The following is a 56,560-nucleotide window of genomic DNA, read 5'->3' on the forward strand; positions in this document are numbered from 1 at the left end:
TCAGCCATGCTCGACGCGCCTGCAGGCTACGTACATTCCCGAGCACATGACATTCGCGTTCTGGGGTGACACAGATCCGGCAGCGCGTCTGTCGGCGCTGGGGATGCCGACGGGATCGCCGGGCATCTGCCGGCTGGCGATCCCGGTCGACGAGTCGATCACAGCGACCGACGTCGAAGCGCAACTGCTCGACCTCGCCACCGCGATCGACGCCTTGCACACCCTCGATGCACGTCGCGACGACCTCGGACCGTCGTTGCTCGCATGGAAGCGCGTCATCGACACCGGCGCACATGACATTCCGACTGCAGCGCATGCCGCGATCGAGCGCGACGACACGAGAATCAGAAGCGCCCGGTCCACGGTGCGGTTGTTCACGGATGCGCGCGCAGCCGTGGAGAGTCTTCGCCGAGCAAAGATTCAGGCGACATTGCGCCCGTATCAAGTGCACGGAGTTGCCTGGCTGACTGCACTGTCGGGTTCGGGCGGTGGAATCCTCGCCGACGAGATGGGTTTGGGCAAGACACTGCAAGCGATTTCGATGATCGCGATCCGCGCCGACGACGGTCCACACCTGGTTGTGTGTCCCACTTCGGTCATCGGAAACTGGCGCCGCGAGATCGAGCGATTCGCTCCGCATCTAACACTGCACGTTCATCACGGGACCGCTCGCGCACTTCCCACTCGTGTTCCTGCCGGCGCCACGGTGCTGACCAGCTACAGCGTCTTGCGTTCCGACGCAGCACAATTGGCCCCGATCCATTGGAGTTCAGTGGTCTTCGACGAGGCACAGCAGATCAAGAACCCCTCTTCGCTGGCAGCGAAGGCCGCAATGCAGTTGTCGGCCGACGTCAAGGTAGCGATGACCGGCACGCCGGTGGAGAACCGTCTCGAAGAATTGTGGTCGCTCTTTCGCGTCGCCAATCCCGAAGTCCTCGGAACTCGCGCACGGTTTCGTCAACGCTTTGCCGTACCGATCGAATCCGGTCGATCGGCCACCGCGGCGACCAGGCTTGCCGCGGTCATCGATCCGTTCATTCTGCGCAGAACCAAAGACACAGTGGCCAAGGATCTTCCGCCCAAGCAATTTTCCACCGTCTCGTGCACTCTGACGTCGGAACAGGCGCGCATCTATCGGTCTGCAGTTGCAGATGCTTTCGACACCGGTTTGGGTACGGGAATTGCCCGGCGCGGCAACATCCTTGCGCTGCTGACCACCCTCAAGCAGGTATGCAACCATCCGGCGCAGGTCACCGGCGATACAGACGACCTCTACGGAAGATCCGGAAAGCTCGACCGCGCAACGGAAATGATTGCCGAGATCGTCGACGACGGCGATCGCGCGCTGATATTCACGCAATACCGGACGATGGGCGAGATGCTCTCACGGCACCTGGGCTCCGAGTTGGGAATCGGCGCAATCCCCTTCCTTCACGGCGGCCTGAACACCGACAAGCGCGACGCGATGGTCGACGCATTCCAGAACGACACGGATTCACCACCGGTTCTGATTCTGAGCTTGCGCGCCGCCGGCTTCGGCCTCAACCTCACGCGAGCAAGTCACGTCGTGCACTACGACCGGTGGTGGAACCCAGCCGTCGAGGACCAAGCAACCGACCGGGCACACCGCATCGGCCAGAAGCGCACCGTCAACGTCCACACCTTGGTGACGGGCGGTACCGTCGAGGATCACATCGCAGCGATGCACGAGTCCAAACGAGCTGTGGCCGATGCTGTTTCCGGGAACGTCGAGGCCGCCCTGGCCGATCTACCTGACACCGAACTGCGTGAACTCCTCGAACTCGACGGCGCGGTGATCATCTGATGGCCAACGAATTCGGTGTCACCGCTTGGGGTCGAGCATGGCTGCGCACGGTGGAGCGGACTGCGGCATCCGGTCCGAACCCGTCCCTGCCGACGGCACGTACCCTCGCACGCAACGGTTCCGTGGAGTTCACCGTGGTCTCATCGGGGACCGTCGTCGCGGAGGTGAGCACCAAAGCAAAAACTTCGTCGGTGACAATTTCTGTCCCGCTCTGGACCAAATCCGAAATCGCCGCAGTGAAGAGCCTTCTCCGTTCGGCGGGAAAGGCCAACAGATCCGTCTCCACCGGCGAACTGCCGGACAGCATCGTCACCGAACTGCAGGCTCGAAATATCGCAGTAGCCGTTGATCTTTCGGAGTGCACTGCCAGCTGCGACTGCTCAGGTCGACGCTCGCCGTGCGTTCACCATCTCGCCGCGATCTACGCCCTGGCCGGGCGAATCGACGAGGAACCTGCACTTGCGGTGACGCTGCGAAGTGCACCGGTCAAGGCTGGAAAGAAGTCGACATCCACAGATTCACCGGAGTGGATCCCCTTGAGTGATATCGACATTCGCTCGTTCTACGGGGACTGATCTTCTCAGTCGGTGCCGAGCGGATCGATGGTCAGGGCGAGCGTCGCGATCAACACACCCATCACACCCATCGCCGCAGTGTCGAAGACCCTTCCGCGCACCGCGAGCAACCCCACACGATTCTCGGGAACGAACCACCGAGCGGCAGCTCCGATGATGACGGCAACACCGAAGACGAGGGCGCCGCGACGCCACCGGTCGGCCAGCACGAGAACCACGGCCGCCGCGATCACGGCGAGGACCGCGAGCATGGGCAGATTCTTCTTCGCGAGGCCGACCAGTGAGGACATCGGACTCAGACTCCGGCCAGAACCCGCTCGGCGCGCTCGACCACGTTGGTGATCAGGAACGCGCGGGTCAGCGGTCCGACACCACCGGGATTGGGTGAGACGAAGCCGGCGACCTCGTTCACGTCGGCTGCCACGTCGCCGCGCAGGCCGTCGTCGGTGCGACTGACGCCGACGTCGAGGACCGCTGCTCCGGGCTTGACCATGTCTGCGGTGATGAGGCCGGGAACGCCGGCGGCAGCGACGATGATGTCGGCGCGGCGAACCTCGGCCGCGAGATCGCGGGTACCGGTGTGGCAGAGCGTGACCGTCGCGTTCTCGCTACGACGCGTCAGCAGCAATCCGATCGGACGACCGACCGTGACGCCGCGTCCGACAACCACCACGTGTGCACCGGCAATCGGGACCTCGTAGCGACGCAGAAGGTGGAGGATTCCACGTGGGGTGCACGGCAGCGGGGCTTCCTTGCCCAACACCAGTCGACCGAGGTTGACCGGATGCAAGCCGTCGGCATCCTTGTCGGGGTCGATACGCTCGAGGGCCGCGTTCTCGTCGAGGTGCTTGGGGAGCGGCAACTGCACGATGTAGCCCGTGCACTCGGGATTGGCATTGAGTTCGTCGATCGTCGCGTTGAGCTGTTCCTGCGTGATGTCGGCAGGCAGGTCGCGTCGCAAAGAATTGATACCGACCTTGGCGCAGTCGTTGTGCTTGCCGCGCACGTAAGCCGCGGATCCCGGGTCGTCGCCCACCAGGATGGTGCCCAAGCCGGGTGTGATGCCCTCTGCCTTCAGAGCGCTCACCCGCACCTTCAGGTCTTCGAAGATTTCGTCGCGGGTAGCTTTGCCGTCGAGGATCGTTGCAGTCACGGCGACCATTGTTCCAGGTTAGGGTCGATGAGTGACAACGGCTCCGGAACTACGCGGCCCGAGGGTGCTCCTCTCCCCCGTCGCGCCCGATCATCACGCCCGTCTGCGGGCAATTCACCTGCACCCGGACGTCGTGCAGTGGTGGCAAAATCCCGACGACGACTGGCCTGCAGCGCCGGAGGCCGGCACCACGCGCTACAGCATCTTCTACGGCGACCACCTGATCGGCTTCATCCAGTGGTATGAGGCGGAGGACAACCCCGACTTCCGCCACGCCGGGCTCGACTTGTTCCTCGATCCCGACTTTCACAGCCAAGGGTTCGGTCGCGAATCGATTCGCGTGCTGTGTGCCCACCTGATCGACGACCTCGCATTCCACCGTCTGGTCATCGACCCGGAAGTCGACAACTCCGTCGCCATCGCTTGCTACCGATCGGTGGGGTTCAAAGACGTCGGGGTGATGCGCGAGTACTCGCGAGATCGGCATGGTGTGTGGAAGGACGGACTGCTGATGGATCTGCTCGCACGGGAATTCATCCGCTGATCACAAGGTACGACCCGAAGGGACAGTCATCATGTTGCTGGACAAGGAATTCACGGCCACCTTGCAGAAGAGTGACGCCAAGGGTGGGTGGACCTACGTGATCTGGCCGGAGTCCGCCGAGTTCTTCGGCACCCGCGGCCTGGTCAAGGTACGCGGGACGATCGACGGACATCCGTTCCAGAGTTCGTTCATGGCGATGGGAGACGGCAACCACAAGCTGCCGGTCAAAGCCGATCTTCGCAAAGCGATCGGCAAGGCGACCGGCGAGATAGTGACAGTGCGCCTCGAGGAGCGCGTGGAGAGCTAGGCGCCTCTACTTCATGTCTACGACAAGACCGTGCGCCGACGCATAAGCCACCGCCTGCATCAACTCGATCTGGGCGTTTCCGACGGATGCGGACGTCCACAGGCTCGGATCGATCCGCGCACCGCGCAGATCTGCACCTTCGAGTTTGAGTCCACCCGTACGAGCACCGGACAGATCCGCCGACGCCAGCACCGCGCCCCGCATGTCGGCCCGAACCAGGTTCGCTTCACGGAATCGGCATGAGGTGAAGTCGATCTTCCTCAGGTCCGCCCCACCGAGTGAGGTCAACGAGAAGTCGACTTCGTCGAGCGTCAACGGCCGGATACGGCAACCGTCGAACGTCGACCCGAGCAGACTGCAGTTTCGGAACGTGCTGTGCCACAGGCTCGTCCGAGCAAAATTGCAGGAGCGAAACGCCGTTCCCGTGTGCACGGACTCCCCCAGATCGGTGCCGGTGAAGTCACAATCCGTGAACACCACCGACTCCGTCGTGAGTCCGGTGAGGTCGGCGTCTCGAAAATTGCAATTGGTGAAAGTGCGCTGACGCCACTTCTGCCCGGCCAGCCGCGCGTCTGAATAGTCTTCGCCGACGACGTCGTCGGATTCTTCGGGGAGCATGCCGTCCATACTGCCCCGTCGCACCGACACCGCTTCGATCGCCTAGGTCTCGCAGGCCACGCCGTCACCGTCACGATCAAGCTTGGACGAATAGCCGGGATCGCCGCGGTAGATCGGGGCAGCACCAGCCGCTCGCACCGCTGAGCAGTTGGCGTAATACACCCCTGCATCAGGCACCTTTGCCGGCGGCGGAACGTACGCGGGTTCCGTTGTCTTCGGCGGGGTGTACGCCGGGGCGGGCGGAACGTACGGCGTAGTCGTGGTTACCGGAACCTGCGGAACCAGCGGCACGATTGCCACGGTTGTCGTCGTCGGTGGCGGCACGATCGTTGTCGTCGTCGGCAAGAGGGACGAAGTCGTGGTCTTCGTCGTCGACGGGACCGTGCTTTTGGTTGTCGTCGCCGCCGCTGTCGTAGAAGAGGTCACAGCAGGCGTCGTTGATTCTTCCGACTTGCCCGCGCCCGTCGCCGCGGCGATGGCAACCAGCCCCACGACTGCTGCGCCGGCGATCCACGGCCACTTACGCCGCGTCTTGCCTTCCTCGGCGTTTGCGTCCGGCACCGGCGATCCGGGAGCACCGAAGACCTGGGTGGGAGTGCCGAAGGCTTGAGTGGGTGCGTCGACGCCCTTGGGCCGTGTCTGTGCAGTCCACTGCTGACCGTCCCAGTAACGGTCGATCGTGGGGTCGAAGGGGTCGGGGTTCCAACCGGCGGGAGGGTTCATCAAAATGTCCGTTCTGCGAAGAGTGCCGGAAATAGATTCGCACGGACTGGCCGGTTTGTTACCAATTCGCCCACACTTCCCGACCGGTCTTCTCACGGACGTGGGCACTGATACGTCGCCCGGTACAGTTCCTCGAGTGTTCCGAGTGATGTTCCACGAGCCCCGCATCCCACCCAACACCGGAAACGCGATCCGCATGGTCGCGGGCACCGGTTGCGAACTCCACCTGGTCGGCCCTCTCGGCTTCGACTTGTCGGAGCCGAAACTCAAGCGCGCAGGCTTGGATTACCACGATCTGGCGACTGTCACGGTCCACGAGAACCTTGCTGCGGCGTGGGAAGCCGTCACCCCCGCTCGCGTGTTCGCCTTCACCGCGCACGCGACCACGTCCTATGCCGATATCGCCTACCAACCCGGCGACGTCCTGCTGTTCGGGCCCGAGCCCACCGGACTGTCCGAAGAGGTATTGGCGGACGAACACATCACCGAGCGCCTGCGTATCCCGATGCTTCCCGGACGCCGGTCCCTCAACCTGTCCAACGCTGCCGCCCTCGTGACGTACGAGGCGTGGCGTCAGCACGGGTTCAAGGGCGCCGTCTGATCGACGTCAGTAGACGTCTCGGACGTACCGCTTCTCGGCCGAGAGAGCCTTCACGTACGCCTCCGCACTACGAGGTGCCAGTTTTCCGTGTTGAGCGACCACCCCGTTGAGGGCACTGTCGACGTCCTTGGCCATCCGGTTGGCATCGCCGCAGACGTAGAAGTGGGCGCCCTTCTGCAACCACTCCCACAGCAGCGCACCGCGCTCACGCATCCGGTCCTGCACGTAGACCTTGTCGGCTTGATCCCGGGAAAATGCGAGGTCGAGTTCGGTGAGGAATCCGTCTTTCCGCAATTCTTCGATTTCTTCGCGGTAGTAGAAGTCGGTCGCGGCGTGCTGTTCCCCGAAGAACAGCCAGTTCGGGCCCGTGTGCCCCAATGCCCGACGCTCATGCAGGAAAGCACGGAACGGCGCGATGCCGGTTCCCGGACCGACCATGATCATCGGGGTTTCGGGATCGGACGGTGGCCGGAAATGGGTCGACTTCTGCACGAAGATGCCGATGTCATCATCGTGGGCGTGGTCTGCGAGGTAGGTCGAGCACACCCCACGCCGTGGGACACCCGCGACGTTGTAGCGCACCGCGGACACCGTCAGCTGCACTTCGCGTGGGTTCTCCTTCGGACTGGAAGATATCGAATACAGCCGCGGCTGAAGCGGTTTGAGGAGGGAGAGCCATTCTTCCGTCGAGGCACGAACGGGCGACTGCGCAAGTACGTCGACGGACTGTCGTCCCCACGACCAGTCTTTGAGCGTGGAGATGTTCTCCGGCTTCATCAACTCGGCGAGGTCTGCGTCGCGAGTTCGTTGATGCACGAACCGAATCATCTCGCTCGAGATTCGAGTGATCTCCAGGCGTTCGGTGAGCGCGGTACGCAGGGTCATATCGCCGTACTGCCCCAGTTCGACGACCTCCTCACCGTCGAGGCCGGTGAGGGTGAGCCACTCGTCGACAAACGGAGAGCTGTTTCGGGGCCAGACTCCGAGAGCGTCGCCGGCTTCGTAACTGACCGTGTCGCCTGGAAGGTGAAAGCCCAACTGCCGCACGTCTTTGGAAGAGCCTGGCCGGTTGAGCACGACATTGCGCGTCAAGGCTGTGGTCAGCGGCGCCTTCTTGTTGTACTGCAGCGGCGCCGACATCGCCGGTGAAATCGGCGTGGCCGCAACGGTTGTCCCAGAATTCTTCTTAGCAACGACGACGTCGGCCGTCTCACCAGCCGCCGAGCGCTGAAGTTCAGCCGTGACAGAGTCCAGCCATCCAGCAGCGGTGTCCTCGAAATCGGGCTCGCAGTCGGCGCGATCGACGATACGACTGGCCCCCAGTTCAGCAAGGCGGGCGTCAAGCTTTCGTCCATGCCCACAGAAGTCGTCATAGTTCGAGTCACCGAAAGCGATGACTGCATACCGTGTCTCGGCCATGCGGGGCGCCGTGTCAGCAGCCAACGCATCCCAGAAACCGCTGCCGTTGTCCGGGGATTCGCCGTCACCGGAGGTACTGGTGATCAGCAGGACCTCCCGGGTGGCCACCAGGTCGGCGGCCGGGAACTCGTCCATTGCATGCATCACCACGGGCAAGCCAACTTCCCCGAGACGAGCAGCGCAGGCGGCGGCGAATTCTTCCGCGTTTCCGGTCTGCGATGCCCAGAGCACCACGATCGGCGCGCGTTCTGTCGCAATGCCCGGACCCGAGGACAACGCGGGCCCGTCGGTGACAGGGAGCGCGGTTCGCGAGTACAGACCGGCCAGTACACCGTCGACCCACATCCGCTTTTCGGCGTCGAACGGCGCCGTCGACGGCAACGTCGGGACCCAGGCAGTGCGATCCGCGTCCGCACGCAACGCGGCGAGAAGACCGGCCAGGTAGCTCTGCTGGAGCGCATCGAATACCACTGCAGGTGTTCCTGTTTGACCGATGACATCCGCGAGGACCTCGGTTCGCGACAAAGCCCGATCAGCTGGCGCGGAAGCCACCAGCGGCGCCTCGGCGAGCACTGTTTCAGGTGTGTTCACGGCGACCTTCGTCATAGTGACAGCACAGGCTTTGAACTCCGGTTGCTGCGAGGCTGGATCGATGGCGTCGTTGGTGACAGCGTTGATGGACAGATATTCGCCGAAGGCGTCGTTCCAGTGAAACGGGGCAAAGCAGTTCCCCGGACGCACTCGGTCGGTGATGACGGCCGGAAGCACAGCGCGACCGCGGCGTGAGGCAACCTCGATCGCATCCTGGTCGACGACGCCGAGCCTGACGGCGTCGTCGGGATGGATCTCGACGAAGGGACCTGGGTTGAGTTTGTTCAGCTTGGCGACCTTGCCGGTCTTGGTCATGGTGTGCCACTGGTGCGCGAGACGACCGGTGTTGAGCAGGAATGGATAGTCGTCGTCGGGCACTTCGGCGGGAAGCATGTGCGGCCGTGCGAAGAACATCGCACGGCCAGTGGCGGTGGGAAATGCGAGCCGCGGAGTGCTGCCGTCCTCGCGGATCAGGAGCCTTTGACTGACACCGTCATTGACGTATCGGATGGGATGACGGTCCTGATCACTGTCTGGCGGGCACGGCCACTGGACTGATGTCTTGCGGAGGCGCTCGTAGGTGACGCCGCGTAAGTCGTAGCCGGTCTTCGGATTCCAGAACTGCTTGATCTCTTCGAACACCTCTTCGGCACAGGTGTAGGTGAACGCCTCGGCATACCCCATCTCGCAGGCGATCCGGGCGATGATCTGCCAATCAGGCAGCGCCTGCCCGACCGGATCCAGTGCCTGCTGGAAGAGCGTCAGGTTGCGTTCGGAATTGATCATCACTCCGTCGGACTCAGTCCACAGTGAGGCGGGCAGCAGAACATCGGCGTATTCGTTGGTCTCGGTGCCCAGGAACGCATCCTGGGTGATGACGAGGTCAGCCTTCTCCAAGCCGTCGATGACGGTCTTTCGGTTGGCTACCGTTGCAACGGGATTGGTGCAGATGATCCAGCATGCCTTGATGTCACCCGCCGCCATGCGGGAGAACATGTCGATGGTGCCACCGCCGATGTCGGTGCGCAGCGAGCCTTGCGGGATCCCCCACCTCTCCTCGACGAATTCGCGATCGGCGTCGACGATCACGGCGCGCTGGCCGGGCAAACCTGGACCCATGTAGCCCATTTCACGCCCACCCATGGCGTTCGGCTGCCCGGTCAGCGAAAACGGACCGCTGCCGGGCTTGCAGATCGCACCGGTCGCAAGGTGAAGGTTGCAGATGGCGTTGGTGTTCCACGTGCCATGGGTGCTCTGGTTCAAACCCATTGTCCAACAGCTCATCCAGTTTGCAGCCTCACCGATCCACTGCGCTGCAGTGCGGATGTCGGCCTCGGGGATACCGGTGATCTCACTGACCTTCTCCGGGGTGTACTCCGCGAGGAAACTGGGCATCACCTCCCAGCCTTCGGTGAAGTCGGCGATGAAGTCAGGGTCGGTGTGGCCGTTCACCACGAGCAGGTGGAGTAGTCCGTTGAGTAGCGCGAGATCGGTGCCGGGAGCGATCTGCAGGAACAAGTTCGCCTTGTCGGCGGTGGCACTGCGTCGAGGGTCGACGACGATCAACTTCGCGCCTGCCTTGATCCGCTCCTGCATCCGCAGAAAGAGGATCGGATGGCAGTCCGCCATGTTCGCGCCGGTCACGAAGAACACGTCGGCGTGTTCGAAGTCCTGATAGGAACCGGGCGGTCCGTCGGCCCCGAGAGACTGTTTGTACCCGGTGCCGGCACTCGCCATGCACAACCGGGAGTTCGATTCGATCTGATTGGTCCCGATGAATCCCTTGGCCAGCTTGTTCGACAAGTACTGGGCTTCGAGAGACATCTGCCCGGACACGTACAACGCAAATGTGTCGGGGCCGTGCTCGTCGATGATTGCCCGTAGACGCTGGGCGGTGTCAGTGATGACGGCGTCCATGTCCGCGGCTTCGATCGCATCCCCTCGGCGCGGACGGCGATATGCAGAGTCCATTCGCCCTGGACCTGCGAGCATGTCTGCGGTCGTGGTCCCTTTGGTGCACAGACGCCCGAAGTTGGTGGGATGTGTTTTCAGACCGGAAGACTTCGCAGCCTTCCGGCGTCCCGTCTCCGGATCGGTGATGATGTCGAGGACAAGACCACAGCCGACCCCGCAGTACGCGCAGAGTGTGTCGACACTGGTGGTGGTGAGTTGAGCGCCCATCGATTCATGCATCCCTTCGACCGAGGATCAAGGTCGACTTCTATCTTCGGATGCAGTTGTTTCGGGAGTTCATGCTCGATGTTGCGTATCAATCACTCTTTCCTCACCGCGCCCTTCAGACCGATGTGCGGTCCCGGAACCGGCGGTCGTCGACGGGCAGCGATACGCGAATGCCCAGTTCTAGGCCCTGCCGCCGAATCGAGCGATGTAGTGCCAGACCTTTTTGACGTCCTGCGGATCGAAGGACGCGCTCCGTGCGAGCCCCAGTACGGCAGGCGTCAGTCGCCTGCCGCGGGCAATTTCTCGGGCAAGGTCGACGACGGTCGCTCCCCGGTATTCGGGATGTTCGGCTATCTCTTCGACATCGACCGCGTAACCGTCGTGCCACAGGACCGGGCACGTGAGTGAGTGGGCGATCTCTTCGATCCGTGTGCCGCGGTAACTCGGGTCCAGGACGAGTGCCTCGACGTCCGTTCCGATGTCGACGACGCCGTGGACGTGCGCCTCGATGTAGTGGTCGAGCGGATCGTCGAACTCGGCGGCTCTGGCGGCGCCGACCAAGCTCATCGCTTCGGCCGTTCCGAAGAGATCAGGCTCGAAGACGCTGTCCGGAAAGCAGAAGGTGGTGCGGTCGAGTGTGTGCTCGGCAAGCCGGAAGTAGGACGAGCCGAACCGAGGGGATGCCCCGTACGGATCGGCGGAGAAGTTCAACGATCCGTACTTCGGCCGTTCCGACGGCTCTCGCTCGTCGTAAGCCCCGCCGAATATCCGACTCTCCCAACGCCAACGGTCGCCGCCGTGATGCGCTGTCAGTCCGCCGTTGCTGGTACGAGTCTCGAACTGGGTCACGTAGGTGCCTTGACGTGCGATCGAGGCCAGTGTCAGACCACGTTCAGACGGGAGGTCTGGATGAAAGTGCAACGTCACCCGGTGATTTCGATCCACCTGGTCACCCTTCGAGAGACCGCGCACGTGCGCAATCGCGGCAGACGAGGGAGTGGAATCAACAGGCATTCGTCCATTATCCGGATACGGAAGCAGCGCCGGTGAAGAAGTCGACCAGTGAATACGGTGCGCCTTCACCGAGGCAGAGATCAAGGATCACGTGCGAGTCAGCGGCCTCGGATGCACTGCGCACGAACATCGCTTCCTCGTAGCCGCTCAGTGCCGCTTCGATGTCGTCCGGGTGCGCGGCGATCGCCCTTCCCAGTTCGGCGCCGTCGAACATGGCCAAGTTCGCACCCTCACCGGACGGAGCCATCAGATGTGCCGCGTCACCGAGGAGCGTGACCCCAGGCACGCGATCCCATCGGTGCTCGTCGGGAAGTGCATGGATCGCGCGCGGAATCGGCGCGGTTTCGCCGTCTGTGATCAGCGCAGTGAGTTCCGTTGCCCAACCATCGAACTCGGCCGCGACCCGCGCTGTCGCAGCAGCGGCGTCGGTGAAATCGATACCGGCAAACCACTCCGCCGTACGGTTCAACTGGACGTAGGTGTGCACGATATCTCCCGCCTCTCGATGCGCGGCGATCGCTTTTCCTGGTGCGGGCGCGTACATCGCCCCGTCACCGACTGCCTCGGCTGCAGCCGAATGCTTCTCGTCGACGTCGTACAGATAAATCTCGACGAACGTCGTGCCGACGTATTCGGGCTTCGCATCGGAGAGCAACGGGCGGATCTTCGACCAGGCACCATCGGCGCCGACGAGGAGGTCGGTAGTCACCGTCGAACCGTCGGCGAAGGTCAGTTCGTGTCGGCCGTCGGCGCGCTCGTCGGCGGTGTTCCGTGAGCCGAGCGAGCGGACACTGTCGACCTTGCGTCCCCATTCGATCGTGCCGTCCGGAAGGGATTCGAGCAGGATCCGCCGGAGGTCTCCGCGCAGCACTTCAGGACGCGCTCCCGTGCCGTCGTCGGGTTCGTCGAGGAGTACAGCGGCATGTTGGTCGAGTACGCGCGACGCGGCACCGCCCTCGTGGATGATCGCGCGGAACTCGTCGATGAGGCCGGCAGCGTCGAGCGCCGCCTGACCGTTGTGTTCATGGATGTCGAGTTGGCCGCCCTGCGTGCGAGCTTCTGCCGACGGTTCCGCCTCGTAGATCTTCGACGGAATTCCGTGAACGTGGAGGACGCGCGCGAGGGTCAGACCGCCGAGACCCGCCCCGATGATCGTTATCGAGTTGCTCATGTTTGTTTCCTTTCAGGCTTCGATTGGAACGTCGTTCCAGTGACCATCTTGGAACGGCGTTCCAGATATGTCAAGATGGTGCGCATGGCGACCAGGAATCAGCGGACCGAACGACGTACGGACGCGCTCTCGAAGGAGCGAATCGTCGAGGCTGCGATCGAGATCCTCGACGACGAGGGCGAAACTGCGCTGACATTTCGCGCACTCTCCGCACGCCTGGCAACAGGAAGCGGGGCGATTTACTGGCACGTCGCCAACAAGAGCGAACTGCTCGCCGCGGCGACCGACGACGTCATCGCCCGCGTGACCACCGAAGGAACCGAAAGCGCAACCCCACGTGAGGCGATCCGGATCATCACTCTCGGTGTGTTCGACGCGATCGACGCGCACCCGTGGGTCGGCACCCAACTCTCTCGCGAGCCGTGGCAATCAGCGGTGATGCAGATCTTCGAAAGTCTGGGAGGGCAACTCCAAGCACTCGGCGTTCCCCAACCGGCACAGTTCGATTGTGCGTCCGCACTCCTGAACTACGTGCTCGGCCTCGCCGGACAGTATGCCGCGGGCGCCCGCCTCCTCCCCCGCGAGACAGATCGGTCCGCCTTCCTCGCCACCGTCGCGCAGCGGTGGGAAGAACTCGATTCCGCGAAGTACCCGTTCCTCAATCAGGTGACGGCGCAATTGCGCGACCACGACGACCGAGAACAGTTTCTGGCAGGCATCGATCTCATCCTCGCGGGAATCGACACCGTCCGATAGCAGCCGTTCCCGTCAGCCGCAGCCGTCAACGCGAATGAACAGCGGTGTTGGAGCCGAGCGCTATGTCGAGGAAATCTCTTGCCGCACCGCGCAATCCGCGATCGGGATCCCAGACGGCTTGGAGTCGCCTCGGCATCCGCAAGCCGTCGACGTTGACCGCGACCAGTCGGCCGTCCGTCAGGTCGGCAGCAACGGCCAACGACGACAGAACGGCGGGCGCGTTGCCTGCCACCACCGCAGCCTTGACTGCGGTGCACGAGGTGAGCTCGAGCAACGGCGGCACACAATCGGGAACAGCATTCTCGAGCGTCAGACGCGTCCCTGACCCTGACTCGCGCTGAATCAGCGGCGTGCGTGCGAGGTCCGCAACCGGAACAGGCACACCATTGGCCCAGTCGTGTCCCGGCGGCACAACCACGACGAGGTGATCACGCGCTACCTCGCACGACGCGAGCGCCGACGGCACATCCGGACCTTCGACGAATCCGATATCGGCCTGGCCTGCCTGCACTTGAGCAGAGACATCCGAGGAATTGTGCAAGCTCACCGACGCCACGACGTTGGGGAACTTGTGCCGCATCGCGACCGTCCATCCGGGAACCAGATACTCGGCGATGGTCATGCTGGCGGCAACTGTGACGGCAGCGTCGCGTTCACCGCGAAGTGCGGCAACTCCCGATGCCATTTCCTCGGCACTGACGAGGATGTGACTTGCCCACTCGAGAATCAGACCGCCCTCGGCGGTGGGACGAACACCGGTCGCCGCTCGATCGAAAACCTTGATTCCGAGCTGCCGTTCGACCGAACGCACCCGGGCGCTGACCGCTTGCTGACTGAGTCCGTGCTCCCGGCCGGCAGCACCCATGCTGCCCAGACGCCCTACGGAAAGCAGGACGTCGAGGGCACTGAGTTCCGGCACCCGAGGAGACAACGACATAGACCAAGATTAGACCCACAAGGCGAGATTGTGGGCATTCAAGGACAACCGGTCTACCGGTACGAACCGGATGAGACGACAGTGAAATACATGACCACCACAACGAGTCCCACCTTCGCCCACATCACCCCGAACTGGTTCGCGGCAGCGATGGGAACGGGAATCGTCTCGGTGGCCGCAGCTTCGCTCGAACCGGAGATCGAAGGCTTGAAGCTGGTCTCGGAAATCTTCTGGGTTCTGGCGGTTCTCGTACTGTGCGCCTTGATCGGCGCATTTGCCACCCATTGGTCACAACATCGATGTCAGGCCCTCGCCTACCTGCACAGTCCCGCGATGTTCCCGTTCTACGGAGCCGTCGCCATGGCCCTGCTGACCGTGGGATCGGCAACCGGCATCACCGGGCCGGACTTCCTCGGCCACGACGTGGCGATCACCGTCTCGCTGACTCTGTGGATACTCGGCACGGCACTCGGCCTGGTCACCTACGTCGTGATGATGATTCGTCTCGTTCGAGATGCTGGGATGGCGACGGCAATGCCGTTCTGGCTGATGCCCGTCGTACCACCGATGGTCTCGGCCACCACCGGCGCAGCGGTCAGCACCCACATGCCCGAAGGCGCTCCGCGCATCGCGGTACTGATCTTCTGCTACATCCTGTTCGCTCTGGCACTGACCGCCGCTATCGGCATTCTGATAGCCGTCGCGAGGCAGTTCGCACGCAACCGCTCGGCCGGCGTCGACGTGATCCCGTTCAATGCCATTCCCTCGCTGTGGATTCCGTTCGGCGTGATCGGACAGTCGATCGCAGCATCCAACCTGTTGGCCGCCGCCTCACGGCATGCACTCAGTACCGAGCACGCCGACACCCTGCACGAATTCGGAATCGCATACGGAACCGTCGTCGGAATCATCGGCGTCATCGCATTTGTCACCGTCACCACCGTGACCATCCACGCACTGCGCCGCGGCTTGGACTTCTCGCTCGGTTGGTGGAGCTTCACCTTCCCCATCGGAGCATGTGCAGTCGGAGCGAATGCCTTCGGAGTCGCCACCGGTTCGACGCTGATTCTGGGAATCGCACTTGCCCTGCTGACCGTGCTGATCCCCATCTGGGCAACCGTCGCGGTGCGGACCGTCCGATCGATCCGCAGTGGAGCTCTCCCCGCGGCTGCATGAATTGGCACCGATGAGTTTTGCCTCGCCGTACGGTCTGTACTCACGTAGACCATTGTCGAGAGCGGGAGTACATGGTGAGTCAGTTATTACGAGTACAGAATTTCAGCGTTTCCAGTGACGGAATAGCCTGCGGTCCGGACCAAAGCTTCGAGAGCCCGTTCGGCCTGGACCACGGTGAAATGTTTGCGTGGGCGGGAGCTACAGCGAGCTGGCCCAATCGCACCGATCCCGGCGGCAGCCGAGGCATCGACGACTATTTCACGCGGGACTTCTCCAACAACATCGGTGCCGAAATCATGGGCCGCAACAAATTCGCACCCTACCGCGGCCCTTGGGAGAATCTCGAGTGGCAGGGGTGGTGGGGCGACGAGCCACCGTTCCACACCCCGGTTTTTGTCTTGACCCACCACGTGCGGCCGTCGTTCACGCTATCGGACACGACATTCCACTTCGTCGACGCTGACCCGGCGACGGCCCTCGAGCAGGCACGTGAGGCCGCGCAGGGCAAGGACGTTCGACTCGGCGGCGGGGTCAGCACTATCCGTGAATTCCTCGACGCCGATCTGGTCGACACGATGCACATCGCTGTCTGCCCGATCGAATTCGGATCCGGTCTACGCCTGTGGGAGACACCTGATGAGTTGCGCGACCGCTTCAACCTCGAAATCGTGCCGAGCCCGAGCGGCGTGACGCATCACCTGTTCTGGCGAAAGTGACCGGTGGGGGGCGGCTCCCGAAACGGGAACTGCCCCCATCAGTTGTGTCTTAGGCTCCGGTCTCGACCTGGCGCCCCGACTGGTACCACGCCATTGTTCCACCGGCCACCGAAACGGCATTGATGCCACGGGCCTGCAGATACTCCGCGGCCTGCAGGCTACGGCCACCGACGGCGCAGATGATGTACACCGTTTCCGCGTCCGGAATTTCACCGACGCGAGAGACGAATTCGCTGAGCGGAATGAGCGCCGCACCGGGAACTCGGACCTGAGCGAACTCGTCGGGCTCACGGACGTCGATCAGCGGCTCACCTGCCGCCAATGCCGTGTCCAGTGCATTCAAGTCGACTTCCAACATGTCTTCTGCGTCCTGCCTTCGTGTTCGCTGCTGTCCGAATAGACGGTACCGCGTGATTTCGTGTGGTTGCCTTTACGATCTGACAATGACCAATACTGTTCCCGAAAAGTCGGGTTTTTGGAGTCGACCCACTTTGTGGAAGTTGCTCCTTCTCATCGTTGCCTATTTGGTCTTCTACCTTGCCGCAGGGCAGGTGATCTCGCGTGTTTTCGCCGACCAGATCGACACGGACAACGTGGTCTCGAGTGCCTCGAGCATCATCTTCGGCGTCATGTTGCCCATCGCGATCGGTGCAGTTGCGTTGCTGATCTTCACGGTCAAGGTCGGCTGGCTCAGCAGTATCTTCGGTCCTCAACCGGTACGCGGACGCGGCTGGATGTGGATCGGGCCGATTATCGTCGTTGCCGCCATCGCTGCCCACCTGGCCGGAACCGACTGGAGCGCGTGGTCGGCCGGCGAAATCGTCTCGTTGATCGCCCTCGGTGTATGTGTCGGTCTCGCAGAGGAATTGGTCACCCGAGGTATTGCAGTGAAGATGCTTCGTGATGCCGGCCACCGAGAACGCTTCGTCGCTGTTGTGTCGTCCCTACTGTTCGCACTCATGCACACGGTGAACTTCATCGCGGGAATGGAACTGGCAACAGTCCTTGCCACCGTCGTCTACACCTTCGGATTCGGAATGTGCATGTACTTGACCATGCGCGTGACGGGCACGATCTGGGCCGCAATCGTGTTGCACGGCCTCACCGACCCCACCACCATTCTCTCGACCGGCGGGCTCGACACCTCGGTGACGACGGGTGCCAGCGGAGCCACCACGATCGCCACACTGCTCACTGTCGTGCTGGTCGCCTTCGGCGTAGTTGCCATCTTCTTCATCCGCGGCCGGGTCGGCGAAGAGCAGCCCGCGCGCGTCTCGGCCTGACTGATCGCATGGGTACAAGACATACTTGTACCCATGCCTTCTCGGACCACACATTCGATCGCCGTCGTGACCGCATCTTTTGTTCTGGCACTATCGGGTGCCGTCACACACGCCAGTGCGGGGGTTCCGGCCGCTCCCGAAGCCGCGACTACCGAGTCCATCGCATCGGAGTCGATCAGCGATCTGTACGCAGCCCAGGGTGCGCACGAGGTGGCTGCCGATTCGGTTCCCGGATACCAATTGTTCTACCCAGCCGACTTGTCCGCTGATGGCAAGCGGCATCCCGTCATCACGTTCGGCAACGGCAGCTACGCGACGTTCGAAGAGTACGAGGCCCTCCTCCGACACTTTGCGTCGTGGGGTTTTGTTGTTGTGGTGGCCGACAGCAGTGTGACCGGCGACGGTACTGAAATCTTGGGTGCCGCTCAGTACCTCGTCGATCAGAACACCAACGCTGAGAGCATTTTTCACCAGAGGATCGATACCGACAACATCGCCTCGGTCGGGCACTCCCAGGGGGCAGGCGGCGCGATCAACGCTGCAACTCAGTCGGCGAATCTGATCACCGCCACTGCGGTGCTCGACCTGCCGGACCCGTGGTGGGCTTCGCGACCTGTCGATGTCATCGACGTGGCGAAGTTGACCGGGCCGACGTTCTTCATGACCGGCGCCGACGATCCGGTCTCCACCGCCGATCCACAAGCTGAGTACTTCGACAAAACCGCAGCACCGGCGGTCCGGGGCAGACTACTTGGCGTCGGCCACAATTGGGCCGCCGACGGCGAAGGATTCCGGGGTTACCTGACCGCGTGGCTGAGGTTCGCCCTCAGCGGCGACCAGACTGCCGGACGTGCGTTTGTCGGCGACTCGGCGGAAATCCTCACCGATCCCCATTGGGACCGGCAAGCGATCAAGGGTTTGTGATGACGATCTTGCCGTAGGCCTGCCCGGATTTCTGCTGCTCGAACGCTTCGGCAAGATCGTCCAGACGGTACGACGAATCGATGACGGGACGAAGCGCGAGGCTCTCCAGCCCTGCAACCATCTCCTCCTGATGTGCACGACTGCCCACCAGAACACCTTCGATGGTGACCTGTTTGGTCAGTAGCGAAGTCAGGTCGATCGACGACGACGGGCCGTTCATGATGCCCAGCGCGCAGATCCGGCCACCTGGTCGGACTGCCGACAGAGATTGACCGAGGGTGGACGGCCCGCCCACGTCGAGCACAAGGTCGATCCCGCCGCTGAGCCGCATCGCTTCCGATCCCCAGTCCGGGCGCTCACGGTAGTTGACCACGTGATCGGCACCGAGCTCGGTCAATCGAGCCATCTTGTCGGGAGCCGACGAGGTTGCGATCACCTGAGCTCCAGCAGCCTTGGCAAGCTGGACGGCAAACAGCGCTACCGTGCTGGTCCCGGGAATCAACACCGACGAACCTGGGATGATCGGGACGCCGGCAAACAATGCACGCCACGCGGACAAGCCCGCAGTGGGCAAGGTAGCGGCTTCTTCGTACGTGTAGTTTCGCGGCATCGACGTCACTGCCGATACCGGCACGGTGACGGTGTCACGGGCGAACCCGTCGACGCCGTCACCGGGTGAATTTCCGAATCCGTCGAAATCCGGTGCACCGCTGCGCCAATGCGGCAGATAGGTGCTCATCACACGGTCCCCGACCCCGAACTGTGTGACGCCGTCGCCGACGGCAACTACCTCGCCCGCTGCGTCGGACAAGAGAATGCGAGGGCCGTCGGTCGGTATCTCGCCGGTCGCCACGAGGTAGTCGTGGTGGTTGAGCGAATTCGCGCGGATCGCGATCGTCACCTCACCCGCACCTGGCGCTGGCGTCTCGATCGTCCTCAAGTCGAGGTTGTTCAATCCTCCAGGCGGAAGTACGTATACAGCGCGGTTGGTCATGGTGTGGATCCTCGCACGATTGACGATTTCGGGTGACGTTCGGAAAGGTTCTGCTGCTCAAAGGAGAGAAGCCGTGAACCCTCCGTCGAGAACCAGGCTGCTGCCGTTGCACCACGACGACTGGTCGCTCGCAAAGAACACTGCGGCGGCGGCGACTTCCTCGGTCCGGCCGTAGCGGGTTTGCTTCGTGACCATCAGGTCGGCGAAGCCGCCGGACTCGAGGCCGAGTGCGTTCTCGAAATCCTGTTGGTGACTCTTGACCAGGTCTGTGTCGATGAATCCGGGTAGCAGGGCATTGGCTCGGATTCCGTGGAAGCGAAGTTCGGCTGACAGGGTTTCGGTGAGATTGCGAACTGCTGCTTTGGCGGCGGCATAGCTACCGATCAAGGGCGACCCGGTGGTCGACGAGATCGACGAGATGTTCACGATCGAACCGCCTCCGGATGCGACGAGCGCGGGTAGCGAATGACGGACGGTCAAGAACACTCCATCGAGGTTGACCGACATGACTTTCCGCCAGTCCTCGAACGAGGTCTCGATCAGCGGAGTCGTGGTGGCGATGCCGGCGTTGGGTACTACGACGTTCAGTCCGCCGAACTCTTCGACCGCCCTGGCGACGAGATCCTTGACCTGCTGTTCGTCGGTGACATCAGTGGTGACAGCGATAGCTCCGTCGATCGAGTCCGCCACTGCCTGTGCTGCGTCACCGTTGATGTCGGAGACTACGACGCTCGCGCCCTCCGCCCCGAATGCCCGGGCAATGGCGGCGCCGATTCCGGCACCTGCGCCGGTGACAATTGCAACTTTGTTCGCGAGAAGATCGGACATGTCAGCGTTCCCCTTCAGTTCTCGGTCGGGACGTAGAAAAGCAATTCGGGTCCGGTGTCGCCGGTAGTCGCGATGGCCTCGGACATGTCGAGAGTCCCGTCGCCCAAAGCACTTCCCAACGCCTGCGCCGTGCCCGCGAGATCTTCCGTGTCGAGTTGATAGATGCTCAGGTAGCGGCGCGCGGGCAATGCATCCTCGGGCAGCAACTGCACATCCGCCAGGAAGAATCGGGAGGCGGAGACAACTCCAGGCACTCGTTCGACGACCTGCGGAATATGCACGTCGTCGTACCAGCGGTTGAACGCGTCCTCCGAAGACGGATCGGCAGGGTGTACGTGTGCGACGAGAATCGCTGTGCTCATGGAGTTCCTCTTCAACTCGAAGTGCTTTGGATTCAGCATGTTTGGAAGGCGACAATATTCACCAGCGAGGCCACTGGTCGTGGCGGTGCCAGGCGATTCGATGGCCGCTCAAGCGACAACCCTAGGTAGGGATTGTGACCCGCGCCATATGCTCGGAGGTCAGAGTTGAGCTCCACATTTGTCCTCTCGGCACAAAACTCCGAGCAGAATCGGGCATTAGCGAAAGTCTCGCGACTTGGCTGTGACTCGCAGATCCATCAGCTGCATCCGGTCTGCCACGACAGTGACAGCGCCTTCCGCATTTTGCACCTTTCCTCGAATAAGCAACGCCGGCGCCGTATTTGCCAGTTTTCGGTACTTTGCCCACAACCCCACCGAACACACGACATTGACCATGCCGGTTTCGTCTTCGAGGTTGATGAACGTGACGCCCGCAGCTGTGGCCGGACGCTGCCGGTGTGTGACCGCTCCCCCTACCAGCACACGGTCGCCGTCCGGGATGTCGAGCAGCCTCGAAGCCGGCACCACGCCGAGCGCGTCGAGCTGTGGGCGAAGAAACTGTGTCGGATACGTGTCGGGAGATACTCCTGTCGCCCAGACATCCGCTGCCGCCAATTCGACGTCGCTCATGCCGGGAAGGGTGGGAGCTGTGACCGACGCACCGATACCGGGCAAGCGGTCCGGACGCTCCCCTGCCGCAGCGCCCGCAGCCCACAGCGCTTCTCTACGCGAGATGCCGAAGCTGGCAAGCGCGCCGGCAGTCGCCAACGATTCAGCTTGCGCGGTAGTCAGTTCCACCCGACCGGTCAGATCGAGAAACGACGTGAACGGTCCACCGAGGTCGCGCTGTTCGACAATTTTCTCGGCGAGCGCATCGCCGATGTTGCGCACTTCCCCCAGTCCCAGCCGAACCTCGAATCCACCTGCCTCGACGGTGGCATGCGCGAGGCTGACATTGATGTCTGCACCGTGTACCTGCACTCCGTGCCGGCGCGCATCGGCGACCAGGGACTGTGGTGAGTAGAAACCCATCGGCTGCGCTCGCAGAAGCCCGGCACAGAACGCGGCGGGGTGATGAAGCTTGAACCACGAGGAGTAGAAGACCAGTGCGGCAAAACTCTGTGAATGACTTTCCGGAAAACCGAAATTAGCGAATGCGTACAGCTTTTCGTAGATTCGGTCGGCAACCTCGTCGCCGATGCCATGTAGGTCTCGCATGCCCTGGTACAGCCTCGCTCGCAGTTGCTCCATCTTCTCGGTGGAGCGTTTCGATCCCATTGCCCGACGCAATTGATCGGCCTCGGACGGCGTGAAACCCGCAACGTCGACGGCCATCTGCATCAACTGTTCCTGAAACAGCGGAACCCCCAACGTGCGTTCGAGTGCCTTCTGGAGCGACGGATGGTCATAGGACACAGGTTCGAGTTTGTTGCGCCGGCGGATGTACGGATGGACTGATCCGCCTTGAATCGGCCCGGGACGGATGAGCGCGACTTCGACCACCAGGTCGTAGAAATTTCGAGGCTTCAGACGCGGCAGTGTCGCCATCTGCGCACGTGATTCCACTTGGAACACCCCTACCGAATCTGCCCGCTGCAACATCTCGTACACCGCTGTTTCCGACAGATCGAGTTGCGCCAAATCGACTGTGATGCCTTTGTGTTCGGCCACCAGATCCATCATGTAATGCAAAGCCGAGAGCATGCCGAGCCCGAGTAGATCGAACTTGACCAGCCCAGCGGCAGCACAATCGTCCTTGTCCCACTGCAGGACACTGCGATTGGCCATCCGCGCCCACTCCACCGGGCAAACGTCGGCGATGGGACGATCACAGATGACCATTCCGCCGGAGTGGATACCGAGGTGCCGTGGATAGCCTTCGATCTGCGCCGCCAGTTCGAGTACCGGACGCGGAATATCGGTATCCGCATTCTTGTCGATACCACCCCACCGGCCGACCTGCTTACTCCACGCATCTTGCTGGCCCTGTGAAAAGCCAAGCGCGCGGGCCATGTCCCGCACCGACGACTTTCCTCGATAGGTGATGACATTGGCTACCTGCGCGGCATACGTACGCCCGTATTTCGCGTACACGTGCTGGATCGCCTCTTCCCGGCGATCCGACTCGATGTCCACGTCGATATCCGGTGGGCCGTCGCGCTCGGGTGCAAGAAACCGCTCGAACAGCAATTTGTTGCGAACCGGATCGACGTTGGTGATGCCGATCGCGTAACACACCGCAGAGTTCGCAGCGGAACCCCTTCCCTGACAGAGGATGTCGTTGTTCTTGCAGAACGACACGATGTCATGCACGACCAGGAAGTATCCGGGAAAGTTCAATCCCTCGATGATGGCAAGTTCATGTTCGAGCTGTTTGTATGCCTTCGGTGCACCTTCCGGGGGTCCGTAGCGTTCCAGCGCACCCACCATGGTCAGCTCACGCAACCAGGACGCCTCGGTATGCCCGGCGGGAACGTCGAACGGTGGCAATTTGGGCGCGATGAGCTTGAGATCGAAAGCGCACTCACGACCAAGATCGGCGGCACCACTGACAGCCTCGGGATAGAGCGAGAACAGCGTTGCCATCTCCGCGCCGGACCGCAGGTGTGCTCCGCCGGTCGGAGCCAACCATCCAGCTGCCTCATCCAAGCTTTGACGCGCCCGCACAGCTGCCATTGCCATGGCGAGGCGTCGACGCGGAGGAGCGGCGAAGTGTGCGGCGGTGGTCGCCACCGTACGTAGTCCATGCCCTCTCGCCAGTTCTGCAAGAACGGCATTGCGCTCGTCGTCCTCCGCCAACCCATGATGAGTGAGCTCCACCGACACTCGCTCCGCCCCGAAACGCTCGACCAGATCCTGCAGGGCCTCCGCCGCGGCTTCGCGACCACCCGACGTCAAGGCTTGCCGCACATGACCTTTGCGGCATCCGGTCAGGATCTGCCAGTGCCCACCGGCGGCTTCGGTCAGCACGTCGTAGTTGTACTGCAGTTTGCCCTTCTCACCGCCCGTCAGATGTGCGGCGGCTATCTCCCGCGAAAGACGGCGATATCCTTCCTGCCCACGGGCAAGTACCAGAAGATGCGTTCCACCGGGATCTGCCGTCCCGGTTCTGGGTACCGAATCGAGCGACAACTCGGCCCCGAACACGGTCCGCATTCCCCATTCACGCGCAGCCTCCGCAAACCTCACCACGCCGTAGAACCCGTCGTGATCGGTGACGGCAATCGCCTCGAGCCCGAGACGCACAGCTTCCTCGACCAGTTCTTCCGGCGGTGATGCGCCGTCGAGGAAGCTGAAGGCCGAGTGAGCGTGCAGTTCTGCGTAAGGAACCACGCCGGTGCCACGAGTGAGTTCGCCTGCGTGATACTCGCCGCGCTTTCGTGACCAGGCGGGACTGTCACTTCCGTCGCCCGGGAACAAATCCTCGTGTTCCACGCGGCCTGGCCGTCCGGACAGCACCCGTTCCATCTCGGACCACGTCGGCGGCCCATTTCCCCAACCCACACTGACCTCGCACCTGATCGAGCCGGCCGTCACGGGACGACCGACTGCTCGAGGATGCCGAAAGGGAAGACGCACCACATGCATCGAACTGATGTTCGATGCAGATTCAGTCTGACAGGTCACTCACCCGCAGTCAACAGAGCGAATCTCAACCCTCACCGTCTCGTCACATTCAGATGTACGCATGTCTGCACTCCGTTCACTTTGGCCCCAGATCATTAGCCGCGTTCATAATCTCCATCCATACTGTTTCCAGGAGTACTACTCGTATGTCGTTCTCGCGCAACACACGTAGGTTGACGGCCGTCGCCGGCGCCGTCGCCGTTCTGGCCGCCGCCGGCTGCAGCAGCAGTACCGACGAGGCAACAGGCTCGAACGGCACGACCGTCGATCGCGCCGCGACCGGCGAACTGTCCTCGAACGGTGGTGCTCGCCGCATCGACGGTGATCAGTCGGCCGCAGTGCGTGACGCCGTCAACGCTTCCGGCGCGAAGAACGTCATCCTCCTGATCGGGGACGGCATGGGCGACTCGGAGATCACCGCCGCGCGCAACTACGCCGAGGGTGCTGCTGGCAGCTTCGCCGGCCTCGACGCCCTGCCGATCACCGGCCAGTACACGCACTACGCACTGACCAAGGACGGCAAGCCCGACTACGTCACCGACTCCGCTGCCAGTGGATCGGCATGGTCCACCGGCACCAAGACCTACAACGGCGCGATTTCCGTCGACATCAAGGGGCAGGCCCAGTCGACCGTCCTCGAGATCGCCAAGGCGAACGGCAAGGCCACCGGCAACGTCTCCACCGCCGAGGTACAGGACGCCACCCCCGCAGTGCAGGTCGCGCACGTCAGCGGCCGCAAGTGCTACGGACCCGAGGCGACGTCCAAGTCCTGCCCGGAGAACGCCATCGAGAACGGTGGCAAGGGATCGATCAGCGAACAGCTCCTCGATACCCGCGCCGACGTCACCTTTGCCGGCGGCGCCAAGTCCTTCGCTGAAACCGCGAAAGCCGGTGACTGGCAGGGCAAGACCCTCAACGAGCAAGCTGCCGCTCGTGGCTACCAGCTGGTGAAGAATGCCGCCGAGATGAACGAGGTCGGCAAGGCCGATCAGGACGCACCCGTGCTCGGACTGTTCGCCGACGGCAACATGCCCGTCCGCTGGGAAGGCTCTGTCGCCACCCGCGACGGTTACCTGCAGCCCGCCGAAACCTGCATCGACAACCCCAAGCGAACCTCCGACGTACCGAAGCTCGCGGACATGACGCAGAAGGCAATCGACCTACTGAAGGTCAACGACAACGGATTCTTCCTCCAGGTCGAAGGTGCCTCGATCGACAAGCAAGATCACGCAGCCAACGCGTGCGGTCAGATCGGTGAAACCGTCGACCTCGACGAAGCTGTGCAGAAGGCACTCGAATTTGCGAAGACCGACGGAGAAACCCTGGTCATCGTCACAGCCGACCACGCTCACACCAGCCAGATCGTCACCAACGTCAGCGCAGACGACATCGCCACCATCGCCAAGGACCAGAACATCCCGGTCGAGCGCGCCCAGGAAATCGTCTACCCCGGTCTGACCCGCAAGCTGACCACGAAGGACGGCTCGGAGATGACGATCAGCTACGGAACGTCCGAAGATCCGGCCGTCGAATCCGAAGGGCATACCGGAACTCAGCTGCGCGTAGCAGCTTTCGGCCCGCACGCGGCCAATGTCAGCGGCCTCACGGACCAGACCGATCTGTTCTTCACGATGACCGACGCGCTGGGACTCGACCGTTCCAAGGTCGCAGCTCACTGACCTGACAACACCCGACCCGGTAAAAGCCTGGGTCCAGTCACACCAGAGCAGCCAAGGCGCGCACCCGATCTTCGGGTGCGCGCTTCGGGCAACTGGTGCACTTACCTTCGCCGGGCACCTCGTAAATCAGGCAGCACGACGCGCGCTGCGTGAATCTGCGTCGCCCGGATGCCACCGGTGTCAACGGATTAGAAACGCGCACAACACTTTCATTGCGGTCGACATCGACGAAACGCGGAACCGGAATGCCCGGGTTCTCACCGCGGAGAACATCGATCAGGCCGGCAGCAAATGCACTTCCGCGCTCCCTCGCGCTACCGGCGGCGTCGAGGCTGCGATTGGCGATGGAGTCCGTCGCGATCGCCCACAGCGCCTGCTGCCGAACGCCGGACACCTCGGCGAGTACCTCGATCACGGGACTGAGTGAGCGGAACATCGCGTGGCCCCACTCCGCCACACTCCGCGAGATCGGAATGACCGACCCGGCAGCAAACCCTCCCAGATAGCCGTTGTCACGCAAGAAGATCCGCCCACCGTCCAACGATGGATCGGCCGCGAACCCGGTCACCATTCCGGTTCCGATCGGAATGCCAGTCAGCGTGGAACTGGCCGAGTACCACCACAACGTGCCGTTCACTCGGTTGTCCGAACTCCCCCATCGCTCGGCCGTATCGGCGACACGTGCTGCCAACCACTGGGGGTCGGTCATCAACACCGCGGGCACCGTATCCGGATACGCGCTCAGGTTGTCGAAGAACGGCACCGCTACTGCCATACGGGCGTAGATCCCGGCTACCGATTCCGTCATGCCAGCCCCAATATCTCCATCCGCGGACGTACTCCGCGTTCGACTCGCGCCTTGATGCCGAAAACCTCGGCCAACAACGGCTCGTCCAACACCTCGACCGTAGACCCACACGCGCGGAGTTCACCTTCGGTGAGCACGGCAAGGTTGTCGCAGTACTCGACTGCCAACCGTAGATCGTGCATCGTGACCACAACTGCGAGCCCCGCCGACGCAAGTTCGGCGAGCAATTCCATCACGATCAACTGGTGACGAAGATCGAGATGATTGGTCGGCTCGTCCAACAAAAGAACCTTGGGCTCCTGAGCCAATGCGCGCGCTATCGAGACACGTTGCCGCTCACCACCCGACAGGGTGGACACGTCGCGTCCGGCAAGCTCGACCAGACCAACCTGCTCGATGCACCGGTCCACGATGGCGGTATCTCGCTCAGTGCTTCGGTCCAACCAGCTACGGTGCGGAGTTCGTCCGAGCGCGATCGATTCACGAACCGAAAGTCCTGCCGAGACAGTAGGTTCCTGGACGCTCGCCGAGATGGTTTTGGCGATGTCCTTACGCGAGAGCGTCGTCGAGTCGGATTGATCGATCAGAACTGCGCCACCTGTCGGAGTCAAAGCGTTGTAGCAGCAGCGCAGCGCCGTCGTCTTGCCACTGCCGTTCGGTCCGACCAAGCCCAATATTTCACCGGACGTCACTGCGAAAGTGATGCCGCGCAAGACTTCGCGGTTGCCGAGCCTCGCCCGGGTCTCGACGAGTTCGAGCAGAGGCGCAGCTTCGGCGTCCTTCGGGAGTGTCTCTGTTCTGGCCTGTGTCACTGTTCGAGCCTCCGATACTGCCGGTAGAGCATCCAGACGAAGATCGGTGCACCCACGAGGGCGGTGATCACTCCGACCGGAACTTCGGTGGATTGTGCCACCGAGCGCGCAGCGGTATCCGCGGCAACCATCGCGACGGCGCCCAGAAGGGCTGCAGCAGGGAGCAGTCGAATTGCTCTGGTGCCGACGATGAAACCGGCCAGATGTGGGATCAGCAGACCGATGAACCCGATTCCACCGGCAACGCTGACTGCCGCGCCCGCCAGTACGGAGACCGCAAGCAAGGACAACACTCGGAACCGTCGGACGTTCATACCGAGGGCAGCAGCCCCGTCGTCACCGGTCTGCAAGACGTCCATCCACCGCGAACTGAACAGAAGGGCTGTGCCGACGACGACCAGTGTGATCGTCGGGAAGATCAGCGTCGACCATCGCGCATCACCGAATCCGCCGGCGAGCCAATGCATCACTCCAGTGATGTGACGCTCGTCCGCAATCACCAAAAGACAAAAGGTGATTAATGCCGAAAATATCTGTCCGAGCGCAACACCCACAAGAATGATTGCAGTCGGCTGCGGATATCTACCACCAATCAGCAACGCGAGGAACAACGGAATCATCGCTCCGATGAACGCGGCAACAGGAATCGTGAATACGCCGAGCATTCCGGCTCCGATCCCCAGAACGGTAACCAGGACCACCATGAATCCTGCGCCCGACGACACACCGAGCAGATACGGATCAGCAAGCGGATTACGCGTGACCGCCTGAGCAACCGCACCCGACATCGCCAAGGACGCACCCACCACCGCAGCCGTGAGGGCACGCGGTAGGCGGGAGTCGATCACGATCGACTCCCGCGCTGCGGTCCACCACGTTTCGAAAGTCCCTGGTGCCAAACGGGCTCCGACTATCGCCCACACGTCACCGACGGGAATCCGAACCGATCCGAAGGACACCGCCAACCCCATAACGACGGCAAGCGCGACACAGAGCGCAGCAAGCAAAGCTGTATAGCTTGAACGCGACCTGGTCACTGTGCCGGAACTACGCCCGGATGCAGGCCTGCCGCGATGGTCTGGGCCGAACGCACCAGACGTGGGCTCTCGAAAAAGTCGTCAAGAGGAATGACGACGAATCGATTCTGTTGGACGGCGGGAGTGGTGGCCATGACGGGATGTGACTTCAGGAAGTCGATCTTCGCTTGGGCGTTCTCAGATCCGTAGTCCAGGACGACGATCGCCTGTGGCGCGCGCTCCCCCACAACCTCCCACGTGGTCTTGACATACGGACGCTCGCCCTCGGAGTAGATGTTCGTCGCTCCCGCGTAACCAGCGACGAGCTGACCGACGCCCACTCCGCCGATCGTCGTCGGAACGTCCTTGCCGCCGTCATAGAAGAATGTCGGCACCGGCGGAGCATCTCCGACTGCCGCCTTCACCGCATCGAGCCCCTGAGTTACTTGATCAGTCACCTCGGCTGCTTGATCTTCGACGCCGAGAATCCTCCCCAATTGCGCGTAGTCGTTTTCCAGCATCGAGATGTTCGGGAATCCCTGGCCGCAGTACTCGGAGAAGAGGAACGTGTTGATTCCGCGTTCGGCGAACAGGTCTCGCGAACGCCCTTCTTTCTCCTGAAACGCGCTGCTCATACCGCCGACGACAAAATCGGGGTCGAGGTCGAGAATCTGCTCGGCTGTCGGGTATTCCTTGGCAAGGTTGGTGATTTTCGCGAACTGTTCGGCAGTCTCCGGGGTGGGCGTGCTGTCGCCGTATCCCATCCCGACGATACGGTCACCGACGCCCATCTCGATGAGAACTTCGGTGACGTGATCGTTCATCGTGATGATCCGCTGCGGTGGCGAATCGAACGTCACCTCCCGATCGCAGTTCGTGACGGAAACTGGCTGTGCAAAGGATTCGGTGGTTGAAGAACCGCCAGCAGTTTCGCCTTTGGAACAACCTGCCGAAACCAAGGCGACCGCGATGAGAACGGCGGCGGCGCGGGACGGGGAGAACTGAAGTGACACGGGGACCTCGTAAGGGCTCTGAGCCACGAATGAGAATCCGACAGACAACTCCGCCCGCACACTGATACTCGGCCAGAGCTCCTGCTGGACTTCCTTTTCGTAGACCACGACGAATGGATGTCGCACACCGCGCGGTGGGTAATCGGGCTTGCCGACGCTCGGTGACTACCGAGAATCGACCTACCGTTGCGGGTCAGCGCCGGATTCGGACCGGCTTCCCCCACACGCGTGGCTTGCAAGTGCTTCGAGCAGTATGCATGACGTTTCCGATTCAAGACCAAACGCCCACTACAGTCGATCTGGCCAGACGCCCCCACACACCGGAGTTGATACATGACACGCTGGGCCCAAACCGTCGTCGCCCGGAAATGGTGGGTACTGAGCCTCGCGGTTCTGATAGTTCTCATCAGTGGGGTGTGGGGACTCGGAGTGTTCGGCAAGCTCAGCCAGGGCGGCTTCATCGATCCGGGCAGCGACTCCGCGAAGGTTGCGGACATCATCGAAGACAATCTCGGGCCGCAGACCCCGGACATCATCGCGATCTACTCACCCACCGACGGTAAGACCCTCGACGACATCGGGCCGGCAGTAACGGCCGCCGTCGACCAGTTCAAAACGGAAGTGCCGACCGCATCGGTGAAGTCGTATTGGGGAACAGACGCCGCGGCCAAGGCCAGCCTGCTCTCGAACGACGGATCCATGGCGGCTGTTGCGATCACGTTGGCACCGGACTCGGGCGTCACACCGGCAACTTTCGCCGATCTCTTGCCGAAACTCGAAGTTGAAGGTGCCGAGGCACAATTCGCGGGCAATACCGTCGTCGGCGTTGCCTTCAACACCAAGCTCGAGAAGGACCTGGTGGTCGCCGAAGCCATCGCCATTCCGATCACGCTGGTGCTGTTGGTCTTCATCTTCGGCGGCATCGTCGCTGCGGCGGTTCCGGTATTCGTGGGTGTACTCAGTGTCTTGAGCGCCTTGGCGGTTCTGCGAATCCTCACGTTGATCACCGATGTGTCCTCGTTCTCGATCAACGTCGCTTCTCTTCTCGGGTTGGGACTTGCAATCGACTACGGACTGTTCGTGGTCGGTCGGTTCCGTGAAGAACTGAATTCGGGCTCGGACCCGGGAGCGGCTGCGCAGCGGACAGTTCTGACCGCGGGTCGCACCGTCATGTTCTCGGGTCTGCTTCTGATCTGCGCGTTCAGCGGCATGCTCGTTTTCCCGCAGGCCGTCATCCGGTCTTTGGGTTTCGGTGCGATCGCAGCAGTACTGAGCGCGGCAGTTCTGTCGCTGACCGCTGTGCCTGCGCTGCTTGCCATTCTGGGGCATCGCATCAACGCCCTGACGTGGCGCAAGGATGCGGCGCAACGCGGCGAGGAACGCTCGCGCAAGTTCTGGGGCCGCGTCGTCACGTGGGTGATGAAGCGTCCGGTCGCGGTCTCGGTGACGATCGTGGCCGTGCTGCTCGTGATGGCCTCGCCGCTGCTCGGTGCCCGTTTGGGAGAACTCTCGTACACCGCACTCCCGGACAACGACCCCGCTCGCGTCGCAATGGACACGTTGGTCAACGACTTCCCGCAGACCGGCAACGGCGCGACGATGATCCTTCAGGCCGAGGACGGGAACACTCTCACCCCGGCCGAAGGTGCAGCGATCGCCGAGTCCGCCGGTCAGGTCGAGGGCATCGGTCAGGCGACCGTCGTCGCGAGCACCAATCAACTCATCGCGGTTCAGGCTCTCTACAGCGAGGGCTCTACGCCCCAATCACAGAGCACCGCAGTGACAGATCTGCGTGCGATCTCCGCTCCTGACGGAACAGTGCTGCTTGTCGGTGGCGGTCAAGCCATGGTCGACGACGGCAACAACGCCGTCCTGCACTGGTTGCCGGTGATGATCCTCATCATGGTCGGATCGACCTTGATCCTGTTGTTCCTCGCGTTCGGTTCGGTGGTCCTGCCCATCAAGGCGGTACTGATGGCCGCGCTGAGCCTCGCGACCACCTTCGGTGTCCTCACCTTCGTCTTCCAGGACGGTCACGGCGTCGAACTCCTCGGGGTCAGTCAAACTCCGCTGGAGGCGACGTTCGTCGTGCTCATCCTGGCGGTGGTGTTCGGATTGTCCACGGACTACGAGGTTTTCCTGATGTCCCGGATGGTCGAGGCCAAGAACGCGGGAGCGACGACGGAGGAAGCAGTCAAGTTCGGAACCGAACGCACCGGCCGAATCGTGACGGCCGCCGCCCTACTCCTGATCGTGGTGACGGGGGCATTCGCAATGTCCGGGTTGTCGGTGATGAAGTTCCTGGGCGTCGGCATGATCGTCGCACTGCTCGTCGACGCGACCATCATCCGCATGTTGCTCGTGCCCTCGCTGGTGAAGTTGATGGGCGAAGCGAACTGGTGGGCTCCGGCCTGGATGAAAAAAGTTCACGCGAAGGTCGGCATCGGCCACTGATTTCGGGCCACTGATCACGCACTAGTGGATTTCCCTGATCGGGCAGTCGTCCTCGAGGATGACTGCCCGATCAGGGAAATCGCTCCGCAGGGCGATGTTCTCCGAAGCTGATTTCGTCAGACTTGGAGCATGACAATTTTCGAATGGATCCTTGCAATCCCCGCTCTTGCACTTGCCGTCGCGTTCCTGTTTTCCGGAATCATCACTGCGGGCATCGACTTCGACACCGAGGATGGCGTCATGACGCACTGATGTCCGGTTCCCTCTAGCCGTCGATCTTACTTTGGAGTAAGTTACCGACCATGGCCACATACATCGTCACTGGCGGTACCGGGTTCCTCGGACGAGCTGTACTACCGCTCCTGCTCGAGCATGATGAAACTGCTCAGATCCACGTGCTGGTCAGAGCGGGTTCTGTCGCAAAACTCGAAGCACAGGTGTCGGCAATTCCCGGCGGCGATCGAGTGCATCCGCTCGTTGGCGATCTGACCGAGCCCGAGCTGGGCATCGACTCTCCCCCGCCGGCCGACCATGTCCTTCACCTCGGCGCGATCTACGACATCACGGCCGGAGACGAGCAGGCTTCGACGAATGTCGAGGGCACACGCTCCGTGGTCGAACTTGCTGCAAAGCTGGGAGCCACCCTTCATCACGTGTCATCGGTTGCAGTCGCAGGCGACTATCCGGGCACGTTCAGCGAGACCGATTTCGATTGCGGCCAAGGCTTTCCGACGCCGTACCACCGAACCAAGTTCGAGGCCGAGAAGCTCGTTCGAGAACGAGAAGGCCTCACCTGGCGTGTTTATCGGCCGTCTGCCGTGGTCGGCAACTCCGTCACCGGAGAGATGGACAAGATCGACGGACCGTATTACTTGTTCCCAGGTCTGGCGCTACTCGCGAAACTACCTGCAGCACTCCCTGTCCCGATCCCCAACCTCGGGGCAACCAACGTGGTGCCGGTCGACTATGTGGCCGCTGCCCTCGTCGAGTTGATGCATGTGCCCGGCCGTGACGGCGAAGCATTCCATCTCGTCAATCCGAAACCTCAACCGGTACGCGAAATCTATGCCGGCCTCGCCAAGGCCGCCGGAGCGCCGCGGCCCGCGCTCAGCCTGCCGGGCGTGATCGCCAAACCCTTTGTCTCGCCATTGCCGATGGACTCGGCAGAATCGGCACGAAAAGTCTTCCTCGATCGCATCGGCATGCCTGCAGCGTTGCTCGACAACATGACGATGGCGCCGACCTTCACCTCCGAGAGAACCGTTGCCGCCCTCGCCGGATCAGGCCTGACGGTCCCCGAGTTCGGGTCGTATTCGACTGTGCTGTGGAAGTACTGGCGCGCAAACCTCGATCCCAATCGCGCACGTCGCAACCATCCCGAAGGACCACTTGTCGGTCGGATAGTCCTGATCACCGGTGGCTCGTCCGGAATCGGGAAGGCCTCTGCCATCGCCGCCGCCCAGAAAGGCGCCACAGTTCTCCTGATCGCGCGCCGCACCGACGAACTCGATGCCGCGGTACAGGAGATTCGATCAACCGGAGGCAAAGCGTTCGGTTATCCCTGCGACATCACCGACGACGAGTCGGTCCAGCACACGATCAAAAGCATTCTGACAGAACATGATCACGTGGACATGTTGGTCAACAACGCCGGCCGATCCATTCGGCGCGGCATTTACCATTCCACGGATCGTTTCCACGACTACGAACGAACGATGGCCGTGAACTACTTCGGCGCTGTGCGATTGGTGCTCGCATTGTTGCCCACCATGCGTTCTCGCCGCTTCGGTCACATCGTGAACATCAGCAGCGCGGGAGTCCAGGCGGCAACGCCTAGATTCTCGGCCTACGTGGCGAGCAAGGCCGCCCTCGACGGTTTCTCCGACGTAGCTGCCTCCGAAACCCTGGCGGACGGAATCACTTTCACGACCATCCACATGCCGCTGGTCGAAACGCCGATGATCGCGCCGACCGGCGAATACAACAACGGCCCGATCACCAGCCCGGAAAAGGCTGCGGCAATGGTGATCCGCGCGCTGATCGAACGCCCCAAGCGCATCGACGTGCCACTGGGCACCCTGGGCGATCTGGGAACCTTGTTCGCACCGCACACCAAGGACCGGATTCTCAACCAGATGTACCAGGCCTTCCCAGACTCCCCGGCGGCAAAGGGGCAGGTAGACAAAGAAACTCCGTCAGACGTTTCGGCAACACCGTCGCGTCAGCGCCATTCACGCTCGCGCATCCGCAAACTCGGCCGACGCGCCGCCCGACTCGTGCCCGGAACGCACTGGTGACCGGTGGTGTGACTTCGCCTCGTAGCGTGTTGGCCACCGCAAGGGATCTGCAGTGTTAGTCATCAGAATCTATCCTGACCATGGTCATCCCAGTTCGCTATGGCCTTCGAGGGAACTGGTAATCATTCAGTCGGATCAGCCCTTTGTTCTCCCGAGCCAAATGGGGATCGACGACGAACTCGGAGAGAAGATACTGGCGTGGACTGATCGCTTCCAAAAGTTCTTTGTGACTGAGATCGACGGCTTCGCGATGCGACCGCGGTGGCGTCCAGGGATCAACGTTTTCGACTGGTACGACGAGGGCTATCGGATCGTGGGCGAACTTCGCTCACGGTTTCCGGACGTGCACGTCAAGCCTGAATTTGCCCAGTACGTCTTTTCGGTCAACGAGCGTCGGGAAAGCATGGGGCTTGCGCCGGTCAGCCTTCCGAACGAACCCAAGGCCGGGCACATAAGCATCACTGAACTCCTGCACCCCAAGTGAGTTTCAGAGCCATGGCGATGAATGCGATCGATACTGCGGCAGTGATCGAGTTCTCCCATCCGAGGGCGAAGTAAACCGCGGAAGAATCGAAATCCACTGCCTTGCAAGAGGCTATGGGAAACGGAATCCAGGCCCATCCTGTTTCTTCGAGTAATCCGATTCCATACGAACTTGATCTACAAAGCTCCGATGCGGACGCTGGGAACCCCCCACGTGAGGTCACTCCGAAACTCACGATCAATCCAAGAACACCGACGACCAGCATGAGTGGCAAATATTGAGAGTACGTGACTTTTCTCGGGGTGAAGTCATTGGCACACAGTACTTCGGCTTTCCGTCAGTTCGCTGACACTGCACATTGTTCCGAATACGAGATCAATTAGCTGACGACCCTGCGGATCTCACTCTCGGAGGCATTGGCGCCCGTACAGACGACGGCAACACGCTTACCCGCGAAGGTGTTCGGATGTGCGTAGACCGCAGCAAGTGCGGCCGCACCGGCGCCCTCACTCAAAGTGTGTGCGTCGAAAAGGAGAGCCCGCTGCGCGAGGGTGATGTCATCGTCCGTGACGAGCAAGAAACCACCTAGCCGTTCTCGCATGACGCGTTGAGTCAATGCGAATCCGGCCCCGGTCGCGAGCCCTTCGACACGAGTGGCGTTCGGGCGCTCGACACAGGTGCCAGAAGTCCACGAGTCGTGCGCCGCTCGTGCGGCCTCCGACTGCACCGCGAACACCTCCAGGTGCGGTGCAAGCGCACTGGCGACGAGGCAAGCGGCCGCCGCACCACTGCCACCACCGACGGGGACGACCACTGCGTCCAGATCTGGCTGCTGCTCGACGAGTTCGACGTACGCCGTAGCAACACCGGCGAGGATTGCCGGCTCATTGGCGGCGCTGACGAGACGCAGGCCGTCACGTTCGCTGATGAACTCTGCGTGAGCGCGTGCCTCGTCGAAGTTTGCGCCGTGCTCGATGAGCTCGGCCCCAAGCATGCGGACAGCGTGAGCCTTGACCGGATTTGCCCCAGCCGGCATCACAATTACGCACCGCACGCCCGCATCCGCTGCGGCATACGCCAGGGACTGAGCATGATTTCCCGTCGAGTAGCCGATGATGCCTCGGGCCCGCGTCGGCTCATCGAGTCCAGCCACCAGGTTCAGTCCACCACGAACCTTGAACGCACCTGTGGGTTGCACGTTCTCATGTTTGACAAACAACTGGCTGCACGAGCCCGCTCCCAAGGTCGGGTGCGATATCAGGGGCGTGACCGGTAGATGGCGTCGGACAACCTGACTTGCACGCTGAATGTCCGCCCATGTGGGTGGTTGTAGCCCGGTTGTTGCCGCGAGATCAGGTGCCTGTGCCATGTAGATCACCCTGTCAAACACCGATTCATAGGTCCAATACATGTTTTCGTCGAAAGCATCGAAATCCTCTATGATTTTGACATGCTCGATCTAATTAGGCTGAGGGTCTTGGTCGCTGTCGCGCAGGAAGGATCGGTGACAGCCGCCGCCGATTCTCTCGGTTACGCGCAGCCCTCCATCAGCCACCACCTTCGACAGCTCGAATCGGAAGTCGGAGTTCCGCTGTTCCAGCGAGCCGGTCGTGGGCTACGTCTGACGGATGCCGGTGCGGTACTGGTTCGGCGCGCCACGGAAATTCTCGGTCACGTCGACGCTGCCGTAGCCGAAGTCGAAACGTACGCGGGACTGAGGGCGGGGCGGGTACGACTTGCCGCATTCCCGTCAGCCCTGGCGAGTTTGATTCCGCAGGCGATGGCAGCGTTCACGTCCCAGTACCCCGACGTGTCCATCAGCCTCGTTGATGCAGAACCACCCAAAGCACTTGCAATGCTTCGTAACAACGACGTCGACGTAGCTGTCGTTTTCGCACACGCGGATACCCCGGATGTGGGGCTCAAGCACGTCACCCAAACGACGTTGCTGGACGATCCGTTGTACCTGATCACCTCTGCTCGGAATGCAGATGCCGCCAACGAGATCACGGACTACGCCGGTGAAACCTGGATTGCAGGCTGTCCGAGCTGCCGCGCCCACCTTCTCACCGCCTGCAATCGAGCTGGGTTCGTTCCACGGATCGAGTTCGAGACCGACGACTACGTCGCGGTCCAAGCGCTGGTCGCCTCCGGAAGCGGAGTCAGCACCCTTCCCGCCCTCGCTCTCCATGCACATCAGAACCCGGGTATCCGCGCACACCGCATTCCCCGCGAGCGACGCACTGTCTCCGTCGCGACCTACGGGAAACCTCCGCTCGCTCCCGCCATCGACGCGTTCGTCAGCACCCTGGCGGCGACATCCGACTCCGTGCGAGAGCGGTTCGAACTGGATGGGCACCTGTAGGCGATGAGATCACGGCTGCACCGCACTACCCAGTCAGTGATGGCCTGCCGACGACCGCGACGATCAGCGCGGCAAGTTCACCTTTGGCGTCCTCGGGCGAGAGCATTCCGACTACCGCCGCGTGCGAGAGGGCCTCTGCAGCACCGAATATCGCAGTCATCGATGGTTGTCCAAGCCCGTCGGCGCTGAAAGGAGCCAGCACCTCGCGACAACGCTCTGAATAGGCGCGTTCCGACTCGCGCTTCACCTGCTCCAGCTCGGGCGAGCCCTCCAGCGCTGCAAGCACTCCCGTCAGTTCACGCCCCTGTGCCAGTGAACATCCGACATAGGAGTCGGCGATGGCATTCGCCCGCCCGTTCACAGACTCCTCCGCAGCTTCGAGGTATTCCCCGAGCATCACCGTCTGACGATCGTCGAATTCCTTGAAGAGGGCCGCCAACAGCGCAGCGCGGGAGGCGAAATGGCTGTAGACGACCGGCTTTGCAACGCCGGCACGTTCAGCCAACCGGCCGAGGGTCAGCGCATCCGCGCCCTCCTCTCGCACCAGTGCCCACGACACCTCCACGAGTTGTTCGTACCTGTCGGCCCGCGACAGTCTCGTTCGTGCCATCGGACACCTCCTTGCGCTATATACCAATAGTAACCTACTCTTAGTACATAAGCGCACCATCTACCGAAGGAACGCTCATGACCACACTCGTCGTAGTCTCCCACTCCGATGCACAGTCACTTACCCAGCATGTCGCCCGTTCTACCTCCGACGCGATCCGCAACCTGGGCGGCGATGTCGACATCGCGGACCTACATGCCGAGAATTTCGATCCCCGATTCTCCAAAGCCGATGTGAACCTGTTCCGCGGCAAGGGAACTCCCCCGGCCGACGTTGTAGCCGAGCAGGACCGAATCGATCGAGCAGACGATCTGATTCTCGTGTTTCCGATGTACTGGTGGTCGATGCCCGCACTACTCAAAGGTTGGATCGATCGAGTCTTCGTCAGCGGATGGGCGTACGAGTTCACCCCGGGAAGCGAATTCGTGAAGAAACTGGACCGACTCACGGTCCACCTGATCCCGGTCGCGGGTGACGACGCGGAGAGTTTCGAACGCCACGGTGTGTACGAGGCCTTCCAGACACAGATCGAGCGCGGCATCATCGAATACTGCGGTGCCACACTGGGATCGACAACATTCGTTCACGAGTCGGACACGAAGAGCCGCGATACCCTCGCCGCAGAAATCCAAGACCTCAGCGAAAGCATCGCTGCCCGTGTCGCCTACCCTGCGACCGTGGCTTCCCGTTGACGGTCAGACATCGGTCAACTGACGCTTGACCGGCCCGTGACTGCCCAGTAGCGAAGCGTATCCCCCGTGTGACCGAGGTTGCGCGACAACTGATCAGCTGGGCGCACGCTGTCGAGTAGACCACCACACCCTTCGATTGCCTTACGTGAACCCGCGTTCGTTTCGTCGCAGGTAATCATGACGCGACTGAGCCCCACCGGGTCGCCTGCATACGTGAGTACTTCCCGCAGAGCAGCCGACGCTAAACCTTTCCGGCGTTCCGACGGCCTGACCCCATAGCCGATGTGACCACCGACATCGGCCAAGAACTCATTCAAGCTGTGCCGCAACTGGATAGCGCCGAGATACCTGCCGTCTCGAACGATCCACCAGTTGGTTGCCGGGACAATGTCGGGCCCCGGCACTGCCTCTGGCTGCGCCAACAACTCCTGCACCCACTGCCCGAATCCATCCCGGGAGGCAAGATCGAGATCTAGACGTTGCGCAACTCCCAATGCCGAGCCGGGCTGATCCGCCTGCGGTCCGCCCCACTCGTCACGCGACTCCAACCAGGACGCCCACAAGGCCTCGTCAGGTGCAACCAGATCGACAGTCATAGCTGCGATGCTACTTCGCACCTGCAACGGTGCCGCTATTCCCCCGAACCGCCGCTGCCTAAGTCCCGAATCCGCTTGTCACGCCAGCAGACTGTGGATCTGATGGAGTCCGTATCCTCTGCGCCACCTGCCGGCCCATGTGATCGCATTCATCGAGACTGATCGTATGGAACCGACGAGGGAATCACAGTTCTCGAATCGACGTGACGACAACTGGCCTGACCGGTTTGGGTGCCGCGCCGCAACTCGGTGGACGCGGCGCGAGTTCGGAGACTGCCGTCTCCACGGCCCATCGCCGGCCGTCCGCATGTGCGACGACGGATGTCCCGTCACTCGCCTGCTCGATGACAGCCAAGTCGTCGATTCCGCAGCTTATTTGTTGTCGTACGGCAATTTCCGAAGCCTGCCCCGCAGGAGACCAGCAACTCCGTCCACGCAGGCCTGGCAAATGGACCTGATCTCGGGAAGCCACCTCCACGGCCGTGACACTCTCACCAGCGGACAGACGGCCGTACGTATTGCCGCTCGGCAGCAGGATCATTGACGGCGCAAATCGGTGCCCGCCAGTATGCGAACACTCCCACACCTGGGGTCCGAAGGACGACATCAGCGCTGCGGCAATCGGCCTGCCGAACACAGCGCAGCATTGGTCACGCTTACCGTGCGCACAAACCAAGACGACTGGCTCGTCCACCGAGTCGCCCAATCCTGGTGGAGGGCCGTCGAGTAGCGCGAAATCGATGTCGAGCAGATCAGCCGGTGAATCGATGCGCAACCGTTCGCACCACGAGTCGCTCGGATCGGAGCGCGCGAGCAAGACCGTGTGCCCATCAGTCAGCGGATCGGTGCGGCCTGGTCGCCGAATGAACATGATTCGTACGTCGGCAGCATCAGCTCGCCGACTCAGCTCGGCGGCAAGCTCCTCCCCCAAGGCCGTACCGTCCAGCACGTCACGACCCCAAGCGGCATTGAATTCGAGGCATACCCAACCCCGCACGACGGCAGCGCTGCCTGCCAACGGTTCGTCAACAGCAGACAGCGCGGAACAGGTCTCGGCTTCGATCACGAGCCCTATTGTGTCAGCCACGTTGAAAGTCGATCAGCCGTCCCAGTCAGCTCAGTAGAACTTCTTGCCCTCCGCGAGTTGGTTCACGAACTTCTCGATCCGCCTGGCGCGTGTCTCCGGACGCTTTGCCTCCTGCAGTCGGTACGCGATGGTGAATCGATTCGTGGAATTGAGCGTCGCGTAGAACTCGCGAGCCTGCGGGTTTTCCGCAAGCGCATCGAGAAAGTCCGTCGGGACCTCGGCCTTGGCTGCTCCCTCGTACGCGCGATCCCAGCGACCGTCGGCCTTGGCCTTCTCTATCTCAGCGATGCCGGATGGCTCGAGAAGTCCCGCAGCGTCAAGGCGGGCGACTATCTCGACGTTGCGTTTGGACCACGGACTCCGCGCAGTGCGACGCGAAAACTTCTGCACGAAAAAATCGTCGTCGATTCGCCGGGAGAGGCTGTCGATCCAGCCGAAGCACAGGGCAACGTCCAACGCTTGGTCGTAGTCGATCGAACTGTGTGACGAGGTCTTCTTGGCCATTCTCAGCCAAAGCCCGGGGACCGCCTCGTGGTTCTCGCACAGCCATCGACGGAACTCTTCTCCGTCAGCGAAGTATTCGGTACCGAGTTCGACTGCCATCAGTGCTCCTCATTTTCGCGATACCCATACTCTGACAAAACCCTGCGACAAATATCCGAAAGTTCCGAGTGCGAGTACCCATTTGGCAATACTGACCGTCGAGGCGGCGCGAACCCTCGAGTCGGTGATGCTGTCGCGATGATCGAGGAAATGGAGGCCGACCACGTTCTCGACATAATCGCCCGCCGCCGACAGCACCGGCGCTACGGCAAGCGCACGCCGAGTTGCGGCCGAAAGGGGAACCCGCTCTCCGAGCCGCTTGCCTGCGGACCGCAAAGCCATCGCGTAGATCGCGGGATGTACGAAGTCCGGGTAGTAGTGACTACGAAATCGCGCCGTGGCCTCCGCATCCATGGAGTCCAAGATCTCGAGGTACCGACGAGCGGAAAACGCCGTCTGCACTTCCAATACCTTAGGAGCCACCGGCCCGAGTAAACGCGCAATGTTTGCTTGTGAGACAACAAAAGCGGTGGTCCACAGTGCCATCGCCTTCGCGGAGCCGGTTGGTGCCATGCCACGATCGTGCCATCTTCGAACAACAGAACGGGATGACCCGACGGAAAAGCTCCACAAAATATGCGTGAGGTTGTAAAAAGCGGGCATCCCGTATCGATCATCGGTCCGATAGCGGGGAGCGCGCATGTCGCCCAAGTCCAACCCGACTGTTCTGTTCATCCACGGACTCTGGATGCACCCGACCACGTGGGATCCCTGGGCGCAGGTTTTCAACGCGCAGGGGTACTCCACGATGGCACCCGGATGGCCAGGGGATGCGTCCACGGTGGGTGAGACGCGCGAACACCCGGAGGACATCGCGGGACACGGCATCGACGACGTGACGGACCACTACGCCAAGGTGATCGCTGATCTCGACGAACCACCGATCGTGGTCGGGCATTCGTTCGGAGGTTTGATCGCGCAGAAACTGCTGGGCCAGAAGTTGGCGACCGCGGCAATTGCCATCGACCCCGCTCAGCCCAAAGGTGTGTTGAAACTTCCTCTCGTTCAGCTTGGAAGCGTGTTCCCTGTCCTGTCCAACCCTGGCAACTACCGGAAGGCCTACTCACACAACAGAAAATCGTTCCACAAGTCCTTCGCCAGCGCCGTGTCCCAGGACGAGTCCGACGCCCTGTTCGAGCAGTATGCAATTCCCGCCCCCGGACGGCCGTTGTTCGAGGCAGCACTCGCCAACTTCGCGCCCCACAGCCCCGCTGCAGTGGATTTCAACGCCCGCCGCGGCCCCCTCCTGATGATCGGCGGCGGTAAGGATCGCACAGTACCGAAGGCCAGTTCGGACAGCTCGTTCAAGAAGTACGCCAAGGCCCCGACGATCAACGAATACAAGGTATTCGGCGACCGAGGTCACTCGCTGACCATCGACCACGGTTGGCGTGAGATCGCCGATTACAGCCTTGCCTGGCTCGACAAGCAGGGCATGAGCCCGCCACAAGGCAAGCACGAAAGTCAGTCCTAGCCGAACGCTTGAAACCGACGACGGTACACCTGGGGCGAGATTCCGAGATGAGTCGAAAATGCTCGTCGTAGGGATTCCGAACTGCCGAATCCCGCCAACTGCGCGGCTTCGGTCACCGAGTGGCCGGCATCGAGGAGCGCCTTCGCAGCGTCGAAACGGATCAACTCGACGTATTTGGCCGGCGTCGTCCCTAATTCTTCGCGAAAGAGCCTCGTCAGATGACGCGGGCTCAGGTGCGCCAGGGCAGCCAGTTGCTCGACCGAATACTCCCCCGCCGGATCGGCCGCGACGGCGTCGACCACTTCTCGGAGCGCAGGGACCCGAGGCCGCGGCCCACTGAGCGAGGGCGAAAACTGTGACTGTCCGCCTGGACGCTGGAGAAATACCACCAGAAGTTGTGCGACGCGTCGAGCCATTTCTGCACCATGATCACGCTCGAGCAATGCGAGCGCGAGGTCGATGCCCGCGGTCACACCCGCAGACGAGAACACCGCGCCATCCTGAATGAAGATGGCGTCAGGAACCACCGTGATCTGTGGATAGGCGCGCGCCAGCGTTGCCGTGTGTTGCCAATGTGTCGTTGCGCGGCGTCCGTCGAGCAATCCACTCGCCGCAAGAATGAATGTCCCGGTACAGATTGAGGCGACCCGGCCCGAACGCCCCGCCAGATCGCTTGCTGCCTCGCGCAGTTCCGGACTCACCGGCGTCGACGGGAACACGTCTCCACCCATGACCAGCAACGTGTCGAAAGAACCGGAATCTACAACGTCACGGTCGACCGGAATGCGCATCCCGGTCGACGAGTCGACATCGTGTCCACCTACCGAGCAGATCACCAACTCGTAGTTCGCCCCGCCGCGATTGGCTTCCGCGAACACCTCACTCGGACCTGCGACGTCGAGCAGTTTGACGCCGTCGAACACCAGGACGGCAACTCGATGCACTGCGGTCACGATGCGCTCTCCTTCGTCCTGATCTGTGGACAGTATGGCCGAGATCAGGGTGCGCCCGCGGGCGTGCTCGACCGACACTGGGATAGACCGAGAAATTCGCAGCAACGACGAGCAGAGCAGGTACCGATGACCACGATCATTGCCGGTGTGAAAATCCCCGATTCGAAGATGGCTGCCGACGCCACCGAGCTGGTACGAGATACGGCGTCCGAGTTACTGTTTCACCACTCGCGACGTGTCTTCCTCTTCGGATCGCTTCAAGGAGCGCGTCTGGGTCTGCAGGCCGACCCCGAATTGCTCTACGTCGGCGCCATGTTCCACGACCTGGGGCTCACCGAGAAATTCCGGGACAGTACGTCACGTTTCGAATTGGACAGCGCCGACGAAGCGCGGCGATTCCTCACCGGCTACGGAGTCGACGAAACCGACATCCGCACAGTGTGGGAAGGCATCGCTCTGCACACGACGCCCGAGATCCCCTCCCGATTGGAACCCGAAATCGCCTTGGTGACAGCGGGTGTGGAGACCGATGTACTCGGAATCGGATACAGCGAACTCGACCAGGCCGACATTGACGCCGTCACCGCGGCTCACCCGCGCCCGGATTTCAAGAATCAGATCTTGAAGGCTTTCACCGAAGGCTTCAAGCACCGTCCCGAAAGTACATTCGGGACGGTCAACGCTGACGTACTCGAACATTTTGTGCCGGGATTTCGGCACATCGATTTTGTCGAGGTCATCCAGAACTCGGCTTGGCCCCAGTAGAATTCGCTGTCATTTGGCCGCCTCACTCATCGCAGCGGCATCTTCCGCCCCGAACTTTTCCTCGAGGGTCTCCGGCGAATAGTCGAGGTCGATCTCGGCGACGTCGCGCCCGCGCGCGGACTCGATCGCCGAAAGTCGGCGCTGCGCACGGTCTGCGGCGTACTCGAGGAACTCCTGATTGTCCAAACCGAACGGCTGCACCTCGAATTGATCGTTGACCCAGTTGATCATTCCGAGTGCCATGGGCATGAGTTCACCCATCCGCTGCTGGACGACGTCCCAGTTGTGATCGTCGGCAGCTACGTGCCTTCGGCAGGTGAACGTCCCCCAAGCCATGTGCCGTCGCTCGTCGTCACCGATCTTTCGCACCAATTGCTGCATGCCAGGCAGGATTCCGCGCGTCGCACAGACTTTCTGCCAGGCGTAGTAGCCCGTCAACGCCAAACTGCCCTCGATGACGTGGTTATACGTGACGCTGGCACGCACCTGGTTGACCGGACTCGGATCCGTCTCGAGAATGCGTAGCGACGAAGGCAACTCCTCGTAGAACAGTTGCCGGTAGTACGGATTGTCAGCGACGTAGGAATGCAGATCGCTGGTCAATCCCACTTCGTCCATCCACAGCCGAAAGACCTGGGTGTGCTTGGCTTCCTCGAAACAGAACTGCGTCAAGTACATCTCGTCGCCGAATCGCCCCTCGGTCGACATCGCTTTCATGAACGGTTGAATGTCTTCGGTGACGGCTTCTTCACCGGCAATGAACTGCGCGCACAGGAAGGTGGCGCTGCGCTGCTGCTCGCTGGTCAGCTCCTGCCAGTCACGAGCGTCCTGGGAAAAATCGAGGTCGGTTGGGTTCCAGAATTTGGCATTTCCCTTGGTGAACAATCGGAGTGGGAACGAATCCCAGTTCAACCCTCCCGACCGAAGAGTACTGAAACCTTCTCGCCCCGGCGAGGTGACAGTCATGACATTCCTTCTTCCCGAACCGAAGACAGATGCCCCATCAGCATGCCCGCAGAACTGAAACGTGAATCAGTTTTGGCGAAATTCGATCTATTCCTTCAGAGAAACGCCCTTGGTCTCCATCACTGCGAAGAGCTTGGCGTTCATCTGAGCCGCCAGATCCGGCCGATACGAGCCGATATTGAGCGGATTGGCTAGATTGTTCAGTTCCAAGGGGTCGGCTTGTAAGTCGTAGAGTTCGTATTGCGGCGCAGCAACTCCCGCAGGATCGAAGTACATCGTGTACTTCCACCGGCTCTCCCGGATGCAGCGGATGTGATTGGGCTGCGTGACGATGTTCTGACCGTCGGGCGTCGCACAATTCTGATCGTCGTAGGTGAACAGAATCGTGTCCTGAACCTGCGCGCTGGGACCGTGGGGGTAGGCGGCAGCGTCGATGATGACCGGTGTCAGATCGGTACCCGAGAAGTTCCACGATTCACGCGCTGGCGCTTGGGCGAGAGTGGCGAGAGTGGGCATCACGTCGATCAACGACGCCAAGGCGTCTGTGCGAACGGGTTCGGGAAACAGCAGGGGGTTGCTGATGACCAGTGGAACGCGCAGCGTTTCCTCGTAGGCGTTGAACACCTTCTGCCGCAAACCTCCGTGGCACATCCCCATCTCTCCGTGATCGGACATCCGTACGATCACCGTGTCGTCGAGCATCTGCGGGGTGGCTTCGATCGCGTCGAGCACGCTGCCGATGTGTTCGTCGACCACCTTGTGCATGTAGGCGTAGAAGTTGATGTAGTTGCGTGCCTGATCAGGCCCGAGCAGCGGCCCGAGCCCGGCTGCGAGTAGCAATTCCGACTGAACCTGCGCTGTCGGTTTGTGATTGAGTGCCAGGATCTCGTCGAAAGTGGGCGGCAAGTCGATCCCCTGCTCGAAGGCGCCTGGCGCGTCCGATCCATAGTTGTCGCACGTTCCGTTCATCGCATTCCAGGTCTGGGGGTACGCGAGGACGTCGTGTGGGTTCACGAACGAGACGATGAGCGCCCAAGGCTGCCCGGATGTGACCGCAGATCCGGAGAGGAAATCGACTGCCTCCTCGGCAACACGGCGATCATGGTCGGCGCACCCGCCACCGAAGTGGTCCGGATTGGTGTCCTGACCCGCGTCGGGGGGAATCCACCCTTCGAAGCCGAATCCCGCTACATCGTCACTTGTCGGATCTCCACCCTCGACGCCTTTGCTCAGATGCCACTTCCCCCGGTACTGAACGTTGTAGCCGGCCGACGCCAGCAGCTTTGCCATGTTCTGCTCGGAGACTTGTAACTGTGGCTCGGTGGGTGAGACAGTGCCGCCTTCGGTGAGGGTTCTGGTGACCCCGTGCTGCGCGGGAAAGAGGCCGGTGAAGAACGTACTACGACTGGGCGAGCACATCGCGGTATTGCACACTGCCTGGTCGAACGTCAGCCCGTGATCGGCAATCCTCTTGCGGTTGGGCAGATTCTGATCAGCCCAGCCCTGCGGCCAATACATCGGCCGGCGCTCCTGATCGGTGATGATGACAACGATGTTGGGTTTCTGCGGAAACCGATCGGCGGGCGATGCTTTCGCCGGCGCCGCGCTCGCCGCGCCGGTTGCCACGTCTGCCACTCCGGCGAGGACAAGAGAACCGACGCCACCGAGGAACGTCCGGCGCGGCAATGAATGACAGTGCGAGGCAGGAACGTTCTCTGTGTTCACGGGCGTCGTCCTCTCGGAGGCGTTGTGGCCCCAGAGTTGACCGAATCAGTGTTCGCTACACATGCGCGAGCAAACTGCCTCGGCGCTGATCAGTTCGATGACTCGATCCGCGCAGCGCAGCGGATCCGGTGTCCGGCCGATACCGAGAGGGTCGACAATCGAAATCGTCCTTCGCACGTCAGCCTCCTCGACACCCCACGACCAACCGAAGTCGTGATTCCAGAGCAGAACCGCATTCTTCCCCGGATGGTTTCGGGCATGAACTGGCAGAACGATCACCGCATCCATACTCGGTCCCTGCGGCCATCGGACGGTCTCACCGTGAACGGATCGTGCTACCGCGTCGACGTATTCGTGTGGGGACCAGTCGTTGCCGTTGGTATGCATGGAAGTACATTCGGTGCCGCACGCGTAGCGGATGGGTTCTTGCCGGAACTGATCGAGTATTGCGCTTTCAGGAAATGAACGGCAACACAACGGATTCGAATTGGCGATGGCCGTCGCGATGGACACTGTGGCCGGTACGGAACGAGACCAATTCGCAGCGCGCGACGGTGGCTGCAACAGCGTCGAGGCGATCGGGATCCACCATCCCGCCCAGACCTCCACGCAGGAACAACATGTCAGCTTCGATGAGCGGCAACCGATCCCACCACTGCGGATCCGGTCGGCGGAACTGCTCGAGCGCGGACCGCGTCATCGAGCGATCGAACGTGAGCGCAGCTCGCGGGTGCCGAACCAGACTTGTTGTTGCATGCCACAGTTCTGGCACACTCGGCAATTTCCTCGCGAATACCTGTTCTGCGTCACCTGTGCGTAGCGGCAACGGCGCTTCCTCGATGACCAACTTCCGCACCACGGTGGGTCGTTTCTGCGCGATCAACGACGCCGCGTGCCCGCCGAGCGAATGGCCGACGAGATCCACCTGATCGAGTTCGAGATGATCACACACGTCCATGACGTCGTCGGCGAACTCGTCGAACAGATACGACGACGCCCGAGCGCTCCGGCCGTGGCCGCGAAGATCGACCGAGACAACTCGCCGGTTGCGTGATCGCAAGGTCCGCGCGAACTTGTCCCAGGTACCGCTGTCGCCACCCATTCCGTGCACGAGGACTACCGGAGGCAGATCGGCAACACTGGGATGCGAGCCGGAATCGCGGTAGCTGATCTGGACCCCGCCGGCACTTCGTACGTTAGCGACACTCACGAGTTCCCAGGATAGACCTGTCCTCGTGGATTGCTGAAGCTGTCAGCCGAGGCGGCAACTGCCCTGGCCGCGTGACCTCGTCGTAGCGACCGAGCCCGATCCTCGCGATGTTGCGCAGCGACTCGCTTGCATCGGCGAAGTATCCACAATGCCCTCGAATGGCACCGGTGTCGAAAACAACAGCTCCGTGCTGCGCCCGAACTGGAGACGGGCCGTGCCCGAGGCGACCGATCTTCACGCGTGGGAAATACCGAATCCAGTCCGACGGCCCCAGCGCGGCCCAGAGATTTCCGGCAAAGCACAGGTCCTCGCGAGAACTGGTCCCCATCCCCGGGCTACCGAGCACCACACAATCGTCTACTCGCGCCGACGGGAGGGCGAGTCCGCACACCACGGCCCCGTAGCTGTGTCCGACGAGCGTCACATGCGCCGAATGCGGCAGGATGCGTGTCAATCGCGCCAGATCGATCGCACCGCGTTCTGCGAGTGTCCGCGAGAACGACTCGAGAAATCCCCACGGCGTCCGATAACCGACCCACACGATCACCGCGACGTGATCGTTCGGTCCGAGCGTTCGGAGCATTCTTCCCAGTGTCCATCCGCTCGCTCGTGGTCCGGTCGGACGGTTCTCGTCGAAGTAGTTTCCCAATCCGTTGTCGTTGCCCGGCACGAAGATGACGATGTGCTCGGCTGTGGCGACATCGCCGAACACCTCCACGATCCGGCCTTCGCCAGACTCGTCGTACGCCAGAAGTTGTGCGTCGTGCAGCTCCGTCTGCTCGTAGTGAAGTCGATCGGTTCCGGAAACTTCAGGTCGGCCCGCCGTTTTCATGACACTCCTCGTAAAGAGTTGCAACGGTGAGAATCATTGCAACGGTTACTTTTTGAATGTCATCAACGCTAGGAGCCGAGCGACGGCATGACGATGGTGCCAACGCCCCTACTGTTCGTACAGTCGACTCGACCAGGCGGGTACAGCTGGCTATACCTGCGAGCTCATTCGTACACACCCTCCACCGACCATCCACCGCCTTCACAGATCATCAGCAGCGCACGCGATTCCTCCAACAGAACCTGAGCCCGCGCCGCCGTGCGTGCCGAGGCAGCGTCCCACCATCGCTCGTCAACCGGCCAGGGCCCGGCCCACCCCTGCACTGCCCATTCCTTGCTCCCCCACTTCAGCCTTCCCGGCTGCGAACTGAAGACACCGCGCTCAGTGACGTACACGGCGTTACCGGCCACATCCCCCAGCCACACCTTGGGATTGTCGACAAAGATCGACCCCGGAGACGGTTGTGGCAGACGGCCCGGCCACGGGGCTGTCGGATCATGGGTAGCTACCCGCTCGTCACCCAAGGGCAACAAGGTAATTCGCTCCAAGGGCCCTCGACCTCCGCTCAGGACACCGACCTGAACCGATTCGCCACCCAGAAGACCCTGCACGCGCACCAATGCTCGCCTGGCTCGCTCCTCCTCGTCGCCGACACCGCCCCACAGCCCCAACTGCAAAGCGCCGGCACTGACCACCTCCACCGGTTCCAGACGCAACACGGCTATGCCTGCGGTTGGCCGGGTCTCACTGCGCCCGGTGAGCCAGCCATCCAGTTGCCATCGCACTCGATCGGCCGTTCCCTCCGGCGTCAGAGGTTCGGCGCAACGCCAAGTCCGAGAAAGATTTTCACCGTTACCCGTGCTGGCCGAAATCGACAGACGGGTGCACGCCACCGCGGCAGCAGACAACTTGTCGTGCAGGAGACTCGCCAAGGCGCGCCCGGCAAACGCTGCGGCATCCACCCGCTCGATCGACGGATCGTAATGCTGCTCCACCTCCAGGTCCGGCGGAAGTGTCCGCGCCGACGGTGGCCGTTCGGGTTCACCGCGCGCCGCACGATGCGCGAGCACCGCATCGGCACCGAAACGCGAAGCGACGTCCACTGCCGGCAGATCCGCAAAAGCACCGATGGTTCTGATCCCGAGCCTGCGCAGCAGATCCACCAACTCCCCGCGATGCGGTGCAGACAGGCTGGGCTCGGCAGCCAACTCCGGCATGGGTAGCGGCGCCAGAAACTGTGCCCCCTCCCCCGGCGGCACCAGCGCTGCCCGGCGCGCGGCAATGACCGCCGTGGACAGCTGATCTGCCACCCCCACCTGACTCTCGACACCCGCAGCAGATGCCTGATCCACCAATCGTTCCGCCGCAGCTTCCTCAGAACCGAAGTACCGACTGACACCACGCGCGCTGAGCACCAACAAACCAGGACGGAGTACCTCGACGCCCGGTGCCACCGCGTCGATGGCCGCGGCCACCGACTCGAACAATCTTGCATCGCGTTCCGGATCTGCCATCGCCACATACAGTTCCGGGCAGCGAGCCTGCGACTCGCGTCGGCGCAGGCCTCGTCGCACTCCCTCCGCACGAGCCGTCGCCGAACATGCGATCACCCGATTACCCGAAGTGACCGCGACGGGATGTGTGGCCGGAAGATCGGCAAGCGCTGCCGCTGCCACCGCCGGCCAGTCCGGGCACCACAACGCCAGAACTCTGCTCACAGTGACACCACCTGCGACGACACCACCTGCTCCGACATCACCTGCTCCGACATCACCTGCGACGACACATCCTCGACCGGCCGAGAAGGTACCCACTCGACCCGCCCGGCTGCACTGCAGATGTCCAGACGCGTGGTCCGGGGCTGGAACGAGCGCCCCCGAGCACGAACCGCGAGGCTCAGGGAACTGAGCCGTCCACGCCCCAACTCCCGGCCCTGACCGAACCCACCATAGCCATGAACCCGAGCGTCCAACCGAACCTCGGCTCCGTCCCAGTGACCTTCGGTGACAACAAGAGTCGAGCCCTTGCTCCGAGCACGTGCGACCACCGCCCGAGCACGCGACGGGGATACCGACGCACCCGCCAATCCCAGAATCACCAGATCCATACCGTCGAGCAGCACGGCGGCGATCTCGACCGGATCCGGCCCAGGCGCCGGAATGAGTGCCAGACGTTCCAGTTGCGCACCCATCTCGTACGCCGCCAGCAATCCCAGTCGAGGCTGCCCGATGACTGCAACATGTCCTCCGGACGCCGTCACCGACGCGACCAATCCCAAAAGCAAGGACGCTGCACCCTCGACGGACACCACGGTTCCCCGCACCAAACCGCCCTGCGGTAACAATGCGGCGATACCCTCCGGCACCGGGAGGACACCGGCTTTGTGCGCACGGTCCACGACCGGCCTGTCCCGGTCGGCAACACTCTCGGAGGCCGCTGCACTTGTCCCGGAAACACCAGCCACAGGAACACCGGCCACAGAAACACCGGGCCCGGAAACACTCGGTCCTGAAAACGACGTATCGCCTCGCGAGGGAATGGACGCGATCTGTCGGCGAAGCTGTGCCAGCCGATCCTGACGGGACAACCCCGCCGCATCTGCCGACAGCTCTACCAACTCGGTCACCTCGGTCATCCCCATCCTCCGGAACACCGGAAAAACTCACTCGGCAGCAATCCATAACCAGCCGGCAAACCGCGGGGAAGTCGGGTCTGACATGCATCCAACGAACAGCACTTTCGAACATATTTTCGAACTGTTTTCAGTAAACCGTGTCACCCCCGACACGTCAAGCAGAGCCAAAAACCCAGTTCACAGGAGCCTCGAGCGTCACAGTGGCATCAATCCATTAACCTTGAGATGTGACAGCTCAAGAGCAGACCGGGAGGGGCATCGGGCCCGAATACCTGCTGGCGGGGCGGTACCGACTCCGCTCCAAGATCGGCGACGGAGGGATGGGCGCCGTCTGGCTGGCCCGCGACACCCTCCTCAGCCGTGACGTCGCGGTGAAACAGGTCACAAGCACGGAAGGCCTCGACACCGAAACGGCCGAAGAGGTCCGTGAACGTACATTGCGCGAGGGCAGGAACGCCGCAAAGCTCACCCATCCCCACTCCATCGCCATGTACGACGTCGCGATCGAGTCCGGCGAACCCTGGCTGGTCATGGAGTACTTCCCGGCTCGCAGCCTCGCCCAGGCCATGAACCTGGCGGACACGTTGCCACCACTCGAAGTCGCGCAGATCGGCGCGCAGATCGCTGCGGCACTCACCGAAGCGCACGCCGCCGGCATCGTCCACCGCGACATCAAACCCGGCAACATCCTGATCGCCGACCGAGGCAAGTCCCTCGGCACCGTCAAGATCAGCGACTTCGGCATCGCCCGCGCAAAGAGCGACGTGTCCGACACCCAGGACGAGGTCATCACCGGCACTCCCGCGTACTTCGCACCCGAAGTTGCCCGCGGCGACGACCCCACCGAGGCCAGCGACGTCTTCTCACTCGGGTCGACGCTCTACACGGTGATCGAGGGCCAACCGCCCTTCGGCATCGACTCGGACGCTATCGCCCTACTGCATCGTGTCGCCAAGGCCGAGATCTACCGACCCACCAAGTCTGGACCGCTCACCGATGTTCTCCTTCAGCTCCTCGAGCCGGACCCGACCCGTCGGCCGACGATGGCTCAGGCACGCGACGCGCTCGCCGCAGCCGCGACCGGCGGCGGCACGATCGATCAGTTGATCGACGCTCCCGTCTACTCGTCCGAGGGCGCCGTGCCGGCCTGGGCTCACCGCACCACACAACTCGCCGACCCACACCGCCGCAATCGCCTGACCGGCTCCACGGTCACCGGACTTCCTGCAGTGCAACAGAACACGCCACTGCGAAACGTTCCCAGTCCGATGGACATGTTCTCCTGGCCGCCGCGGATACCGACCGGACCCACCGATGCCAGCACCCGCGACAAGGTAGTCGCGTGGGCTCCCCTCGCCATGACCGGCATGGTCGCCGTCATCATCTTGGCCGCACTGATCGTCGTCATCCTGGTGTTTACGGCCTGACTGGTGTTCACGGTCTGAGCACAAGCTTCACGCAGGCAGAATATTTGCATTGAGGTGAAACACGTTGTCCGGGTCGTACTTCGCCTTGACTGCGGACAACCGCGCGTACTTCCCCGCGCCGTAGGAAGCTCGCACTCGGTCCTCGTCGACGTCGGTCATGAAGTTGACGTACCCGCCTTGGTTGGACGAGAACGGACGCAAGGCTTCCCAGGTCTCACGCACCCACGATCGATCCAATTCCAGCGTCCCGGCATCGGTGGCCGTCGCCGTCATATTGCACACGTAATGCGGTGTGCGAGAACCACCGAACGCTGTGTCGTCCTCGCCGACGGAAGTGAAAGCTCCCTGCAGCGGAAAGATCGGCATGAAGGACATCGGCGACGATTTCTTGCCCGCTTGTTCGGTCAGAACATCGATCACGTCGTCGGAGAAATCCACCAGGTCCAAAGCCTTCTCATAGGCGTACGCACCCCACGGTTCCGATTCGTCGAGCATCGACTGCAAGCCGACGTACGGGATCGGAGTGACGAACTCGAAAAGCGTCGGCAAGCCCTCTCGAATCGGCGCAATCGCGTTCGAGTGTTCTACTTCCGATCCGAAACCGGCTACCAGCAACGCGTATCCGGGCAGTAGGTGAAATTGATCCGGGACAAACGGCGCCGGCGGCGCGGACAAACTGACGGCAACCATCGCACCCGCATTTCTCGGCAGGGCAGGCACTACCTCGCGGCACAGACGAAGCGCTGCGGGTCCGTCCTCCATCCCCCAGAAGAACAGTCCCAGATGCACTTCCGGACCGATCTCGCTCAGACGGTACTCGAACTCGGTGACCACTCCGAAATTTCCGCCGCCACCGCGCAGTGCCCAGAACAAGTCGCTGTGATCGTTCTCGGAGGCTCGAACGATCGAACCGTCGGCGAGCACCACCTCTGCCGACACCAGATTGTCGATCGCCAGGCCGAGCGTGCGGGTCAACCACCCCATGCCACCACCGAGTGTCAGGCCACCGACGCCGGTATCACTGATCACTCCGCCGGTCACCGCCAACCCGTGTTCCTGCGTCGCCTTGTCGAGGTCGGCGATCGTCGCACCACCACCGACCCTGGCTCGCTTCGCTGACGGGGCGACGCTGACTACGTTGATCGCACTGAGATCGATCATCACTCCGCCTTCACACACCGATGTGCCTCGGTAGGAATGCCCGCCACCTCTGACCGAAACCTCCAACGAATGGGCTCTGGCAAATGCAAGTGCCACAGCCACATCCGACGCCGACCGGCACCTGGCGATCACCGCCGGACGATGATCGATCTGCCCGTTCCAGATCGATCTGGCGTCGTCGTACTCCGGATCTCGGGGGCCGAACACAGAACCTGTGATCGCCGATTTCAGTGGCGCGAACTCGACCGTCGTCATCACGCACCTCCCCTATCGGGTGTCACGGTGACCAGCAGGTACTCCCACTCCATCGTGAACGGTTCGCTTCCGCTGCCGTACCTTTCCGCCAACTCGAGCAGAGCGCGGTCCAGCGCCTGCGTTCGGTCGGGATCTCCGGCGATGTTCCGGTACACCGCGATGGTCGGCCCGTAATTCTTCTTGAAGAAATCACGGAACTCTTCCGGCCCGCTGAATGTGTCCACACGAAGTACGTCTTTCCTCGTGGCAACATCGCCGAGCAGATCACGAACATGGTTCTCATCGCCCCACAAAGGCGCCGGCTGCGAACCAGGAGGCGGCGGCGGTGCGTACGGCTTCATCGTTTTGAACATCTCGCCGATGAATCCCGTCGGAGTCCAACTCAGCACTCCGATCATTCCGCCGGGTCGGCATACTCGCACAAGTTCGTCCGCGGCGCGCTGATGATGCGGTGCGAACATCACACCGACGCACGAGAGCACCACGTCGAACTCGTTGTCGCCGAAAGGAAGAGCCTCGGCATCGGCCTCCTGCCAGTCCAATTCGACTCCGGCGAGGGAAGCGGCCTCCTTACCCGCTACGAACAATTCGGGAGCCAGGTCAGTGGCAATCACCTGCGCACCCAGCGCGGCCGCCGGAATGGCGGCATTGCCGGACCCCGCCGCGACGTCCAGCACGCGGTCACCCTTCTGCACACCGCACTCGCCGACCAGTACGGGCCCGAGTTCCGCAATGACCTGCGTGGCCACCGCCGGATAGTTACCGAGACCCCACATGGCCCGATGCTTGGCCTTCAGCTCACGATCCAGCCCGAGCGTTTCCGTCGATTCACTCATTACCGTTCTCCTTCAATATTTTTGGTACTCGGAGCCCAACAACCTCGGAGCCCGACAACATTCATGCCGTTACTTCGACGCTACGACGACGGTTCACTCCGCTCCAGTACGAAATCTGTACCGGAGCACTCCAGAGGCCTACGATCGAGTGATGGGGTCCTCGTACCACCAGTTCTGCCCCGTCGCCAAGGCGATGGAGCTACTCGACGAGCGGTGGACGCTGCTTCTCCTGCGCGAACTGATGATGGGAAGCGACCATTTCAACGATCTCCGACGCGGACTTCCGCGAATGTCACCGACTCTGCTCTCCACGCGGCTGCACCAACTCGCGATCGCAGGCATCGTGGAGCGAGAAGAAACCGACTGCGTCGTCAGTTACCGATTGACCGACGCGGGCCGAGAACTGCGCCCTGTGGTCGAAGCTCTCGGAATCTGGGGTACCAGGTGGATCGGCGAGCTGGGCGATGAAGACCTGGATCCGAAACTGCTGCTGTGGGACATGCATCGACGCGTGGATCACTCCGTGGTTCCCGACGGAAAGACCGTGGTGCACTTCGTTTTCTCCGGCGTGCGTGAACATTCGCGAAACTGGTGGCTCGTCATCAATTCCGGGGAGGTGGACATGTGCGATATCGATCCGGGTTTCGACGTTGCGGTGTCGGTCTCTGCCGGCTTGCGATCGATGACCGAGATCTGGCGCGGTAACCTGACCTGGTCGGACGCCATACGGTCAGGTGACGTCACCATTTCGGGGCCTACGGCGTTGCGTCGTAGCTTGCCTTCGTGGTTCGAACTGTCGACTTTCGCATCGATCCCGCGCCCCGCGTAAAGCGCGCTCACCAGCCCCGTTCCGTCCTGTTACAGAGCTGTTTCAGACCGTGACACCGTCGACGAACGGCGACCACCTGACGGTGACACTGACCGAGCAGTCTCTGTTGTATGCCCAGCCACCGCGGAATAATCCGCCTCGCCGCACTCGGTGCAGTCGTACTCGGTGCGCTCACGCTCAGCGCATGCTCGTACACAGAAGAAGCAAAGCCCAAGAGTGGTAATTACCTTGCCACTCAGCCTGATTCAGGACCTGCAGGCGGCGAGATCGAGGACGGCATCAGCGTGCAGGATACCCATGTACCTGCACTGGCCCGTCTCGATTCCGCACTGCTCGCGGCGCTGCAGTCGGCAGCGGCCGACGCACAGGCCTCCGGAGTGAACATGCACGTCACCTCGGGTTGGCGGTCCGCCGCATACCAACAGCGACTGTTCGACGAAGCCGTCGTCAAGTACGGCAGCATGAACGAAGCGTCCAAATGGGTGCACTCCCCGAGCCTGTCGAAGCATGTCAGCGGACAAGCCGTCGACATCGGACCGACCGACGCCGACGACTGGCTCATCCAGCACGGCAATGATTACGGCCTCTGTCAGACCTATGCCAACGAGATGTGGCATTTCGAATTGGCAACCACTCCCGGCGGGGAATGCC

Annotated in this window: 55 protein-coding genes and 1 riboswitch (1 of these 56 only partly in view); of the genes, 22 read left to right on the forward strand and 33 right to left on the reverse strand. The window is 62.1% G+C overall.

Annotation, left to right across the window (positions count from 1 at the left end):
• The first annotated feature begins 46 nt into the window (after positions 1–46).
• Positions 47–1,825 carry a DEAD/DEAH box helicase gene (locus QMA15_RS13520; protein WP_279163718.1) on the forward strand — a complete coding sequence of 593 codons (1,779 nt, stop codon included), beginning with the start codon at positions 47–49 and terminating at the stop codon, positions 1,823–1,825.
• Entirely contained in the window at positions 1,825–2,400 is a 576-nt protein-coding gene (locus QMA15_RS13525) for a hypothetical protein (protein ID WP_020969123.1), read from the forward strand. Before QMA15_RS13520 ends, QMA15_RS13525 begins: the two co-directional genes overlap by 1 nt.
• 5 nt (positions 2,401–2,405) lie before the next feature.
• On the opposite strand, the gene QMA15_RS13530 is transcribed toward QMA15_RS13525, so the two are convergent.
• Positions 2,406–2,690, reverse strand: coding sequence for a DUF3017 domain-containing protein (locus tag QMA15_RS13530; RefSeq protein WP_003940740.1), 285 nt, complete (start codon positions 2,688–2,690; stop codon positions 2,406–2,408).
• Positions 2,691–2,695: 5 nt separating this feature from the next.
• Complete coding sequence (locus tag QMA15_RS13535) at positions 2,696–3,553, reverse strand: bifunctional methylenetetrahydrofolate dehydrogenase/methenyltetrahydrofolate cyclohydrolase (protein ID WP_007727401.1); 858 nt, start codon at positions 3,551–3,553, stop codon at positions 2,696–2,698.
• Between the two features lie 31 nt (positions 3,554–3,584).
• Here QMA15_RS13535 and QMA15_RS13540 point away from each other — a divergent pair, with 31 nt between their 5' ends.
• Both QMA15_RS13540 and QMA15_RS13545 read left to right on the forward strand, forming a co-directional pair.
• The gene (locus QMA15_RS13540) at positions 3,585–4,097 is read left to right on the forward strand and encodes a GNAT family protein (protein ID WP_020969122.1); all 513 of its coding nucleotides are present in this window, start codon (positions 3,585–3,587) and stop codon (positions 4,095–4,097) included.
• A 31-nt stretch (positions 4,098–4,128) separates the two neighbouring features.
• Positions 4,129–4,404: a DUF1905 domain-containing protein gene (locus QMA15_RS13545; RefSeq protein ID WP_279163717.1), complete on the forward strand. Its 276-nt coding sequence runs from the start codon at positions 4,129–4,131 to the stop codon at positions 4,402–4,404.
• Between the two features lie 6 nt (positions 4,405–4,410).
• Here the strand turns inward: QMA15_RS13545 and QMA15_RS13550 are convergent, their stop codons facing one another.
• Both QMA15_RS13550 and QMA15_RS13555 read right to left on the reverse strand, forming a co-directional pair.
• Positions 4,411–5,031 carry a pentapeptide repeat-containing protein gene (locus QMA15_RS13550; RefSeq protein WP_003940770.1) on the reverse strand — a complete coding sequence of 207 codons (621 nt, stop codon included), beginning with the start codon at positions 5,029–5,031 and terminating at the stop codon, positions 4,411–4,413.
• A gap of 33 nt (positions 5,032–5,064) precedes the next feature.
• Positions 5,065–5,745 carry an excalibur calcium-binding domain-containing protein gene (locus QMA15_RS13555; RefSeq protein WP_020969120.1) on the reverse strand — a complete coding sequence of 227 codons (681 nt, stop codon included), beginning with the start codon at positions 5,743–5,745 and terminating at the stop codon, positions 5,065–5,067.
• Positions 5,746–5,881: 136 nt separating this feature from the next.
• Between QMA15_RS13555 and QMA15_RS13560 the strand changes: the two genes are divergently transcribed.
• Positions 5,882–6,346, forward strand: a complete 465-nt coding sequence (locus QMA15_RS13560; RefSeq protein ID WP_019747649.1) for a tRNA (cytidine(34)-2'-O)-methyltransferase — start codon at positions 5,882–5,884, stop codon at positions 6,344–6,346.
• Between the two features lie 6 nt (positions 6,347–6,352).
• On the opposite strand, the gene QMA15_RS13565 is transcribed toward QMA15_RS13560, so the two are convergent.
• The 3 genes from QMA15_RS13565 to QMA15_RS13575 all read right to left on the reverse strand — a co-directional run bounded on the left by QMA15_RS13565 (position 6,353) and on the right by QMA15_RS13575 (position 12,722).
• Complete coding sequence (locus QMA15_RS13565) at positions 6,353–10,537, reverse strand: bifunctional nitrate reductase/sulfite reductase flavoprotein subunit alpha (RefSeq protein WP_279163716.1); 4,185 nt, start codon at positions 10,535–10,537, stop codon at positions 6,353–6,355.
• A gap of 180 nt (positions 10,538–10,717) precedes the next feature.
• Positions 10,718–11,551: a DUF3626 domain-containing protein gene (locus QMA15_RS13570; protein WP_020969117.1), complete on the reverse strand. Its 834-nt coding sequence runs from the start codon at positions 11,549–11,551 to the stop codon at positions 10,718–10,720.
• 7 nt (positions 11,552–11,558) lie between these two features.
• The gene (locus QMA15_RS13575) at positions 11,559–12,722 is read right to left on the reverse strand and encodes an NAD(P)/FAD-dependent oxidoreductase (protein WP_092763776.1); all 1,164 of its coding nucleotides are present in this window, start codon (positions 12,720–12,722) and stop codon (positions 11,559–11,561) included.
• 75 nt (positions 12,723–12,797) lie between these two features.
• Between QMA15_RS13575 and QMA15_RS13580 the strand changes: the two genes are divergently transcribed.
• Positions 12,798–13,478, forward strand: coding sequence for a TetR family transcriptional regulator (locus QMA15_RS13580; RefSeq protein ID WP_031330947.1), 681 nt, complete (start codon positions 12,798–12,800; stop codon positions 13,476–13,478).
• A 25-nt stretch (positions 13,479–13,503) separates the two neighbouring features.
• Here the strand turns inward: QMA15_RS13580 and QMA15_RS13585 are convergent, their stop codons facing one another.
• Entirely contained in the window at positions 13,504–14,415 is a 912-nt protein-coding gene (locus tag QMA15_RS13585; protein WP_019747644.1) for a LysR family transcriptional regulator, read from the reverse strand.
• Between the two features lie 90 nt (positions 14,416–14,505).
• On the opposite strand from QMA15_RS13585, the gene QMA15_RS13590 reads away from it, so the two are divergent.
• Together QMA15_RS13590 and QMA15_RS13595 are read left to right on the forward strand one after the other, a co-directional pair.
• Positions 14,506–15,591 (forward strand): TDT family transporter, encoded by a 1,086-nt coding sequence (locus QMA15_RS13590; protein ID WP_290284918.1) that lies wholly within the window; start codon positions 14,506–14,508, stop codon positions 15,589–15,591.
• A 74-nt stretch (positions 15,592–15,665) separates the two neighbouring features.
• Positions 15,666–16,307: a dihydrofolate reductase family protein gene (locus tag QMA15_RS13595; protein WP_029537878.1), complete on the forward strand. Its 642-nt coding sequence runs from the start codon at positions 15,666–15,668 to the stop codon at positions 16,305–16,307.
• 49 nt (positions 16,308–16,356) lie between these two features.
• Here the strand turns inward: QMA15_RS13595 and QMA15_RS13600 are convergent, their stop codons facing one another.
• A complete protein-coding gene (locus tag QMA15_RS13600) occupies positions 16,357–16,665 on the reverse strand; it encodes a rhodanese-like domain-containing protein (RefSeq protein WP_019747641.1) in 309 nt (102 codons plus the stop codon).
• An 85-nt stretch (positions 16,666–16,750) separates the two neighbouring features.
• Here QMA15_RS13600 and QMA15_RS13605 point away from each other — a divergent pair, with 85 nt between their 5' ends.
• Together QMA15_RS13605 and QMA15_RS13610 are read left to right on the forward strand one after the other, a co-directional pair.
• Complete coding sequence (locus QMA15_RS13605; RefSeq protein WP_019747640.1) at positions 16,751–17,590, forward strand: CPBP family intramembrane glutamic endopeptidase; 840 nt, start codon at positions 16,751–16,753, stop codon at positions 17,588–17,590.
• A 33-nt stretch (positions 17,591–17,623) separates the two neighbouring features.
• Complete coding sequence (locus tag QMA15_RS13610) at positions 17,624–18,514, forward strand: alpha/beta hydrolase (RefSeq protein ID WP_020969112.1); 891 nt, start codon at positions 17,624–17,626, stop codon at positions 18,512–18,514.
• Here the strand turns inward: QMA15_RS13610 and QMA15_RS13615 are convergent.
• The 4 genes from QMA15_RS13615 to QMA15_RS13630 all read right to left on the reverse strand — a co-directional run bounded on the left by QMA15_RS13615 (position 18,501) and on the right by QMA15_RS13630 (position 24,202).
• Positions 18,501–19,508: an NAD(P)-dependent alcohol dehydrogenase gene (locus QMA15_RS13615; protein WP_019747638.1), complete on the reverse strand. Its 1,008-nt coding sequence runs from the start codon at positions 19,506–19,508 to the stop codon at positions 18,501–18,503. The genes QMA15_RS13610 and QMA15_RS13615 overlap by 14 nt on opposite strands.
• A 57-nt stretch (positions 19,509–19,565) precedes the next feature.
• Positions 19,566–20,336, reverse strand: a complete 771-nt coding sequence (locus QMA15_RS13620) for a glucose 1-dehydrogenase (RefSeq protein ID WP_290284923.1) — start codon at positions 20,334–20,336, stop codon at positions 19,566–19,568.
• Positions 20,337–20,350: 14 nt separating this feature from the next.
• Positions 20,351–20,698, reverse strand: coding sequence for a hypothetical protein (locus tag QMA15_RS13625; protein ID WP_007727425.1), 348 nt, complete (start codon positions 20,696–20,698; stop codon positions 20,351–20,353).
• Between the two features lie 216 nt (positions 20,699–20,914).
• Positions 20,915–24,202, reverse strand: a complete 3,288-nt coding sequence (locus QMA15_RS13630) for an error-prone DNA polymerase (protein WP_290284926.1) — start codon at positions 24,200–24,202, stop codon at positions 20,915–20,917.
• A gap of 269 nt (positions 24,203–24,471) precedes the next feature.
• Between QMA15_RS13630 and phoA the strand changes: the two genes are divergently transcribed.
• The gene (gene phoA / locus QMA15_RS13635) at positions 24,472–26,004 is read left to right on the forward strand and encodes an alkaline phosphatase (protein WP_290284928.1); all 1,533 of its coding nucleotides are present in this window, start codon (positions 24,472–24,474) and stop codon (positions 26,002–26,004) included.
• A 37-nt stretch (positions 26,005–26,041) separates the two neighbouring features.
• On the opposite strand, the gene QMA15_RS13640 is transcribed toward phoA, so the two are convergent.
• From QMA15_RS13640 to QMA15_RS13655, 4 genes are read right to left on the reverse strand one after another with little or no spacing between them, the layout of a single operon-like run.
• Positions 26,042–26,812 (reverse strand): (2Fe-2S)-binding protein, encoded by a 771-nt coding sequence (locus tag QMA15_RS13640; RefSeq protein ID WP_290284930.1) that lies wholly within the window; start codon positions 26,810–26,812, stop codon positions 26,042–26,044.
• The gene (locus QMA15_RS13645) at positions 26,809–27,573 is read right to left on the reverse strand and encodes an ABC transporter ATP-binding protein (RefSeq protein ID WP_279163781.1); all 765 of its coding nucleotides are present in this window, start codon (positions 27,571–27,573) and stop codon (positions 26,809–26,811) included. The genes QMA15_RS13640 and QMA15_RS13645 overlap by 4 nt, the downstream gene beginning before the upstream one ends.
• Before the next feature lie 47 nt (positions 27,574–27,620).
• Entirely contained in the window at positions 27,621–28,661 is a 1,041-nt protein-coding gene (locus QMA15_RS13650; protein ID WP_020906967.1) for an iron ABC transporter permease, read from the reverse strand.
• Positions 28,658–29,653, reverse strand: coding sequence for an ABC transporter substrate-binding protein (locus QMA15_RS13655; protein WP_050768664.1), 996 nt, complete (start codon positions 29,651–29,653; stop codon positions 28,658–28,660). The genes QMA15_RS13650 and QMA15_RS13655 overlap by 4 nt, the downstream gene beginning before the upstream one ends.
• A 115-nt stretch (positions 29,654–29,768) precedes the next feature.
• Positions 29,769–29,915: riboswitch (cobalamin riboswitch) on the reverse strand.
• 71 nt (positions 29,916–29,986) lie between these two features.
• On the opposite strand from QMA15_RS13655, the gene QMA15_RS13660 reads away from it, so the two are divergent.
• The 4 genes from QMA15_RS13660 to QMA15_RS13675 all read left to right on the forward strand — a co-directional run bounded on the left by QMA15_RS13660 (position 29,987) and on the right by QMA15_RS13675 (position 34,888).
• Entirely contained in the window at positions 29,987–32,107 is a 2,121-nt protein-coding gene (locus tag QMA15_RS13660; RefSeq protein WP_279163713.1) for an MMPL family transporter, read from the forward strand.
• A gap of 129 nt (positions 32,108–32,236) precedes the next feature.
• Positions 32,237–32,359: a hypothetical protein gene (locus QMA15_RS13665; RefSeq protein ID WP_019747629.1), complete on the forward strand. Its 123-nt coding sequence runs from the start codon at positions 32,237–32,239 to the stop codon at positions 32,357–32,359.
• 50 nt (positions 32,360–32,409) lie between these two features.
• Positions 32,410–34,404, forward strand: coding sequence for an SDR family oxidoreductase (locus tag QMA15_RS13670; protein ID WP_172933418.1), 1,995 nt, complete (start codon positions 32,410–32,412; stop codon positions 34,402–34,404).
• 226 nt (positions 34,405–34,630) lie between these two features.
• A complete protein-coding gene (locus QMA15_RS13675; RefSeq protein ID WP_279163712.1) occupies positions 34,631–34,888 on the forward strand; it encodes a hypothetical protein in 258 nt (85 codons plus the stop codon).
• A gap of 379 nt (positions 34,889–35,267) precedes the next feature.
• Here the strand turns inward: QMA15_RS13675 and QMA15_RS13680 are convergent, their stop codons facing one another.
• Entirely contained in the window at positions 35,268–36,299 is a 1,032-nt protein-coding gene (locus tag QMA15_RS13680; protein ID WP_356700956.1) for a pyridoxal-phosphate dependent enzyme, read from the reverse strand.
• Positions 36,300–36,338: 39 nt separating this feature from the next.
• Between QMA15_RS13680 and QMA15_RS13685 the strand changes: the two genes are divergently transcribed.
• Positions 36,339–37,253 carry a LysR family transcriptional regulator gene (locus tag QMA15_RS13685; RefSeq protein WP_279163710.1) on the forward strand — a complete coding sequence of 305 codons (915 nt, stop codon included), beginning with the start codon at positions 36,339–36,341 and terminating at the stop codon, positions 37,251–37,253.
• Positions 37,254–37,278: 25 nt separating this feature from the next.
• Here QMA15_RS13685 and QMA15_RS13690 read toward each other — a convergent pair whose 3' ends face one another.
• Positions 37,279–37,863, reverse strand: coding sequence for a TetR/AcrR family transcriptional regulator (locus tag QMA15_RS13690; protein WP_279163709.1), 585 nt, complete (start codon positions 37,861–37,863; stop codon positions 37,279–37,281).
• A 77-nt stretch (positions 37,864–37,940) separates the two neighbouring features.
• On the opposite strand from QMA15_RS13690, the gene QMA15_RS13695 reads away from it, so the two are divergent.
• Positions 37,941–38,555 (forward strand): NAD(P)H-dependent oxidoreductase, encoded by a 615-nt coding sequence (locus tag QMA15_RS13695; RefSeq protein WP_279163708.1) that lies wholly within the window; start codon positions 37,941–37,943, stop codon positions 38,553–38,555.
• Between the two features lie 14 nt (positions 38,556–38,569).
• Here the strand turns inward: QMA15_RS13695 and QMA15_RS13700 are convergent, their stop codons facing one another.
• The 4 genes from QMA15_RS13700 to QMA15_RS13715 all read right to left on the reverse strand — a co-directional run bounded on the left by QMA15_RS13700 (position 38,570) and on the right by QMA15_RS13715 (position 41,354).
• Positions 38,570–39,151, reverse strand: a complete 582-nt coding sequence (locus tag QMA15_RS13700; RefSeq protein ID WP_080909689.1) for a GNAT family N-acetyltransferase — start codon at positions 39,149–39,151, stop codon at positions 38,570–38,572.
• A gap of 184 nt (positions 39,152–39,335) precedes the next feature.
• Positions 39,336–40,226, reverse strand: a complete 891-nt coding sequence (locus tag QMA15_RS13705; RefSeq protein ID WP_279163780.1) for a sucrase ferredoxin — start codon at positions 40,224–40,226, stop codon at positions 39,336–39,338.
• A 42-nt stretch (positions 40,227–40,268) separates the two neighbouring features.
• Positions 40,269–40,841: a YdeI/OmpD-associated family protein gene (locus QMA15_RS13710; protein ID WP_259118933.1), complete on the reverse strand. Its 573-nt coding sequence runs from the start codon at positions 40,839–40,841 to the stop codon at positions 40,269–40,271.
• Between the two features lie 9 nt (positions 40,842–40,850).
• Positions 40,851–41,354: a hypothetical protein gene (locus tag QMA15_RS13715; protein ID WP_019747618.1), complete on the reverse strand. Its 504-nt coding sequence runs from the start codon at positions 41,352–41,354 to the stop codon at positions 40,851–40,853.
• A gap of 127 nt (positions 41,355–41,481) precedes the next feature.
• Between QMA15_RS13715 and QMA15_RS13720 the strand changes: the two genes are divergently transcribed.
• Entirely contained in the window at positions 41,482–42,315 is an 834-nt protein-coding gene (locus tag QMA15_RS13720) for an alpha/beta fold hydrolase (RefSeq protein WP_019747617.1), read from the forward strand.
• On the opposite strand, the gene QMA15_RS13725 is transcribed toward QMA15_RS13720, so the two are convergent.
• Positions 42,312–43,268: a GlxA family transcriptional regulator gene (locus QMA15_RS13725; RefSeq protein ID WP_029254948.1), complete on the reverse strand. Its 957-nt coding sequence runs from the start codon at positions 43,266–43,268 to the stop codon at positions 42,312–42,314. The genes QMA15_RS13720 and QMA15_RS13725 overlap by 4 nt on opposite strands.
• A 126-nt stretch (positions 43,269–43,394) precedes the next feature.
• Here QMA15_RS13725 and QMA15_RS13730 point away from each other — a divergent pair, with 126 nt between their 5' ends.
• Entirely contained in the window at positions 43,395–44,033 is a 639-nt protein-coding gene (locus QMA15_RS13730) for an HD domain-containing protein (RefSeq protein WP_020969087.1), read from the forward strand.
• Between the two features lie 9 nt (positions 44,034–44,042).
• On the opposite strand, the gene QMA15_RS13735 is transcribed toward QMA15_RS13730, so the two are convergent.
• The 7 genes from QMA15_RS13735 to QMA15_RS13765 all read right to left on the reverse strand — a co-directional run bounded on the left by QMA15_RS13735 (position 44,043) and on the right by QMA15_RS13765 (position 51,401).
• Positions 44,043–44,999, reverse strand: a complete 957-nt coding sequence (locus QMA15_RS13735) for a R2-like ligand-binding oxidase (protein WP_019747614.1) — start codon at positions 44,997–44,999, stop codon at positions 44,043–44,045.
• An 87-nt stretch (positions 45,000–45,086) separates the two neighbouring features.
• Positions 45,087–46,724 (reverse strand): sulfatase-like hydrolase/transferase, encoded by a 1,638-nt coding sequence (locus QMA15_RS13740; protein WP_279163707.1) that lies wholly within the window; start codon positions 46,722–46,724, stop codon positions 45,087–45,089.
• 45 nt (positions 46,725–46,769) lie between these two features.
• On the reverse strand, positions 46,770–47,111 hold the full coding sequence (locus QMA15_RS13745) for a DUF6292 family protein (protein ID WP_092763793.1): 342 nt from the start codon (positions 47,109–47,111) through the stop codon (positions 46,770–46,772).
• 67 nt (positions 47,112–47,178) lie between these two features.
• Positions 47,179–47,934 carry an alpha/beta hydrolase gene (locus QMA15_RS13750; RefSeq protein ID WP_020906952.1) on the reverse strand — a complete coding sequence of 252 codons (756 nt, stop codon included), beginning with the start codon at positions 47,932–47,934 and terminating at the stop codon, positions 47,179–47,181.
• Positions 47,921–48,766 carry an alpha/beta hydrolase gene (locus QMA15_RS13755; RefSeq protein WP_020906951.1) on the reverse strand — a complete coding sequence of 282 codons (846 nt, stop codon included), beginning with the start codon at positions 48,764–48,766 and terminating at the stop codon, positions 47,921–47,923. The genes QMA15_RS13750 and QMA15_RS13755 overlap by 14 nt, the downstream gene beginning before the upstream one ends.
• A gap of 164 nt (positions 48,767–48,930) precedes the next feature.
• Positions 48,931–50,484: a DNA polymerase Y family protein gene (locus QMA15_RS13760; RefSeq protein WP_290284951.1), complete on the reverse strand. Its 1,554-nt coding sequence runs from the start codon at positions 50,482–50,484 to the stop codon at positions 48,931–48,933.
• Complete coding sequence (locus QMA15_RS13765; RefSeq protein WP_290284953.1) at positions 50,481–51,401, reverse strand: hypothetical protein; 921 nt, start codon at positions 51,399–51,401, stop codon at positions 50,481–50,483. The genes QMA15_RS13760 and QMA15_RS13765 overlap by 4 nt, the downstream gene beginning before the upstream one ends.
• A gap of 227 nt (positions 51,402–51,628) precedes the next feature.
• Here QMA15_RS13765 and QMA15_RS13770 point away from each other — a divergent pair, with 227 nt between their 5' ends.
• Positions 51,629–52,828 carry a serine/threonine-protein kinase gene (locus QMA15_RS13770; protein ID WP_020969081.1) on the forward strand — a complete coding sequence of 400 codons (1,200 nt, stop codon included), beginning with the start codon at positions 51,629–51,631 and terminating at the stop codon, positions 52,826–52,828.
• 27 nt (positions 52,829–52,855) lie between these two features.
• Here QMA15_RS13770 and QMA15_RS13775 read toward each other — a convergent pair whose 3' ends face one another.
• Positions 52,856–54,247 carry an FAD-binding oxidoreductase gene (locus QMA15_RS13775; RefSeq protein ID WP_029537867.1) on the reverse strand — a complete coding sequence of 464 codons (1,392 nt, stop codon included), beginning with the start codon at positions 54,245–54,247 and terminating at the stop codon, positions 52,856–52,858.
• Positions 54,244–55,080, reverse strand: a complete 837-nt coding sequence (locus QMA15_RS13780; RefSeq protein ID WP_097387592.1) for a class I SAM-dependent methyltransferase — start codon at positions 55,078–55,080, stop codon at positions 54,244–54,246. Before QMA15_RS13780 ends, QMA15_RS13775 begins: the two co-directional genes overlap by 4 nt.
• Positions 55,081–55,231: 151 nt before the next feature.
• Between QMA15_RS13780 and QMA15_RS13785 the strand changes: the two genes are divergently transcribed.
• Complete coding sequence (locus tag QMA15_RS13785; RefSeq protein WP_070796127.1) at positions 55,232–55,909, forward strand: helix-turn-helix domain-containing protein; 678 nt, start codon at positions 55,232–55,234, stop codon at positions 55,907–55,909.
• Positions 55,910–56,019: 110 nt separating this feature from the next.
• Positions 56,020–56,560 carry the 5' portion of a M15 family metallopeptidase gene (locus QMA15_RS13790; protein WP_019747603.1) on the forward strand. It continues 44 nt past the right edge of the window, so the window shows 541 of its 585 coding nt (coding positions 1–541); its start codon is at positions 56,020–56,022; the stop codon falls past the right edge of the window.

Origin of the sequence: Rhodococcus sp. APC 3903, assembly GCF_030407755.1 — a bacterium.
GTDB classification, from domain to species: domain Bacteria; phylum Actinomycetota; class Actinomycetes; order Mycobacteriales; family Mycobacteriaceae; genus Rhodococcus_F; species Rhodococcus_F erythropolis.

What these genes read in the sequence shown, in the direction of transcription:
- QMA15_RS13685 (WP_279163710.1), top strand. Translation starts at nt 36,339, where the DNA reads ATGCTCGATCTAATTAGGCTGAGGGTCTTGGTCGCTGTCGCGCAGGAA.
- QMA15_RS13615 (WP_019747638.1), bottom strand. Translation starts at nt 19,508, where the DNA reads ATGACCAACCGCGCTGTATACGTACTTCCGCCTGGAGGATTGAACAAC.
- QMA15_RS13730 (WP_020969087.1), top strand. Translation starts at nt 43,395, where the DNA reads ATGACCACGATCATTGCCGGTGTGAAAATCCCCGATTCGAAGATGGCT.
- QMA15_RS13745 (WP_092763793.1), bottom strand. Translation starts at nt 47,111, where the DNA reads ATGCATACCAACGGCAACGACTGGTCCCCACACGAATACGTCGACGCG.
- QMA15_RS13580 (WP_031330947.1), top strand. Translation starts at nt 12,798, where the DNA reads ATGGTGCGCATGGCGACCAGGAATCAGCGGACCGAACGACGTACGGAC.
- QMA15_RS13665 (WP_019747629.1), top strand. Translation starts at nt 32,237, where the DNA reads ATGACAATTTTCGAATGGATCCTTGCAATCCCCGCTCTTGCACTTGCC.
- QMA15_RS13735 (WP_019747614.1), bottom strand. Translation starts at nt 44,999, where the DNA reads ATGACTGTCACCTCGCCGGGGCGAGAAGGTTTCAGTACTCTTCGGTCG.
- QMA15_RS13755 (WP_020906951.1), bottom strand. Translation starts at nt 48,766, where the DNA reads ATGAAAACGGCGGGCCGACCTGAAGTTTCCGGAACCGATCGACTTCAC.
- QMA15_RS13690 (WP_279163709.1), bottom strand. Translation starts at nt 37,863, where the DNA reads ATGGCACGAACGAGACTGTCGCGGGCCGACAGGTACGAACAACTCGTG.
- QMA15_RS13590 (WP_290284918.1), top strand. Translation starts at nt 14,506, where the DNA reads ATGACCACCACAACGAGTCCCACCTTCGCCCACATCACCCCGAACTGG.
- QMA15_RS13715 (WP_019747618.1), bottom strand. Translation starts at nt 41,354, where the DNA reads ATGGCACCAACCGGCTCCGCGAAGGCGATGGCACTGTGGACCACCGCT.
- QMA15_RS13545 (WP_279163717.1), top strand. Translation starts at nt 4,129, where the DNA reads ATGTTGCTGGACAAGGAATTCACGGCCACCTTGCAGAAGAGTGACGCC.
- QMA15_RS13525 (WP_020969123.1), top strand. Translation starts at nt 1,825, where the DNA reads ATGGCCAACGAATTCGGTGTCACCGCTTGGGGTCGAGCATGGCTGCGC.
- QMA15_RS13530 (WP_003940740.1), bottom strand. Translation starts at nt 2,690, where the DNA reads ATGTCCTCACTGGTCGGCCTCGCGAAGAAGAATCTGCCCATGCTCGCG.
- QMA15_RS13765 (WP_290284953.1), bottom strand. Translation starts at nt 51,401, where the DNA reads ATGACCGAGGTGACCGAGTTGGTAGAGCTGTCGGCAGATGCGGCGGGG.
- QMA15_RS13570 (WP_020969117.1), bottom strand. Translation starts at nt 11,551, where the DNA reads ATGCCTGTTGATTCCACTCCCTCGTCTGCCGCGATTGCGCACGTGCGC.
- QMA15_RS13785 (WP_070796127.1), top strand. Translation starts at nt 55,232, where the DNA reads ATGGGGTCCTCGTACCACCAGTTCTGCCCCGTCGCCAAGGCGATGGAG.
- QMA15_RS13605 (WP_019747640.1), top strand. Translation starts at nt 16,751, where the DNA reads ATGACCAATACTGTTCCCGAAAAGTCGGGTTTTTGGAGTCGACCCACT.
- QMA15_RS13710 (WP_259118933.1), bottom strand. Translation starts at nt 40,841, where the DNA reads ATGGCAGTCGAACTCGGTACCGAATACTTCGCTGACGGAGAAGAGTTC.
- QMA15_RS13520 (WP_279163718.1), top strand. Translation starts at nt 47, where the DNA reads ATGACATTCGCGTTCTGGGGTGACACAGATCCGGCAGCGCGTCTGTCG.
- QMA15_RS13585 (WP_019747644.1), bottom strand. Translation starts at nt 14,415, where the DNA reads ATGTCGTTGTCTCCTCGGGTGCCGGAACTCAGTGCCCTCGACGTCCTG.
- QMA15_RS13620 (WP_290284923.1), bottom strand. Translation starts at nt 20,336, where the DNA reads ATGTCCGATCTTCTCGCGAACAAAGTTGCAATTGTCACCGGCGCAGGT.
- QMA15_RS13550 (WP_003940770.1), bottom strand. Translation starts at nt 5,031, where the DNA reads ATGGACGGCATGCTCCCCGAAGAATCCGACGACGTCGTCGGCGAAGAC.
- QMA15_RS13660 (WP_279163713.1), top strand. Translation starts at nt 29,987, where the DNA reads ATGACACGCTGGGCCCAAACCGTCGTCGCCCGGAAATGGTGGGTACTG.
- QMA15_RS13670 (WP_172933418.1), top strand. Translation starts at nt 32,410, where the DNA reads ATGGCCACATACATCGTCACTGGCGGTACCGGGTTCCTCGGACGAGCT.
- QMA15_RS13700 (WP_080909689.1), bottom strand. Translation starts at nt 39,151, where the DNA reads ATGACTGTCGATCTGGTTGCACCTGACGAGGCCTTGTGGGCGTCCTGG.
- QMA15_RS13565 (WP_279163716.1), bottom strand. Translation starts at nt 10,537, where the DNA reads ATGGGCGCTCAACTCACCACCACCAGTGTCGACACACTCTGCGCGTAC.
- phoA (WP_290284928.1), top strand. Translation starts at nt 24,472, where the DNA reads ATGTCGTTCTCGCGCAACACACGTAGGTTGACGGCCGTCGCCGGCGCC.
- QMA15_RS13640 (WP_290284930.1), bottom strand. Translation starts at nt 26,812, where the DNA reads ATGACGGAATCGGTAGCCGGGATCTACGCCCGTATGGCAGTAGCGGTG.
- QMA15_RS13695 (WP_279163708.1), top strand. Translation starts at nt 37,941, where the DNA reads ATGACCACACTCGTCGTAGTCTCCCACTCCGATGCACAGTCACTTACC.
- QMA15_RS13680 (WP_356700956.1), bottom strand. Translation starts at nt 36,299, where the DNA reads ATGTATTGGACCTATGAATCGGTGTTTGACAGGGTGATCTACATGGCA.
- QMA15_RS13575 (WP_092763776.1), bottom strand. Translation starts at nt 12,722, where the DNA reads ATGAGCAACTCGATAACGATCATCGGGGCGGGTCTCGGCGGTCTGACC.
- QMA15_RS13555 (WP_020969120.1), bottom strand. Translation starts at nt 5,745, where the DNA reads ATGAACCCTCCCGCCGGTTGGAACCCCGACCCCTTCGACCCCACGATC.
- QMA15_RS13720 (WP_019747617.1), top strand. Translation starts at nt 41,482, where the DNA reads ATGTCGCCCAAGTCCAACCCGACTGTTCTGTTCATCCACGGACTCTGG.
- QMA15_RS13625 (WP_007727425.1), bottom strand. Translation starts at nt 20,698, where the DNA reads ATGAGCACAGCGATTCTCGTCGCACACGTACACCCTGCCGATCCGTCT.
- QMA15_RS13780 (WP_097387592.1), bottom strand. Translation starts at nt 55,080, where the DNA reads ATGAGTGAATCGACGGAAACGCTCGGGCTGGATCGTGAGCTGAAGGCC.
- QMA15_RS13600 (WP_019747641.1), bottom strand. Translation starts at nt 16,665, where the DNA reads ATGTTGGAAGTCGACTTGAATGCACTGGACACGGCATTGGCGGCAGGT.
- QMA15_RS13610 (WP_020969112.1), top strand. Translation starts at nt 17,624, where the DNA reads ATGCCTTCTCGGACCACACATTCGATCGCCGTCGTGACCGCATCTTTT.